The 55353-nt window shown below is 71.4% G+C and carries 60 protein-coding genes, 2 pseudogenes and 1 riboswitch (2 of these 63 running past the window's edge); of the genes and pseudogenes, 25 read left to right on the top strand and 37 right to left on the bottom strand.

The features are described from left to right. Both M6B22_RS14120 and M6B22_RS14125 read right to left on the bottom strand, forming a co-directional pair. Positions 1-309 carry the start of a lipase family protein gene (locus M6B22_RS14120; RefSeq protein WP_269442199.1) on the bottom strand. Its footprint begins 993 nt before the window's first position, so 309 of the gene's 1302 nt are visible here — the first part of the coding sequence; it begins with the start codon at positions 307-309; the stop codon falls past the left edge of the window. Further along, on the bottom strand, positions 306-578 hold the full coding sequence (locus M6B22_RS14125) for a hypothetical protein (protein WP_269442200.1): 273 nt from the start codon (positions 576-578) through the stop codon (positions 306-308). Before M6B22_RS14125 ends, M6B22_RS14120 begins: the two co-directional genes overlap by 4 nt. Positions 579-758: 180 nt before the next feature. On the opposite strand from M6B22_RS14125, the gene M6B22_RS14130 reads away from it, so the two are divergent. The 3 genes from M6B22_RS14130 to thrC all read left to right on the top strand — a co-directional run bounded on the left by M6B22_RS14130 (position 759) and on the right by thrC (position 3103). Further along, positions 759-1067, top strand: coding sequence for a DUF3263 domain-containing protein (locus tag M6B22_RS14130; RefSeq protein ID WP_269442201.1), 309 nt, complete (start codon positions 759-761; stop codon positions 1065-1067). A gap of 68 nt (positions 1068-1135) precedes the next feature. Continuing rightward, positions 1136-1630, top strand: a complete 495-nt coding sequence (locus M6B22_RS14135; RefSeq protein WP_269442202.1) for a LytR C-terminal domain-containing protein — start codon at positions 1136-1138, stop codon at positions 1628-1630. Positions 1631-1678: 48 nt separating this feature from the next. Continuing rightward, positions 1679-1821: riboswitch (SAM riboswitch) on the top strand. A gap of 13 nt (positions 1822-1834) precedes the next feature. Continuing rightward, positions 1835-3103, top strand: coding sequence for a threonine synthase (gene thrC / locus M6B22_RS14140; RefSeq protein ID WP_269442203.1), 1269 nt, complete (start codon positions 1835-1837; stop codon positions 3101-3103). A 502-nt stretch (positions 3104-3605) separates the two neighbouring features. Here thrC and M6B22_RS14145 read toward each other — a convergent pair. Further along, complete coding sequence (locus M6B22_RS14145; protein WP_269442204.1) at positions 3606-4586, bottom strand: BadF/BadG/BcrA/BcrD ATPase family protein; 981 nt, start codon at positions 4584-4586, stop codon at positions 3606-3608. Positions 4587-4902: 316 nt separating this feature from the next. On the opposite strand from M6B22_RS14145, the gene M6B22_RS14150 reads away from it, so the two are divergent. Together M6B22_RS14150 and M6B22_RS14155 are read left to right on the top strand one after the other, a co-directional pair. After that, positions 4903-5106, top strand: coding sequence for a cold-shock protein (locus tag M6B22_RS14150; protein ID WP_269442205.1), 204 nt, complete (start codon positions 4903-4905; stop codon positions 5104-5106). 115 nt (positions 5107-5221) lie between these two features. Beyond that, positions 5222-5551 (top strand): putative quinol monooxygenase, encoded by a 330-nt coding sequence (locus M6B22_RS14155; protein WP_269442206.1) that lies wholly within the window; start codon positions 5222-5224, stop codon positions 5549-5551. On the opposite strand, the gene M6B22_RS14160 is transcribed toward M6B22_RS14155, so the two are convergent. Both M6B22_RS14160 and M6B22_RS14165 read right to left on the bottom strand, forming a co-directional pair. Continuing rightward, entirely contained in the window at positions 5529-6935 is a 1407-nt protein-coding gene (locus tag M6B22_RS14160) for a sensor histidine kinase (RefSeq protein WP_269442207.1), read from the bottom strand. The genes M6B22_RS14155 and M6B22_RS14160 overlap by 23 nt on opposite strands. A gap of 24 nt (positions 6936-6959) precedes the next feature. Continuing rightward, on the bottom strand, positions 6960-7643 hold the full coding sequence (locus tag M6B22_RS14165) for a response regulator transcription factor (RefSeq protein WP_269442208.1): 684 nt from the start codon (positions 7641-7643) through the stop codon (positions 6960-6962). Positions 7644-7846: 203 nt separating this feature from the next. On the opposite strand from M6B22_RS14165, the gene M6B22_RS14170 reads away from it, so the two are divergent. Then, the gene (locus tag M6B22_RS14170) at positions 7847-8773 is read left to right on the top strand and encodes a D-alanyl-D-alanine carboxypeptidase family protein (protein ID WP_269442209.1); all 927 of its coding nucleotides are present in this window, start codon (positions 7847-7849) and stop codon (positions 8771-8773) included. A 163-nt stretch (positions 8774-8936) separates the two neighbouring features. Then, a complete protein-coding gene (gene groL / locus M6B22_RS14175) occupies positions 8937-10562 on the top strand; it encodes a chaperonin GroEL (protein WP_269442210.1) in 1626 nt (541 codons plus the stop codon). 311 nt (positions 10563-10873) lie between these two features. On the opposite strand, the gene M6B22_RS14180 is transcribed toward groL, so the two are convergent. The 7 genes and pseudogenes from M6B22_RS14180 to M6B22_RS14210 all read right to left on the bottom strand — a co-directional run. After that, on the bottom strand, positions 10874-12733 hold the full coding sequence (locus tag M6B22_RS14180) for a Na+/H+ antiporter (RefSeq protein WP_269442211.1): 1860 nt from the start codon (positions 12731-12733) through the stop codon (positions 10874-10876). Between the two features lie 35 nt (positions 12734-12768). Then, positions 12769-13053 (bottom strand): VOC family protein, encoded by a 285-nt coding sequence (locus tag M6B22_RS14185; protein ID WP_269442212.1) that lies wholly within the window; start codon positions 13051-13053, stop codon positions 12769-12771. After that, entirely contained in the window at positions 13050-13208 is a 159-nt protein-coding gene (locus tag M6B22_RS14190) for a VOC family protein (protein WP_269442213.1), read from the bottom strand. Before M6B22_RS14190 ends, M6B22_RS14185 begins: the two co-directional genes overlap by 4 nt. Before the next feature lie 102 nt (positions 13209-13310). Then, positions 13311-13616 carry a colicin immunity domain-containing protein gene (locus M6B22_RS14195; protein WP_269442214.1) on the bottom strand — a complete coding sequence of 102 codons (306 nt, stop codon included), beginning with the start codon at positions 13614-13616 and terminating at the stop codon, positions 13311-13313. Then, on the bottom strand, positions 13609-14967 hold the full coding sequence (locus M6B22_RS14200) for a colicin D domain-containing protein (RefSeq protein ID WP_269442215.1): 1359 nt from the start codon (positions 14965-14967) through the stop codon (positions 13609-13611). The genes M6B22_RS14195 and M6B22_RS14200 overlap by 8 nt, the downstream gene beginning before the upstream one ends. Before the next feature lie 116 nt (positions 14968-15083). Next, entirely contained in the window at positions 15084-15599 is a 516-nt protein-coding gene (locus M6B22_RS14205) for an HNH endonuclease signature motif containing protein (RefSeq protein ID WP_269442216.1), read from the bottom strand. Between the two features lie 85 nt (positions 15600-15684). Further along, positions 15685-16425 (bottom strand): annotated as a pseudogene (locus tag M6B22_RS14210) (transposase); the annotation flags it as partial. A gap of 188 nt (positions 16426-16613) precedes the next feature. Between M6B22_RS14210 and M6B22_RS14215 the strand changes: the two are divergent. Further along, complete coding sequence (locus M6B22_RS14215; protein WP_407935646.1) at positions 16614-17975, top strand: IS256 family transposase; 1362 nt, start codon at positions 16614-16616, stop codon at positions 17973-17975. Positions 17976-17993: 18 nt separating this feature from the next. Here the strand turns inward: M6B22_RS14215 and M6B22_RS14220 are convergent, their stop codons facing one another. From M6B22_RS14220 to M6B22_RS14275, 12 genes are all read right to left on the bottom strand, one after another. Next, entirely contained in the window at positions 17994-18284 is a 291-nt protein-coding gene (locus M6B22_RS14220; protein WP_269442217.1) for a hypothetical protein, read from the bottom strand. Continuing rightward, on the bottom strand, positions 18281-18727 hold the full coding sequence (locus tag M6B22_RS14225; protein WP_269442218.1) for a hypothetical protein: 447 nt from the start codon (positions 18725-18727) through the stop codon (positions 18281-18283). The genes M6B22_RS14220 and M6B22_RS14225 overlap by 4 nt, the downstream gene beginning before the upstream one ends. A 22-nt stretch (positions 18728-18749) precedes the next feature. Further along, complete coding sequence (locus tag M6B22_RS14230) at positions 18750-19595, bottom strand: DUF222 domain-containing protein (RefSeq protein ID WP_269442219.1); 846 nt, start codon at positions 19593-19595, stop codon at positions 18750-18752. Between the two features lie 451 nt (positions 19596-20046). Further along, positions 20047-20586, bottom strand: coding sequence for a DinB family protein (locus M6B22_RS14235; RefSeq protein WP_269442220.1), 540 nt, complete (start codon positions 20584-20586; stop codon positions 20047-20049). Continuing rightward, complete coding sequence (locus M6B22_RS14240) at positions 20583-21332, bottom strand: LolA-like protein (protein ID WP_269442221.1); 750 nt, start codon at positions 21330-21332, stop codon at positions 20583-20585. The genes M6B22_RS14235 and M6B22_RS14240 overlap by 4 nt, the downstream gene beginning before the upstream one ends. 12 nt (positions 21333-21344) lie before the next feature. Next, positions 21345-21965, bottom strand: a complete 621-nt coding sequence (locus M6B22_RS14245; protein ID WP_269442222.1) for a TetR/AcrR family transcriptional regulator — start codon at positions 21963-21965, stop codon at positions 21345-21347. 60 nt (positions 21966-22025) lie between these two features. After that, complete coding sequence (locus tag M6B22_RS14250) at positions 22026-22544, bottom strand: GNAT family N-acetyltransferase (protein ID WP_269442223.1); 519 nt, start codon at positions 22542-22544, stop codon at positions 22026-22028. A 22-nt stretch (positions 22545-22566) separates the two neighbouring features. Continuing rightward, the gene (locus M6B22_RS14255; protein WP_269442224.1) at positions 22567-23166 is read right to left on the bottom strand and encodes a GNAT family N-acetyltransferase; all 600 of its coding nucleotides are present in this window, start codon (positions 23164-23166) and stop codon (positions 22567-22569) included. 114 nt (positions 23167-23280) lie between these two features. Beyond that, the gene (locus tag M6B22_RS14260) at positions 23281-24930 is read right to left on the bottom strand and encodes a DNA repair helicase XPB (RefSeq protein ID WP_269442225.1); all 1650 of its coding nucleotides are present in this window, start codon (positions 24928-24930) and stop codon (positions 23281-23283) included. A 72-nt stretch (positions 24931-25002) separates the two neighbouring features. Then, complete coding sequence (locus tag M6B22_RS14265) at positions 25003-27405, bottom strand: helicase-associated domain-containing protein (protein ID WP_269442226.1); 2403 nt, start codon at positions 27403-27405, stop codon at positions 25003-25005. A 105-nt stretch (positions 27406-27510) separates the two neighbouring features. Further along, entirely contained in the window at positions 27511-27648 is a 138-nt protein-coding gene (locus tag M6B22_RS14270) for a hypothetical protein (RefSeq protein WP_269442227.1), read from the bottom strand. A gap of 102 nt (positions 27649-27750) precedes the next feature. Continuing rightward, the gene (locus M6B22_RS14275; protein WP_269442228.1) at positions 27751-27999 is read right to left on the bottom strand and encodes a hypothetical protein; all 249 of its coding nucleotides are present in this window, start codon (positions 27997-27999) and stop codon (positions 27751-27753) included. 131 nt (positions 28000-28130) lie between these two features. Between M6B22_RS14275 and M6B22_RS22230 the strand changes: the two genes are divergently transcribed. The 6 genes from M6B22_RS22230 to M6B22_RS14305 all read left to right on the top strand — a co-directional run bounded on the left by M6B22_RS22230 (position 28131) and on the right by M6B22_RS14305 (position 30832). Continuing rightward, entirely contained in the window at positions 28131-28523 is a 393-nt protein-coding gene (locus M6B22_RS22230; RefSeq protein WP_269442229.1) for a cold-shock protein, read from the top strand. A 34-nt stretch (positions 28524-28557) separates the two neighbouring features. After that, entirely contained in the window at positions 28558-28824 is a 267-nt protein-coding gene (locus tag M6B22_RS14285; protein WP_269442230.1) for a hypothetical protein, read from the top strand. Positions 28825-29027: 203 nt separating this feature from the next. Continuing rightward, positions 29028-29510 carry a hypothetical protein gene (locus tag M6B22_RS14290; RefSeq protein WP_269442231.1) on the top strand — a complete coding sequence of 161 codons (483 nt, stop codon included), beginning with the start codon at positions 29028-29030 and terminating at the stop codon, positions 29508-29510. Beyond that, positions 29501-30343 (top strand): DUF4232 domain-containing protein, encoded by an 843-nt coding sequence (locus M6B22_RS14295; RefSeq protein WP_269442232.1) that lies wholly within the window; start codon positions 29501-29503, stop codon positions 30341-30343. The genes M6B22_RS14290 and M6B22_RS14295 overlap by 10 nt, the downstream gene beginning before the upstream one ends. After that, on the top strand, positions 30340-30498 hold the full coding sequence (locus tag M6B22_RS14300; protein ID WP_269442233.1) for a hypothetical protein: 159 nt from the start codon (positions 30340-30342) through the stop codon (positions 30496-30498). Before M6B22_RS14295 ends, M6B22_RS14300 begins: the two co-directional genes overlap by 4 nt. A 61-nt stretch (positions 30499-30559) precedes the next feature. Then, positions 30560-30832, top strand: a complete 273-nt coding sequence (locus M6B22_RS14305; RefSeq protein ID WP_269442234.1) for a MafI family immunity protein — start codon at positions 30560-30562, stop codon at positions 30830-30832. 135 nt (positions 30833-30967) lie between these two features. Here the strand turns inward: M6B22_RS14305 and M6B22_RS14310 are convergent, their stop codons facing one another. The 4 genes from M6B22_RS14310 to M6B22_RS14325 are packed head-to-tail and all read right to left on the bottom strand — an operon-like array spanning position 30968 to position 34569. After that, a complete protein-coding gene (locus M6B22_RS14310; RefSeq protein WP_269442235.1) occupies positions 30968-31786 on the bottom strand; it encodes a 1,4-dihydroxy-6-naphthoate synthase in 819 nt (272 codons plus the stop codon). After that, on the bottom strand, positions 31783-32403 hold the full coding sequence (gene mqnB, locus M6B22_RS14315) for a futalosine hydrolase (RefSeq protein WP_269442236.1): 621 nt from the start codon (positions 32401-32403) through the stop codon (positions 31783-31785). Before mqnB ends, M6B22_RS14310 begins: the two co-directional genes overlap by 4 nt. Beyond that, positions 32400-32855 carry a DUF2771 family protein gene (locus M6B22_RS14320; protein ID WP_269442237.1) on the bottom strand — a complete coding sequence of 152 codons (456 nt, stop codon included), beginning with the start codon at positions 32853-32855 and terminating at the stop codon, positions 32400-32402. The genes mqnB and M6B22_RS14320 overlap by 4 nt, the downstream gene beginning before the upstream one ends. 7 nt (positions 32856-32862) lie before the next feature. Further along, a complete protein-coding gene (locus M6B22_RS14325) occupies positions 32863-34569 on the bottom strand; it encodes an MFS transporter (RefSeq protein WP_269442238.1) in 1707 nt (568 codons plus the stop codon). Positions 34570-34642: 73 nt separating this feature from the next. Here M6B22_RS14325 and M6B22_RS14330 point away from each other — a divergent pair, with 73 nt between their 5' ends. Then, the gene (locus tag M6B22_RS14330; RefSeq protein WP_407935707.1) at positions 34643-35410 is read left to right on the top strand and encodes a DUF3027 domain-containing protein; all 768 of its coding nucleotides are present in this window, start codon (positions 34643-34645) and stop codon (positions 35408-35410) included. On the opposite strand, the gene M6B22_RS14335 is transcribed toward M6B22_RS14330, so the two are convergent. Next, positions 35407-35664 carry a DUF2530 domain-containing protein gene (locus M6B22_RS14335; RefSeq protein WP_269442240.1) on the bottom strand — a complete coding sequence of 86 codons (258 nt, stop codon included), beginning with the start codon at positions 35662-35664 and terminating at the stop codon, positions 35407-35409. The genes M6B22_RS14330 and M6B22_RS14335 overlap by 4 nt on opposite strands. Before the next feature lie 20 nt (positions 35665-35684). On the opposite strand from M6B22_RS14335, the gene M6B22_RS14340 reads away from it, so the two are divergent. From M6B22_RS14340 to M6B22_RS22235, 8 genes and pseudogenes are all read left to right on the top strand, one after another. Then, positions 35685-37169: an NCS2 family permease gene (locus tag M6B22_RS14340; RefSeq protein ID WP_269442241.1), complete on the top strand. Its 1485-nt coding sequence runs from the start codon at positions 35685-35687 to the stop codon at positions 37167-37169. Between the two features lie 7 nt (positions 37170-37176). After that, positions 37177-39180, top strand: coding sequence for a chorismate-binding protein (locus M6B22_RS14345; RefSeq protein ID WP_269442242.1), 2004 nt, complete (start codon positions 37177-37179; stop codon positions 39178-39180). 14 nt (positions 39181-39194) lie between these two features. Then, positions 39195-39632 carry a MarR family winged helix-turn-helix transcriptional regulator gene (locus M6B22_RS14350; RefSeq protein ID WP_269442243.1) on the top strand — a complete coding sequence of 146 codons (438 nt, stop codon included), beginning with the start codon at positions 39195-39197 and terminating at the stop codon, positions 39630-39632. After that, complete coding sequence (locus M6B22_RS14355; protein WP_269442244.1) at positions 39629-40930, top strand: MFS transporter; 1302 nt, start codon at positions 39629-39631, stop codon at positions 40928-40930. The genes M6B22_RS14350 and M6B22_RS14355 overlap by 4 nt, the downstream gene beginning before the upstream one ends. A gap of 14 nt (positions 40931-40944) precedes the next feature. After that, on the top strand, positions 40945-41724 hold the full coding sequence (locus M6B22_RS14360; RefSeq protein ID WP_269442245.1) for a TrmH family RNA methyltransferase: 780 nt from the start codon (positions 40945-40947) through the stop codon (positions 41722-41724). Between the two features lie 88 nt (positions 41725-41812). Further along, positions 41813-43138, top strand: a complete 1326-nt coding sequence (locus M6B22_RS14365; RefSeq protein ID WP_269442246.1) for a hypothetical protein — start codon at positions 41813-41815, stop codon at positions 43136-43138. Continuing rightward, positions 43135-43674, top strand: a complete 540-nt coding sequence (locus M6B22_RS14370) for a hypothetical protein (RefSeq protein WP_269442247.1) — start codon at positions 43135-43137, stop codon at positions 43672-43674. Before M6B22_RS14365 ends, M6B22_RS14370 begins: the two co-directional genes overlap by 4 nt. An 838-nt stretch (positions 43675-44512) precedes the next feature. Then, positions 44513-44759: pseudogene (locus tag M6B22_RS22235) on the top strand (hypothetical protein); the annotation flags it as partial. Positions 44760-44774: 15 nt separating this feature from the next. Here the strand turns inward: M6B22_RS22235 and M6B22_RS14375 are convergent. From M6B22_RS14375 to M6B22_RS14400, 6 genes are all read right to left on the bottom strand, one after another. Beyond that, positions 44775-46646 carry an ABC transporter ATP-binding protein gene (locus M6B22_RS14375; protein WP_269442248.1) on the bottom strand — a complete coding sequence of 624 codons (1872 nt, stop codon included), beginning with the start codon at positions 46644-46646 and terminating at the stop codon, positions 44775-44777. After that, positions 46643-48313, bottom strand: coding sequence for an ABC transporter ATP-binding protein (locus M6B22_RS14380; RefSeq protein WP_456237620.1), 1671 nt, complete (start codon positions 48311-48313; stop codon positions 46643-46645). Before M6B22_RS14380 ends, M6B22_RS14375 begins: the two co-directional genes overlap by 4 nt. A 179-nt stretch (positions 48314-48492) precedes the next feature. Then, positions 48493-49551 (bottom strand): septation protein SepH, encoded by a 1059-nt coding sequence (gene sepH, locus M6B22_RS14385; RefSeq protein ID WP_269442250.1) that lies wholly within the window; start codon positions 49549-49551, stop codon positions 48493-48495. A 48-nt stretch (positions 49552-49599) separates the two neighbouring features. Next, the gene (serC, locus tag M6B22_RS14390) at positions 49600-50718 is read right to left on the bottom strand and encodes a phosphoserine transaminase (RefSeq protein ID WP_407935708.1); all 1119 of its coding nucleotides are present in this window, start codon (positions 50716-50718) and stop codon (positions 49600-49602) included. Positions 50719-50776: 58 nt separating this feature from the next. Beyond that, the gene (locus tag M6B22_RS14395) at positions 50777-51118 is read right to left on the bottom strand and encodes an MmcQ/YjbR family DNA-binding protein (RefSeq protein WP_269442252.1); all 342 of its coding nucleotides are present in this window, start codon (positions 51116-51118) and stop codon (positions 50777-50779) included. A gap of 32 nt (positions 51119-51150) precedes the next feature. After that, positions 51151-52449, bottom strand: a complete 1299-nt coding sequence (locus tag M6B22_RS14400) for a D-arabinono-1,4-lactone oxidase (protein ID WP_269442253.1) — start codon at positions 52447-52449, stop codon at positions 51151-51153. 77 nt (positions 52450-52526) lie between these two features. Here M6B22_RS14400 and M6B22_RS14405 point away from each other — a divergent pair, with 77 nt between their 5' ends. Continuing rightward, positions 52527-53159: a TetR/AcrR family transcriptional regulator gene (locus M6B22_RS14405; RefSeq protein WP_269442254.1), complete on the top strand. Its 633-nt coding sequence runs from the start codon at positions 52527-52529 to the stop codon at positions 53157-53159. Further along, positions 53156-54307, top strand: a complete 1152-nt coding sequence (locus tag M6B22_RS14410) for an amino acid deaminase/aldolase (RefSeq protein WP_269442255.1) — start codon at positions 53156-53158, stop codon at positions 54305-54307. The genes M6B22_RS14405 and M6B22_RS14410 overlap by 4 nt, the downstream gene beginning before the upstream one ends. A 28-nt stretch (positions 54308-54335) precedes the next feature. On the opposite strand, the gene M6B22_RS14415 is transcribed toward M6B22_RS14410, so the two are convergent. Together M6B22_RS14415 and M6B22_RS14420 are read right to left on the bottom strand one after the other, a co-directional pair. Beyond that, the gene (locus M6B22_RS14415; protein ID WP_269442256.1) at positions 54336-54881 is read right to left on the bottom strand and encodes an NADPH-dependent FMN reductase; all 546 of its coding nucleotides are present in this window, start codon (positions 54879-54881) and stop codon (positions 54336-54338) included. A 39-nt stretch (positions 54882-54920) separates the two neighbouring features. Next, on the bottom strand, positions 54921-55353 hold the 3' end of the coding sequence (locus M6B22_RS14420; protein ID WP_269442257.1) for a citrate synthase 2. The gene runs 674 nt beyond the window's last position; only the last 433 of its 1107 coding nucleotides appear in the window; its start codon lies off the right edge, out of view; it ends in the stop codon at positions 54921-54923.

Below are 55353 nucleotides of genomic sequence, written 5' to 3' on the forward strand. Positions count from 1 at the left end.
GATGCCGCTGTCCGCGCCCTGGTACTCGGCGATCGCGTGGCCGAGCAGGTGGCAGAAGGTGCGCAGGTCGTGCGCGAGCGCGTCCAGTGCGGCGACGCCCGCCTCGAGAGCCGCCGCCGCCTCCAGCGCGCCGAGCGGGTCGACGATCGGGGCCTGCGACCGCAGCGCCGTCAATGCGGGCAAGCATTCGCCGCGGATGTCGTCGATCCGGCTGGCCTGGCGGTTCAGCAACACGGCGGTGCGGCGGACGTCCTCGAACTGCGCGGCGATCCCGTCGGCGCCACCGCTGACCGTGACCCCGCCGCTCACGGCCGGACACCCGGCGGCAGGCCGTCGGCCACCTGGATCGCGTGGCGGCGGATCAGGTCGGCGGCCGCGTCCAACTGCGCCGCCCTGGTTCGCAGCGCCAGCGCGGTCTCGTGCAACCGGTCGCGGAAGCGGGTCGCCGCGACCGACTGCCACGACGTGGTGCCCCCGGCCAGCGCGATGCAGATCGCAGTCTCGCGCAACGCATCGGCCTGGGCGAGCACGCGGGCCGCCGCGGCGTTCAGCTCGGCCGGGTCCGGCAACCAGGACATGTCGGACAGCATCCAGCCCGGTGTGCCCGGCTGCCAGCGCGTGGGCGAGTATGTGGACGAGCCGCCGGTTGTCCACAGCGCGCCGACCCGCCGATGTGGCGGCGGCCGTGATTGAATGGCGACCGGTGAATCACACCGGTGCAATTTGCACGGTGCAGCGAGTCGAGGGAGCACGCCGACATGGATTTCGCCCACGCCGCGGCCGAGAACGGCGGCGGTGCCGACAATCCGGCCGCCGACGGTCTGAGTCGCCGCGACCGCGAGATCTTGTCCTTCGAACGGCAGTGGTGGAAGTACGCCGGCGCGAAGGAGCAGGCGATCCGTGAGCTGTTCGACATGTCCACCACGCGCTACTACCAGGTCCTCAACGCACTGATCGATACGCCGGCCGCCCTCGCCGCCGACCCGATGCTGGTCAAGCGGTTGCGGCGGCTGCGCGCCACCCGCCAGCGGCAACGTTCGGCCCGACGACTCGGTATCGAGGTCTGAACGGTCGGGCCGGCCGTACCACCCGCCTGATCGCGCGCCGGCGGAGGCGGGAACGACTCGGCGGGGCGGTGCTGGCCATCGTCGGCGTCGCGGTTCTCGTCGTCGCCGTCTTCGCGCTGCGGCACCCCGACGGCCGGGGGGTAAGAGCCGGGACGAAGGTGGTGACCACCACGCGGCCGCCTACCTCGCATGCGAGCACGCCACCGGCCACCGGTTCCGCCTCGACCACCCGCTCCTCCGCGCCGACGACGGGTGGCACGACGTCCACGCCGGTGCGGCTGCCCCTGGTCGTGCTGAACAACACCACGGTGCAGGACCTCGCCAAGGGCGCGGCCGCGCGGTTCCGCTCCGGCGGCTGGACCGTCACGCAGTACGCCAACTACCAGAACGACATCATCTCGACCTGCGCGTACTACGACCCGACGGTGGCCGGTGCGCGCGAGGCGGCCCTGGCGCTGCGGGCCCAGTACCCCACCATCAAGCGGGTCGAGCCGCAGTTCAGTGAGCTCAGCCGCTTCGACAGCCCCATCGTCGTGATCCTCGTGCACGACTACGTGCCGTAAAGACGCGTACGCCGCTGTGCGAGGATGGGCACCACAACCGAATACGCACGCTCATCCAGAGGGGCAGAGGGACCGGCCCGACGAAGCCCCGGCAACCGTGCGTGAACTTCTGCTCGCCCGTCGCGACGCGAGGCCGTTCACGCAGCTGGTGCCAACTCCGGCCTGGGGGACCTCCCCGGGAAAGATGAGGAGAAGGGCCTCGCCATGACTGCTGTTGCAGACCGTCCCACGCTCGGATCACCGGCCTCGGCGTTGGTGTGCCGCAACTGCGGCGCCCAGTTCCCGCTCGGTGCCCAGCACGCCTGCTTCGAGTGCTTCGGCCCGCTCGAGATCGGCTACGACGCCGACGCGCTCGCCCGCGTGACCCGCGCGGACATCGAGGCGGGGCCGCATTCGCTGTGGCGCTACGCCGGGCTGCTGCCGGTGGGCCAGAACCCGGCCACGCGAGTGGACTCCGGCACCGGGATGACGCCGCTGATCCGCGCCGACCGGCTGGCCGACGAACTGGGCTTCACCGCGCCGGTGTGGGTCAAGGACGACTCGGCGAACCCGACGCACTCGTTCAAGGACCGCGTCGTGTCGGTGGCGATCACGGCCGCGCGCGAGTTGGGCTTCTCGCGTATCGCGTGTGCGTCGACCGGAAACCTGGGCAACTCGGTCGCGGCCCATGCGGCGCGGATCGGGATGCCGTCGATCGTGTTCGTGCCGTCGGACCTGGAGGCGCCGAAGATCGTCCAGTCGGCGATCTACGGTGGCACGCTGGTTGGCATCGAGGGCTCCTACGACGACGTCAACCGGCTGTGCTCGGAGCTGTCCGAGACCGACGAGTTCGAGTCCACCGGCTTCGTCAACGTGAACGTTCGCCCTTACTACGCCGAGGGATCGAAGACGCTCGGCTTCGAGGTAGCCGAGCAGCTCGGCTGGCGGCTGCCCGCGCAGTACGTCGCGCCGATGGCGTCCGGCTCGATGCTGACGAAGATCAACAAAGCGTTCAAGGAGCTGGTGGCGGCCGGCCTGGTGCCGTCGTCGCAGTGGAGCGTGTTCGGCGCGCAGTCGGCCGGATGCGCGCCGATCGCGACCGCGTTCGCCTCCGGTGCCGACGTGGTGGTGCCGGTGAAGCCGACCGGGATCGCGAAGTCGCTGAACATCGGCAACCCGGCCGACGGGCCGTACGCGCTGGACGCGGTGCGCGGGTCCGGCGGGGCGATGGCCGCGGTGGGCGACGAGGAGATCCGCGAGGGCATCCGGTTGCTCGCGCGCACGACCGGGGTGTTCGCCGAGACCGCCGGTGGCGTGACGGTCGCGGTGCTCAAGAAGCTGGCGGCCTCCGGCGAGCTGGACACCTCGCGCGAGACGGTCGTGTTCAACACCGGCGACGGCCTGAAGACGATCGACGCCGTGAGCGGGGGAGCGCGGCCGACCGCCGTGATCCCGCCGACGATCAAGGGCATGCGCGCCGCCGGCCTGCTGTAGTCCGGGCTCACTCCTGGTGCGCCGCCGCGGGGTGAGGTGCGCTGCGGCGGGGTGAAGTGCGCTGCGGCGGGGCGGGGTGCGCTGCGGCGGGGCGGGGTGCGCCACCGCGGGGTGAGGTGCGCCGCTCCTGCGGCGGTGTGTGGCGCTGCGGCGGGGTAGGTCACCCTGCAGTTCGACGGCGCCGGCCAGGTGACGCCGGTCGATGGCTGTATCGCCTCGGCACCGGTGGTTCCCGGAGCCGGCTCGCTCGACCTTCGAACCCGGGGCGGCGTCCACGCACTGAACCCGGCACCGGACTCGCCGCTTCCCCCACCCACTGACCAACGCGACGCCGCTCCCCCCACCCACTGACCAGAATCCCGGCCGGATTCTCGTCACAGCGTGGGGGAAGCGGAGCCGGACTGGTCGCGAGCGTCGGGCTGACGCGTCGCCGCGGTAATGGGCGCGGTGCGACCTTCCTGAGCTGGGCGGCTAGGACGAAGCAGGTGCCGGAAACCCCTGGCTAGCTCACGGCGCCGATCAATCGCGCATGCACATCGGGGTCGAGCACGCCACGGGCGGCGAGTGCCAGGGCCGCGGCACCGGCAGCGCCGGATCCGGCGCTGCGCACTTGCAGTGCGAAACCGGCCAGCCGCTGCAACACCGCCGAGCGCACCGGCCCGCCGGCGAGCAACGTGCCCGCCAGCACCAGTTCGCCGTACAGCGCGCGCGGCGATTGCCCGGACGAATCACCGGACGGATCACCGGACGAATCACCGGAAGTCACCGCGTACAGCCCGGCGACCAGCCGGTCCGCGGCCGCCTCGACAAGCCCTGCGGCCACGCGGTCGCCCGCCTCCGCGGCGCGGGTCACGAGCGGCGCGAGCGATCCGAGTTGCGCCGGATCGGCCGCGTGCAAGCGGGTGACGAGCACTTGCGCCAGGTCCTCGTCCGGGCGGGCTCCCACCTGCTCGGCGAGATGGGCACACAGCCGGGTCGCCGGCCCACGCCCGTCCCAGGCGTCGAGCGCCGCACGTGCTCCGCGCAGTCCCAGCCAGGCGGCCGAGCCCTGATCGCCCAGCGGCCAGCCGTACCCGTCGCAGCGCCGCGCGATCCGGCGGTGTCGCAAGGCCGCGGCTGCAGCGCCCGCGCCGGCCTGCAACAGCAAGCCGTCCGGCTGCGGCGTTCCGGAAGCGAAGGCCGTCTCCAGGTCGGTGACGACTTCGGGCCGGCCGCCGAACCCGGCTGACCACCACGCCATGTCCGCTGCGCTGCGGACGACGGCCGGTTCCACCGCCGCGCAACTGCCCAGCACGCCGCCGCATACACGGGCCGGATCCAGGCCGCCGAGTGCGCTCGCCAGCACGGCGGCGAAACGCCCCTGAGGAAAGCCGCTGTTCGCTCCGGGCGCGGCGCCCCGGCCGACAACTGCACCGTCCAGGGTGGCGATGAGCGCGCGAGTGCTGGTTACGCCGGCGTCGATGCCCACGACCAGTTCGGTCACCGCGCCAACCTAACAGCGGGTTCGTTCGCGCGGCGGCCGAGCGCCACCCGTCGAGGCCGATTTTGTTTGTCGTACCGACAAAAACCAGCGTGCCGCATGACCACGAACAGCACGCGCAACGGGGTGCGGCGCACTGTTGGCGAGGGGCGGTGGACCGTGTAGCGTCCGCCACGGTCGAAGTGACGAGTTTTCGCAAGCGAAGGACCACGGTCCCGCGGGAGCGTGCACTGCAGTATGCGGGACCAGAACGAAGACCCCGCCGCCACGAAGTGTGGTGGCTGGATTGGGCCCGCAGGGGACTGAGCAAGGAGTGCACGTGGCACAGGGCACCGTGAAGTGGTTCAACAACGAGAAGGGCTACGGCTTCATCGCCGTGGACGGCGGCCAGGACGTGTTCGTCCACTACTCGGCCATCCAGTCGGACGGCTACCGTTCGCTCGACGAGGGCCAGCGGGTCGAGTTCGAGGTGGCCCAGGGCCCCAAGGGTCCGCAGGCCGACGCGGTGCGCATCGTCGGCTGAGGCCGGCCCCTCGCGTCACGAACGCCCGGTCCGCACGGACCGGGCGTTCGTCGTCCGGGCAGGTCGCGGCCGCGCCTGCGGGAATCGGCCCGCGCTCAAGAACGTTGGGTCCGACATGAGCGAGACAGCACAGTTCGGCGCCCTGCTGCAGATGACCACCCTTCCCGGTCACCGCGAGGAAGTGCTGCGTGTACTGGGCAACTACGCCAACACGCTCGACGGCGAGCCCGGCACGACGCTCTTCACGACCGCTGCCGACCCGAATGACGAGGACGTCATCTGGCTGTGGGAGGAGTTCGCCGACGGTGCCGCCGTCCAGGCGCACTTCCGGCATGACTTCTTCCAGGCGCTGCAGCTGGAGCTGGCCGACCTGCTCGCCGAACCCGCGCTCGTGCGCCCGCTCGCGCCGTACGCGCGACGGGTCAATCCGGTTCCCGCGGAGTAGCCACTGCCGCACCGGGCGGCACGCGGTGCAGGGTGAGCACGAACGTCGTGGGCGCTCCGGGCGCCACCTCCAGCGTGCCCTGGTGCAGGGCGGCGTTCTCGCGGGCGATCGCCAACCCGAGGCCGGTGCTCCCGGCATCGCTCGCGCGTGCCGTGTCCGCCCGCACGAACCGGTCGAAGACCGTCGGGACGAGGGCCGGGTGCAGGCCCGGGCCGCAGTCGGCGACGATCACCTGCACCCACTGCGCGCGCCCGTCGATGGTGACCTGAACCGGCGGGACGCCGTGCTGCACGGCGTTGCCGATCAGGTTGCGCACCACCGTGTGCAGCCGCCGCGCATCGGCCTGCACCCGCGGGTCGCCGAGCACGCTGACCGAGACGTCCTGGTCCGGCGCGACCGTCCTGGCGGCATCGGCGGCCAGCGCCCCAAGATCCACCTGCTCCAGTTCCAGGCGCGCCTGCCCGGCGTCGAACCGTGAGATCTCCAGCAGGTCCTCGACCAGGGCGTTCATGCGCCTGCTCTGCTCGCCGACCAACTCACCTGCGCGGTCGCGGCGCTGGCCGTCGGCGCTGTTCAACCCCTCGGCTGCGGCCAACATCGCGGCGAGCGGGGTGCGCAACTCGTGCGAGACGTCCGAGACGAACCGCCGCTGCTGCTCCTGTGCCGCGCGCAACGCCCGCAAGGCGTGCGACAGCCGGTCGGCCATGTCGTTGAACGACAGCGCCAGTTCACCCAGTTCGTCCCGGCCGTGCACGGGTACGCGGGTGTCCAGGGCGCCCCCACCGAGCCGCCGGGCCGCCGCCGCCGTTTCGCGCACCGGCCGGCTGATCCGGCCGGACACCGCGAGGCCCAGCAGCAGCGCGACGACCAGCCCGGCGATGTCGAGCCTGATCAGGTCGCTGCGCAACCGGGCGAGTTGTTGCTCGACCGGCGTGAAGTCGTAGAACTCCACCAGCGCCACGTCGTTCTGGTCGAGCCGCCCGCCGATCGCGAGCTTGCGCGCACCGTCGACCCGGGTCCAGCCGTCGGAGATGCCGCCGCCGAAGCTGACGCTGACCGAGGCAGGGACGTCGCTCATGCTCGCGCCCGCGTCGATGTTCCGCGAGGTGTCGGACAGGTCGATCGCGGTCCAGGCGATGCCGCCGCGCTGGCCGACGAAGTCGCTGACCGCCTGCACCGCGGGGATCTCCGGCTGCCGTTTCACGGCGTTCGTCGCCTGCTGCAGGTCGGCCACCGCGCCGGTGCGGGCCGCGGCGATGAACCGGCTCTCGGTGCCGCTGCGCTCCAGCTCGTAGGCCGCGAACGTCACCACCACGGTGCTGCCCAGGACGGCAACCGCCACCGTTGCCGCGATGCGGGTGCGCAGGCTGATCCGCAGCTTCACGAGCCGACCGTCACGGCAAGACCGTCACGGCAAGACAAGGCGGTACCCCACCCCGCGCACGGTCTTGATCAGGGCCGGGTTGGCCGGCTCGTCCTCGATCTTCGCGCGCAGCCGCTGCACGCAGGCGTCCACCAGCCGCGAGTCGCCGAGGTAGCCGTAGTCCCAGACGCGCTCGAGCAGCACGCGCCGCGACAGCACCTGCCCGGCGTGGTGCACCAGCTCCAGCAGCAGGCGAAGCTCGGTGGGTGTCAGGTGCAGCTCGGTGCCGTCGCGATGCACGGTCATCGCCGCCTCGTCCAGGGTCAGCGAACCGATCGCGAACACCGCTTGCGCCTCTGCGGGCCGCGCGGTCGCGCGGCGCAGCACCGCCTTGATCCGCGCGTCCAGGACGCGCGGTTCGACCGGCTTGGTCACGTAGTCGTCGGCGCCGCACTCCAGCCCGACCACGACGTCGATCGGATCGCTGCGCGCGGTGAGCAGCACGACCGGCATCGCGTCGGCGCCGGCCAGCCGGCGGCACACCTCGAACCCGTCGATGCCGGGCAGCATCACGTCCACGATCGCCAGATCGACGCGCCGTTCCTGCGCCAGCGCCAACCCGTCCTCGCCGGTGGCCGCCGTCCGCACGCTGTGGCCGAGGCCGGTCAGCGCGAGCGAAAGAGCCTCGGCGACGGCTGCGTCGTCCTCGACGACGAGCAGCTGTGCCATGGGTCTCCTCCCGGTTACCGACCGTCCATCCTGTCCCGCCGATGTCCGGGACGAGTCATCACTGTGTCACAGGCCGGTCACGCCCGGCCGTGTCACATGCCGGTCACGCCGGAGCTGCGCAAACCGCGATCGTGACCGCATCGTCGAGCGGTTGGGACGCGACGGTCGCGCGGCGGTGACGTGCGTTCGCGACGGTGATCAGCATGAGCCTTCGCCGCCCCGCCGCCGTGATCGCCCTGTGCTGCTCGCTCGCCTGGGCCGCGCTGGTGGCGACCCGCATCGCCGACCGTCCGGCGAGCACCACCGCGGGACACCCGGAACACACCCTGTCGGACGTCACCGTCCCGTGGCCCGCGCACGGCCAGGCGGCGCTCGCGGTGGACGGTCGCGGTGACCTCGGCGCGTCCGGTGGCAGCCGGCCGGTGCCGATCGCGAGCCTGGCCAAGATGATGACCGCCTACCTGGTGCTGGCCGATCACCCGCTGGGCGGCGACGAGCGCGGCTTCACCGTCACCTTCCAGGACCAGGACGTGCTCGACTGGAAGCTGCGCAACGGCGGCGACCAGTCGCTCGTCCGCGTCGAGGCCGGCGAGGTGATGGACGAGCGGCAACTGCTCGAGGCGCTGTTGCTGCCCTCGGCGAACAACATCGCGATCGTGCTCGCCGTACACGAGGCGGGCAGCGTCACGGCGTTCGTGCGGCGGATGAACGACACCGCCGACCGGCTGGGCATGAAGGACACCACCTACACCGACCCGAGCGGGCTGGACGCCGGCACCGTCTCGACCGCCCCCGACCAGTTGCGCCTGGTCCGTACCGCGCTGCGGGACGCGACGTTCGCGGACATCGTCTCGATGCCGTCGACGTCGCTGCCGGTGGTCGGCGAGGTGGAGAACACCAACCCGCTGCTGCGGCTGCCCGGCTTCCTCGGGGTCAAGACCGGTTCGGACGACGCGGCCGGTGGCTGCCTGGCCTTTGCCGCTGTCCGGCGGGTCGGCGGCCGGCAGGTGACCGTGCTCGGCGTGGTGCTCGGGCAGCGGGACGGGCCGCTGCTGGCGGCGGCCGCCCGGGCTGCCCGGCCGCTCGCCGAGGCGGGCTTCCGCGCCGCCGAGACGCCGGGTTCGCGCTGACAGGCCGCCGCTTGCACTCTCCGGGGGCGAGTGCCAGACTTGCGTTAGCACTCGGCTATGCTGAGTGCCAATCCGGCCAGGGGTGAGGCGCTCGGGATGAGCGTCGTCCGTCGCGGGCACCGCCGGTCGGCTCACAAGCGTTGTTCATGAAGGGACGACACGCATGGCTAAGTTGATCGCGTTCGACGAAGAGGCCCGTCGTGGCCTCGAGCGCGGCATGAACACTCTCGCCGATGCCGTCAAGGTGACGCTGGGCCCGAAGGGTCGCAACGTCGTGTTGGAGAAGAAGTGGGGCGCCCCCACGATCACCAACGACGGTGTCAGCATCGCCAAGGAGATCGAGCTCGACGAGCCGTACGAGAAGATCGGCGCCGAGCTGGTCAAGGAAGTGGCCAAGAAGACCGATGACGTAGCCGGCGACGGCACGACGACGGCCACCGTGTTGGCGCAGGCGCTCGTCAAGGAAGGCCTGCGCAACGTTGCCGCCGGAGCCAACCCGATGGCGCTCAAGCGCGGCATCGAGGCGGCTGTGGCGTCGGTGTCCGAGGTGCTGAGCAACCAGGCCAAGGACGTCGAGACCAAGGAGCAGATCGCCGCCACCGCGTCGATCTCTGCCGCTGACAACACCGTCGGCGAGCTCATCGCCGAGGCGATGGACAAGGTCGGCAAGGAAGGCGTCATCACCGTCGAGGAGAGCAACACCTTCGGGCTCGAGCTCGAGCTCACCGAGGGCATGCGCTTCGACAAGGGCCACATCAGCCCGTACTTCGTCACGGACGCCGAGCGCATGGAGGCCGTCCTCGACGACCCGTACCTGCTCATCGTCGAGTCGAAGATCTCGAACGTGAAGGACCTGCTGCCGCTGCTGGAGAAGGTCATGCAGTCCGGCAAGTCGCTCGCGATCCTCGCCGAGGACGTCGAGGGCGAGGCGCTGGCCACCCTGGTCGTGAACAAGATCCGGGGCACGTTCAAGTCGGTTGCCGTCAAGGCCCCCGGCTTCGGCGACCGCCGCAAGGCCATGCTGCAGGACATCGCGATCCTGACCGGTGGCACCGTGATCAGCGAGACCGTCGGCCTCAAGCTCGAGAACGCCACGCTCGATGACCTCGGCAAGGCGCGCAAGATCGTCGTCACCAAGGACGAGACCACGATCGTCGAGGGTGCCGGCGATGCCGAGCAGATCCAGGGCCGGGTCAACCAGATCCGTGCCGAGATCGAGAAGAGCGACTCGGACTACGACCGCGAGAAGCTGCAGGAGCGCCTGGCCAAGCTGGCCGGCGGTGTTGCGGTCATCAAGGTCGGTGCCGCGACCGAGGTCGAGCTCAAGGAGCGCAAGCACCGCATCGAGGACGCCGTCCGCAACGCGAAGGCGGCCGTCGAGGAGGGCCTGCTCCCGGGTGGTGGCGTCGCGCTCGCGAACGCCACGGTGACCGCGTTCGAGAAGCTGGACCTGGTGGGCGACGAGGCGACCGGCGCGAACATCGTCAAGGTTGCGCTGCTCGCGCCGCTGAAGCAGATCGCGATCAACGCCGGCCTCGAGGGCGGCGTCGTCTCGGAGAAGGTGCTCGGCCTCAAGCCGGGCTGGGGCCTGAACGCCGCGACCGGTGAGTACGTCGACATGTTCGCTGAGGGCATCGTCGAGCCGGCCAAGGTGACGCGTTCGGCACTGCAGAACGCCGCGTCGATCGCCGCGCTGTTCCTCACCACCGAGGCCGTTGTGGCCGACAAGCCGGAGAAGGCTGCTGCCCCCGCGGGTGGCGGCATGCCCGGCGGTGACATGGACTTCTGATCGCTCGCGATCAGAAGCGTAGGTACAGCTGATCGCTCGCGATCAGAAGCGCAAGCGCGAAGGGGCGGTCCCGATCAGGGGCCGCCCCTTCCGCATCCCCGCCCCCCTCCGCATCCCCGCCCCCCTCCGCATCCCCGCCCCCCTCCGCATCCCCGCCCCCTTTCCGCATCCCCGCCCCCTTTCCGCATCCCCGCCCCCTTTCCGCTGAGTGGCGGGTTATCCGTTCAGTGGCGGGCTATACGTCGCCACTCAGCGGGAAAGCCGCCACTCAACGGCGCGAGGTGGCCAGCGAGTGCGCGGATGCCGTGCGATCAGCCGAGCAGCTGGTCCACGAAGCACCAGCGCCACGCCTCGCCCGGCTCGATGCTGCGCATCACCGGGTGGGCGGTCTCGCGATAGTGCCCGGTCGCGTGGCGCTGCGGCGAGGAGTCGCAGCAGCCCACGTGGCCGCAGGTCAGGCACAGCCGCAGGTGCACCCAGGTGGTGCCGTCGCGCAGGCACTCCTCACACCCTGCCGGTGTGCGGGCGGTGACCACACGCGGGGCGGCCTGCAGGTGCTCGCAGTCGCCGGCCCGGCGCGCGGCCGTGGTCAACTCGTCGTCGATACGTGAGGCGGCGTCCTCGACCCGATCGAGCATCGACTCCTCCGTATCGATCGCGGCGAGCGCGGTACGCAAGATCACGTCGTCGTACACGCCGGTGCTGCGCGCCTGCAGGATCGAGGCCCGTTCGGCCGCGAGCATCTGCATGCGCAGCCGGCGGTAGGCGGCCGCGGGCGGTTCGATCTCGGTCTGCGACCTGCCGAGCTGCTCCCAGATCTGATTGGTGCGCCGCGTCGCTCGCTCGCGCAGTTGGGCGATGACCTCCGGCGAGTCCTCCGGTGTCACCGCCAGGTCGAGCACCTGCAGTCCCTCGCGAGCGGCGGCGGTGACGAGCGCGGCGGTCTGCAGCGCGTCCTCGGCGGCGTCCGGGCCGGGCAGCCCGAGACGCCGTACCAGCCAGGGCAGGGTCAGTCCCTGGATCAGCAACGTCCCGGCGACGACGGTGAACGCGGCCAGGGCGAGCAGGTCCCGCTCGGGGGTGTCCGCGGGCAGCACGAACACCGCGGCCAGCGTGACGACACCGCGCATGCCTGCCCAGGAGACGATCGCGGCCACCGCCCACGGCCACTGGTTGCCGCGGAGCACCCGGATCGTGGCGGTCGCGCCGAAGACGTAGACGATGCGGACGATCACCGTGGCCACGAGCACCAGGGCGCACGGCGGGACGATGTGCGTCCACGGCAGGTGCTCGGAGCGCACCCCGTCCAGCAGCCGCCTGATCTGCAGCCCGATGAGCAGGAAGACCACGTTCTCCAGCAGGAACTGGACGGTGCGCCAGTTGATGTTCTCGGCGATCCGCGAACTTGCCGTCTGCAGCACCGGCGCGGCGTGCCCGAGCATCAGCCCGGTGACCACGACCGCGAGCACGCCGGACGAATGGAGCTGCTGCGCCGGCAGGAAGGCGACGTACGGCGCGGCGAACGAGAGCGTGGTGTCCAGCACCGGGTCGGTGATGCGCTTGCGGATCAGGGCTAGCACCAGCGCCGCGACGTAGCCGACGATCAGGCCGCCGCCGGCTTCGCGGACGAAATCCCAGCCGACGTGCCACGGCGAGACGGACGCCGACAGCGCGGCGATCGCCGTGTTCAGGGCGACGAGCGCGGTGGCGTCGTTGACCAGGCTCTCGCCTTCCAGAATGGACACGATGCGCCTGGGCATGCCGACCCGCCGCGCCACCGTGGTGGCGGCCACGGCGTCCGGGGGCGCCACGACAGCGCCGAGCGCGAACGCGGCGGCGAGCGAGACGCCGGGCACGACCCACCAGGACACGAAGCCGATCGCGACGGTGGAGAACGCGACGAGGCCGACCGAGAGCAGTGCGATCGGGCGCCGGTTGGTGCGGAAGTCGACGAGGCTGGTGCGGATCGCGGCCGCGTACAGCAGCGGCGGCAGCAGCCCGATCAGGACCAGGTCGGGGGTGAGCTGGATGTCCGGGAAGTGCGGGACGTACGAGAGCCCGACGCCGACCACGACCAGCACGAGCGGTTCGCTCAGGCCGATGCGGCGCGCACCGCCGGCGACGAAGCCGACCACGGCCACGATCGCCAGGATGTCCAGCGCGGCATGCACCGGCACATTGTTGCCTGCCGCGCGAGGCTGTGCGGTCAGCCGGTGCCCGGTTCGGCCGCCACGAAGATGCAGAACGGGTGTCCGGCCGGGTCGGCGAACACGTAGAGCGGCTCCTGCGGATCGGCGAACCGGTCGTGACGGACCTCGCCGCCGAGCTGTTGGACGCGGTCGCGCTGGCGGCCCAGTTCGTCGGCGGAGGGCACCCGCAGGTCCAGGTGCAACTGCTGCGGGATGCCGGCGTCCGGCCACGTCGTCGGGGGCAGCGACTCGACCTGCTGGAAGCCGAGCCGTCCCGGGCCGTTCGGATCGCGCAGGATCAACCAGTCGTGTCCGGCCGGGTCGGGCTCGCCGGCCGGGGCGTCTCATCGCCGGCCCGGTACTCGTAGCCCAGCAGTTGGCGGTAGAACTCGGCGAGACCGCGGGCGTCGGTCGTGTCCAGGACCACCGAGTTCAGGACGGGGAAGGCGTCTGTCATGCCCTACAGTCTGCGACCGGGTCGGCCGTGCCGCACCGATCTTCCTGCAGTTGGTGCCGGATCCGGTCGCAGCCGCAACCACGTCGCGCATGTCGATGCCGGTCAGTCCTCCGGCGCCACCTCCGCCAGCCGCTGCAGCGTCAGTACGGCCTTGGCGCGCAATTGCGCGGCGTCGATCCCGTTCACCTGGGCGCGCAGCCCGTCGTCCGCGACGTAGTCGTCGACATCGAAGAAGAAGTCTTCGAGTAGGCGGAACACTGGTTCTGGCCAGTTCGTGGCGTCTCGCTTGTACTGCGCGAGGAAGTTGTGTTCGAGCGTCTCTGCACTTGTGTCTCCGCTGACGAAGCGCTGCAGAAGTGCCCGGTACGGGGTGAGGGAGTCGCATCCGTAGTCGACGAATTCAGCCACCGCCCAGCACCCCTTTCGTGGTGACGTAGAGCAACTGCTTGGGCGACATCATCCAACCGCTGATGAAGCTACCGTCCAGCTTCTGGATCACCACAAGCATCGATTGTGCGTCGTAGTTGAGGATGACAGTCTGGCCGTGATACCTGCCGATAATGCGTGCTGTCGCAGGCCGGGCTACGAAGTCAGCAAGGCGATGTTCGAAGGCATCGAAGCCTTCGCGACCTCGCGGCAGGCGGATCCCGAAGTCGCTTGCGTGTTTGAAGTGGCTTTCGATCTGAGCGCGCGGCAGGCGGAGCGGCACGTCCGGCACTTCGGCTGCTGCTTCCAGGCGAGCGGCGGCCGCTTGCTCGGTCGTGGTGGCGGCGGCGACCGAGCGGGTCTGCGCCATGACCGGTCGAGCGGTCAGCAACGGGCGAAGGGACCTGCTGATCTCGGCGCAGCGCGGCGCGAGCCGGCCGATCGCCGCAGCACCGTCATGCGCCAGCCCGGCGAGGCGCGCAAGGATGGTGCTGATGCGCGCCGCGGTCGCCGCGATCCGGGCCACTTCGGCGCCCTGGGTCGGTGCCTGCGCGGCGCCGAACGAGACGAGGCTCAGCAGCGCACCGCCGCTCTCGATGGCCGCCGTCCAGGCGAGCAAGGTGGTGAGCTCGTGCTCGACCTGGGCGTGGGCGTGATCCAGGAACTCGGCGAACTCGACACAGTGCATGCCGAGGTCCTTGCACAGCTCGGCCAGTTGCTCGAGCGTGTCGCGTAGGCCGTTGCAGACGTCGATCGCGGTGTCCGCCTCGGGACTTGCCTGCTGGGCGATCACGTAGACCGCGTCGGCGACGAGATGGCTGGCGTCGTACAGTCCGCACGCACTCTCGTGCCAGGCGGTGGCGGCGCGATGCAGCCGGTCTTGGTGACCGTTCGGCCAGGCATACCCGACCAGGTGCGAGACCAGCCCCCACCCGGCCGGCCCACCGCCCGAGCCCCCGGTCGCTGACGGCAGCGCGCCCAGGAACACCGATCTGCTCCCGTACCCGAGGCCGGCCGGCACCGGTCCCGTCGCGCCTGCCGACGAATCCGCCTCGGCCGTTGCGTAGTTGATGCCGGTCCGTTCGAGCAGGTCAGCCAGCTGCAAGGCGGCGTTCAGCGCGTCCTGGACGCCACCGAGCGCTGCCCTCGCAGCCTCGTCGTAGGACGCCGCCCACCCCCGCGCGGCGGCGTCCGACCCGGCCATCGACGCCAGCCCGGACAGGCGGGCCGTCAGCGCCTGCGCCGCATCCTGGACCGTGCCGGAGACCGAGTCCCCGACGGCCGATCCGGCGGCGAGGTAGCCGGCCGGATCGACCGCGAGCGCGCCACCCATCTCTGCCTCCGAATCGGACATATCGGCCGGGCAGAGCCTATGCGAATCACGGGCCCGCTGGCGGGGCTGTGGACAAGGGTGATTCTCGACCGCGCCGGACGGAAGCGCCGCGGCCGCTAGGTCTTGAGCGGGTAGCTCGGTCGGGGGTCGTGTGCGGTGTTGCGGATGGGGGTTTGGTTGCCTGTCCAGGCGGGTGGGATCCAGTGTGGGATGCCTCCCCTGCCGGCTACGCCGTCATTGGCGGGGGGACTCCCATTGAGCATGCGGCACACCCAGCCGAGGCGTTCGAACGTGCGGTGGTGGTAGGTGCAGAGTAGGCAGCCGTTGTCGATGTGGGTGGGTCCGCCGTCGGCCCAGGGCACGATGTGGTGGACCTGGCAGTGTTGTGGGGGTGCGTCGCAGCCGGGGAATGAGCAGCCTTTGTCTCGGATGATCAGGGCGTGGCGTTGCTGGCGGGTGAAGATGCGGCAGGGGGTGCCGAGGGCTTCGATGCGCCGGTGTTGGTTGATCCAGACGGGTTGTACGAGGGTGTCCCCGCCGTCGGCCCACTGCCGGGCGGTGCTGGCGTGCACGATGGTGCCGTGTCCGGTGGTGGCGGTGCCGGTGCCGGTGAGGAACGCCTCGCGGGTCATGCTGAGTAGCAGGGTGCTGCTGATGCCGCCGCAGTCGGGCAGCAGTTCGGCGCGCTATCTGTCAAGTCAAATGAGACAGTTGTGGTCAGTTGATTTGGGGTTGAAGGTCGGGCTGGTTGATCCAGAACTGGATCGGCATGACCGGCGGGTGTGGTCGGCGGCCGAACCGGTCGGGGTGGGCGTGGTAGGCCGCAGTCAGCGTGTTCTGCCGCTGTTGATCGATCGCGTCGGCGGTGCCGAAGTGCACCGACGCGGGTGTATGCCAGGCGATGCCGGAATGCCGATGAATGTAGTTGTACTCGTGGAAGAAGCCGGCGCAGAACTGTCGGGCGTGCGCGAGCGAGGTGAACGAGGACGGGAACTCGGGCAGGTACTTCAGGGTCTTGAACTGCGCCTCGGAGAACGGGTTGTCATTGGACACGCGGGGTCGGGAGTGGGAGCGGGTGACGCCCAGGTCGGTCAGCAGCGCCGAGACGGGTTTGGAGGTCATCGAGGTGCCGCGGTCGGCGTGCACGGTATGCGGGACGGCGCCGTTGCGGTAGATCGCCTCGGCGATGAAGTCCTTAGCCAGCAGGGAATCCTCGACCGGGCTGACGATCCAGGACGGGTTGAACCGGGAGAAGATGTCGATCAGCACGTACAGCTGGAACCAGATCCCCTTGGCCGGTCCGCGCAGCTTGGTGATGTCCCAGGTCCACACCTGCGACGGGCCGTCGGCGAGCAGTTCGGGTTTCACTTTGGCCGGGTGGGTGGCCTGCCGTCGGCGTTCACGGCTCTGCCCAGCCTCGCGTGCGATCCGGTACATGCTCGAGGCCGAGCACAGGTAGCGGGCGTGTCAGATGGTCTGTGTGAGGGGTTGAGCTAACCCCGTGCGGGAGGCTCCTGCGGGAGCTGTCGCACAGATCGGAGAACACGATCATGACGATCACGATGATGCCGGGCGGCCGGGCCGCTGCGGTGAACGAGGTGCCGTCGGCGGTGGCCGATCAGCTGGTGTCGGCGACACTGGAGGACATGGCCAAGCGCAGCCGCAAGGACGAGCCGGTGCCACCGGCGCGGGTGGCGGCGCGCAAGCTGGTGGCCGAGATGGCCGGGCAGGGCTGGCTGGACGATCTGATGTCGAAGGTCGGTGACGACGGTGTCGCGTTGACCGGCGACGGCGGGTTCCTGCCGGAGATGATCAAGGCGGTGCTCGAGCGTGGACTCGAGGCCGAGCTCACCGATCACTTGGGCTACGAGCGTGGTGACCCGGCCGGGGCCGGGTCTGGCAACTCCCGTAACGGGTCGACGCCGAAGACGTTGTTGACCGAGGTCGGGCCGGTCGATCTGGACACGCCGCGGGATCGGGTCGGCAGCTTCACGCCCCGGCTGGTACCGAAGGGGACCCGCCGCCTCGGCGGCCTGTCGGACATGATCATCAGCCTCTATGCCGGTGGGATGACGGTGCGCGACATCGGCCACCACCTGCAGCGGGTCTATGGCACCGAGCTGTCCCATGACACGATCTCCAAGATCACCGACGAGGTCCTCGAAGAGGTCAAGGCCTGGCAGACCCGTCCCCTGGACGCGGTCTATCCGGTGATCTTCATCGACGCCCTGGTGGTGAAGGTCCGCGACCAGAACGTAGTGCGCAACAAGGCCTGTCACGTGGTGATCGGCGTCGATACCGACGGCGTGAAGCACGTGCTGGGCTTGTGGGTTCAGCAGCAAGAAGGCGCTCGGTTCTGGAACCAGGTGCTCGGCGAGCTGCGCAACCGCGGAGTGCGCGACGTGCTGATCGCCTGCTGCGACGGCCTGGTCGGGCTGCCAGAGGCGGTCGAGTCGACCTGGCCGCAGACAGTGGTGCAGACCTGCGTGGTCCACCTGATTCGCGCCTCGCTGCGTTACGTGTCCTACAACGACCGCAAGGCCGTCGCTGCGGCGCTCAAGCCGATCTACACCGCGGTCAACGCCGACGCCGCCTTCGACGAGCTCACCACGTTCGCCGACTCCGAACTCGGCAAGAAGTACGGCGCCACCGTCGCAGCGTGGGAACGAGCCTGGGACCGGTTCGTGCCGTTCCTGGCCTTCCCACTGGAGGTTCGCAAGGTCATCTACACCACCAACTCGATCGAGTCGTTGAACTACCAGCTCCGCAAGATCATCAAGAACCGTGGCCAGTTCCCCAATGACGACGCCATCATCAAGCTCATCTGGCTGGCCATCCTCGACATCGAAGACAAGCGCGCCGCTCTGCGAGAGAAGGACAAAGGCAAGCCGGCGAACAAGCGCACCGCCCCGCCCCGCCTGATCGAAGGCGCCACCACCACCGGCTGGCGCGCCGCCATCAACGCCCTCGACCTGGCCTACCCCGGCCGGCTCCCCGCCGGCCTCTAACCCAACGATCTTGACCACTTACACAGAAGACTTGACAGGCTCCAGGTAGCGGCCCTCGTCCAGTTCCCGCGCCCAGATCTGCCCGATCGACAGGTCCGCGTAGACCGGGCTGTTGATCAGCGTGAGCACCGCCGCCCGCTCAGCCACCGTCAGGGCCTGACCGTTGTCCGGCACCGCCCGCGCCGGCCGCGGGCCATGAACCGGTCCGCGGGCGTGCCGGTAGTGCGTCGCGCGGGACCGGCCGACAAGCACGCACGCCTTCTTGATCGATACCTCGGCGCTACGGAGTTCGGCGAACGCGGTGTTCATCGCCTCCTCGACGAGCTCGTCGTGCCCGTGCTCTCGGAGACGGTCTCCAAGAGCCCTTGCAGTTTTCCCATGATCTCCACCACCGCCTGCGACTTGGCCAACTCACGGGCCAACCGCTGGTTCTCCGCCCGCAGCCGGCCCGGATCATCCTTGCCACCCGAGCCGGTCACCCGGTGCGCCCGCCGCGGCGCTGACGCCCCGCTGGCCAACGCGTCTCGGGCCACCATCCACTTCTGCACGTGCGACTGGTACAGGCCCTCACGGCGCAGCACCGCGGCCTTCAGCCCGTGCGGCGCCGCCTCGTACTCGGCCACCACCCGCGCCCGATACTCCGCGGTGAACGAACGCCGGAACGGACGCGCCGCCGGATCAACCGCCGCTTCTGCCGGACCAGCCGCCGGATGATCAGCACCACCAGGAAGGGCCGGAATGTTGCTACTCACGAGACGATCTCCTGTCGTGCCCTCACCGGTGGCCCGGGGCTCCGGGGTGTCTCAACACAGCCTGACAGGGAGGGGCGCGGGCGGTGAGTTTGAGCGCCTCCAGGAGCGCGTCGTGGCGCCGTTGCGGCGCAGTCCGGGGGTCCTTCCCGCCATCGGCGGCAGGCTTGGGTTTGGCGAGCGTGTCGAACACTGTGCGCAGCCACTCGGTGAGTTCGGCGGTGCAGTTGCCGCTCAACCGGCCGGACCCGTCGGGGCGGATGGCGAGGGTGACTTCGCGTTGGCGTTGCCGCTGGGTTTCTTGGGTGAGTAGCCCGTCCGGGTCCAGTAGCGCGGTGACGTGCCGGGTCAGGGTGCGTAGTTGGTCCAGGTCCAGCTCGCCGGCCTGCTTCGTGAGGGTGTGTTCCAGGTCCCGGTCGACCTCGGCCCGTACCGCGTCGGGGAGTTGTTCGATGGTGTGCACGATCAGCCGGGCTGCGGGTTCGGACACCTGACCGGCGGCTTGCGCCGCGGCCAGGACCGGGTAGACGGGTTCGAGGGGTTCCCCGAGCAGGGTGCGGCGCGGTCCGAGTGCTTCGGCCGCGACGACGCGGGCTTTGGCCGCACCGATGCCGGCCCGCAGCACGCTGCGCGCCAGTGTCGTCATCGAACGCTCGCCGAGGGTGTGCGGGACGTTGCGGGTCTGCAACTGGGCGATGAGGGCGTGATCGATCGGGGCGAGGGTGCGGCGCCGGTGTTCCAGTTCGCGCCACAGGGCCAGGACTTCGCTGTCGCTGTGAGCGTCCAGCACCAGGGTGTTCAGCCGCTGCAACACGGTGTCGAGCTCGGCCAGCACGGTGCCGGCTTCCGGGTTAACCTGACTGCCGAACATGCTAGCGATAATAGCAGGTATGACCGACAGATTCCACCCGAAACAAGGCGATACTCGAGATTTCTCGACCAATTCCGGGCGATCGGAACACGCGAGGCGGGAGGGGACCACAACGGGTGCAAACCCAGCAGCCCAGCGCGAAGGCGACCGGCAGCGACAGCCGAAACGGCCGCAACCGCCGTCGGTGCGCCCTTCACCACGTTCGGAGGCGACTCGGCAGCGCGAGCCGACCGGAGGCGAACCGTCCCCATCGATGCGCCTTTCACCACGCGCGAACGCGACCCGGCAGTGCGAGCCAGGCACGAGCCGAACCACCACCGTCGCTGCGTTCTTTATCAGTGCCAGAGAGCGACCCGACAGCCGAGCGGGCATGAAATCTCCCATTGCGGCGGCTTTCACCGATAGCGCAGCGTGACGTGGCATCGCCGGCCGAGCAGGAGTTCGCGATCAGCTAATGGATCGGCCGGCCGATGTCGTGTGCGTGATGCACGAGGTCATGGGCGAAGTAGCGGCCCAGCGTGTCGACCGTGAACACCGAACCGTTCGATCGCCGTCCCGGCCGGTCCCAGGCGCCGCCGGGCACAGACGCGAACGCCGTCGCGATGGCCGAGGCGGCGTCGGTCAACTCCTCGGAGACGACCGCCGGCTGCTGCGTCCAGTACCGGTCCGCCAGCGCCGTCTCGTCCTGGTCCCAGTTCGCGAACTGCGGATCGTCCTCGGCCAGCATGAGCGCGAGCCGTTCGCCGAACCGCGTGCACACGTCGCGCACGTGGCAGCCGTACTCGAGTGGCGACCAGACGTCCGGTGCCGGGCGCTGCGCCGCGTTGTCGGCCGCGAGCGCCGCGCGGAACGAAGCTGCGGACCGCTGCACGAGGGCCGCAAGCTCGGTCCGCAGCAGCGTGCTGGCGTCGAAGCCGCACTCCGGGCACGGTCGTTCGAGCACCCAGGTCCAGTCCTTGTCATCGGGCGACGGGACCGCGGGCGCGATCATCTCGAACTCACATCGGCCGGCGGCGGTGCGGTGATCGTCAGCGGCGCGTCGAACCTGCTGATCGCGACGGTCACCGGAAGCGCCGTGCCGCCGAGCGCGATGTGCAGCGTGAACTTGACCGGGCGGTCGCTGCCGTCCAGCCACAGGTCGACCGGGATGCTGGTGCTGCCGAGCGTCTTCAACAGTCCGTCGAGCGTGCTGTTGCCGGTGCCCTTCTGCGGGTTCAGCTTCATCGTGTAGCGCGTGGCGTCCACGCCGCCCACCCGGTCGCTGCCGACCTCACGCACGTCCGCGGCCGAGCGCACCAGCCCGCTGACCACCGACAGCGAGGTCGTCACGTCGGACACGCTCACGGTGGTGGCCAGCGATTCGGAGATCGCGTTGTTGCTGCCCGCGTCGACCGCGACCCATGGTCTACCGCTGTCGTTCGCCGCGGTCGGGATCTTCGCGTAACTGCTCCCGCCCACGGTCACCACCTCGACCTGCAGCCCGGACTGCGTCAGGTGCACGTCCGTCGCGGTCGACCTGCTGCCGGCCAGTTGGACGTCCGCCGTGCTCTTGCCGCCGAGGGCGCCCGCGTCGATGTCCAGATGCGCCGACGTCAGCGAGGTCAGCGCGGTGTCCAGGCGGCTCGCGAGAGCAGCGGCCGCCACGCTCTTGCCGGAATCCACCCCGGACGAGGACGACGAGCAGCCGGCCAGCACCGCGGGCAGCAGGGCGGCGGCGAGCAGGCGGCGCGCGATCACCGCGACAACCTACTACCGTGCCGGCCCGACGTCTGCGGTGAGCGAAGCGCCGGCCGGTGCGAGCCCGGCCAGCACGATGTCGAGGGTGCGGCGCCACTGGTCCGGCCGGGCCGGCACCCCGACGGTGTGTTCGGCGGGCACGGCCGAGGCGAGCGCGAAGGCGACGTCGCGCCAGTCGAGGTCCGCGCGCACGGTGCCGCACTCCTGGGCGTGCCGAACCAGGCGGCGCACGGCCGCGGACAGGCGTAGCACCTGGGCCGTGAGTTCGGGTTGCCGCGGACGCGACAGCGCCTCGTGCAGGCCGCGGCTGGTGCTGAGCAGTTGGACGTACCGGGTCGCGAACGCGTGGAACGCCGCCACCGGATCCGGGTCATGACGACCCGTTTCGGCCAGCGTGGTCAGTTCCGCGACGAGGTCCAGGACGATGGCGGTGAACAGCGCGTCCAGGGACGGAAAGCGCCGGTAGAGCGTGCCCAGCCCCACACCGGCACGGCGCGCAACGTCGCGCGTCGTTGCGGCCAGGCCCTGCTCGTCGAGCGCGGTCCGGGCAGCCAGGAGCAGTCTGTCGGCGTTGCGGCGGGCGTCGGCGCGTGACCGGTCGGCGGCCCGCAACTGCTCTACGGCGCTCGGCACGGGACGGAGTCTAGCCGGGTCGGGGCGTAACCGGGTCGTCTCGTTCCGGTTTCCGGACCACTAACCGGAACAACATGACCCGGATAGACGAGCAGGGCGCAGGGCGAGGACGCACCAGACGATCTCGCCGCGCTCGTCGGTCGTCGTGTGGTCCCGGTCGAAGCCCAGCTTGTCCAGGACGCGGAACGAAGGCGCGTTCCAGGTGCGAACCGTCGCCCACAGCCGCTCCCGGCCGGTCGCGGCGGCGGCGTGCACGACGGCCGCGGCGGCCTCGGTGGCGAATCCGCGGCCGTGCGCGTCGCGGAACAGCTCGTAGGCAAGCTCGGGTTCGGCCGGTGTGGACCGGCCGACGACCAGGCCGCAGTATCCGATCACGGCATCGTCCGGTTTCGGCCGCAGCGCGTACAGCGCGAACCCGTCCGAGGCGTAGCGGTCGCGCTGGAGCTGCAGCCGCCCGGCGATGTCCGCCTCGGTCGGCCTGCCCTCGCCGCGCTCGGTGACGAGAGCCTGGGACGTCGCGATCGGGACGTCGGCCCACGGCGTCAAGGTGAGTCGCTCGGTCTCCAGCCGTTCGGGCATCGGCCGGAACCGACGCGGCGGCTCAGCCAACGACCTGCGCGCTCGGTGCGACCACTTTTCGCATCAGGCAGTGGTTCTTGCCCTTGGCTCGCTCGTACGTGAATCCGGCTCGTTCGAGCATGTCCCGGGTGCCGTTGTAGAGGAACGAGGACGAGACCTTCTTGCCGTCGACGTCGAACGGGTACGCCTCGACCACGCCGCCGCCGGCGGCCGCGATCAGTTCCAGGGCCCCGTCGAGGGCGGCGTTGGCCACGCCCTTGCGGCGATGCCGGCGGTCGACGAACCAGCAGGTCAACCGGTAGTCCGGCCGCGGGGCGCCCTCGAACTCGACCTCCGCCCGGTGCGTGATGCCCGGCAGTTCCTCCGGGCTGCCGAACTGGCACCAGCCGACCGCCGTCTCGCCCTCGAACACGAGCGCCGCGTGCGCCTCACCCGCCCGCACCAGGTGCTCCTTGTAGCCACGCCAGTCGCCGCCGCCACACTCACGCCGCTCGGCCATGGTCGCGTTGTGGAACCAGCAACACCAGCAGCCGCCCATCCCGGCACCGTTGTTCCGTTCGCACAGCGCGGCGAACGCGTCCCACGTCCGGCTGCTCAACGCCCGGATCTCATAGCCGCTCATCTGCCGTCTCCCACCGTGCGGGTGGCCTACCGGCAGAGCATCGCACAGCCTGCCGACACCTGTGGCGGCGTAGTCCAGACCGGCTCGACGACGACCCCGATGGTGTCTGCAGCGCTACAGCGGTCTCAAGAGATCGTCGGCGTCGACGATCGTGTACGCGTAGCCCTGTTCGGCCAGGAAGCGTTGGCGGTGCGCGGCGTACTCGGCGTCCAGGGTGTCCCGCGCGATGACCGTGTAGAAGTGCGCCTGCCGCCCGTCGTGCTTGGGCCGCAGCACCCGGCCGAGCCGCTGTGCCTCCTCCTGCCGCGAGCCGAAGGTGCCGGAGATCTGCACCGCGACGGCCGCCTCGGGCAGGTCGATCGAGAAGTTGGCCACCTTGGACACGACCAGCACCCGCTCCTCGCCGTGGCGAAACGCGTCGAACAGCCGTTCGCGCTCCTTGTTCGTGGTCGAGCCCTGGATGATCGGCGCACCGTCGAGCTCGGCGGAGATGTCGTCGAGCTGGTCCAGGTACGCGCCGATGACCAGCACCTGATCGTCCGGGTGCTGCTCGACGATGGTCCTGATCACCGGCAGCTTGGTGCGTGCGGTCGCGGCCAGCTTGTAGCGGTCCTCCGGCTCGGCCGTCGCGTACGCCATCCGCTCCGCGTCGGTCAGCGTGACGCGGACCTCGGTGCAGTCGGCCGGCGCGATCCAGCCCTGGTTCTCGATGTCCTTCCACGGCGCGTCGTAGCGCTTGGGCCCGATGAGGGAGAAGACGTCGCCCTCGCGGCCGTCCTCGCGGATCAGCGTTGCGGTCAGCCCCAGCCGGCGCCGCGACTGCAGGTCGGCGGTGAGCCGGAAGATCGGCGCGGGCAGCAGGTGCACCTCGTCGTAGATGATCAGGCCCCAGTCGCGCGAGTCGAACAGCTCCAGGTGCCGGTACTCGCCCTTTCGCCGGGTCGTCATCACCTGGTACGTGGCGATGGTGACCGGCCGGATCTCCTTCTTCTCGCCGCTGTACTCGCCGATCTCCTCCTCGGTGAGCGAGGTGCGGGCGAGCAGTTCGCGCTTCCACTGGCGGCCCGCGACGGTGTTCGTGACCAGGATCAGCGTGGTCGCCTTGGCGCGCGCCATCGCCGCCGCGCCGACCAGCGTCTTGCCGGCGCCGCAGGGCAGCACGACCACGCCGGAGCCGCCGGCCCAGAACATGTCGGCCGCCTGCTGCTGGTAGTCGCGCAGCGTCCAGCCTTCGGCGCGCAGCTCGATCGGGTGCGCCTCGCCGTCGACGTACCCGGCGAGGTCCTCGGCCGGCCAGCCGACCTTGAGCAGCGCCTGCTTGAGCCGGCCCCGCTCGGACGGGTGCACAAGCACCGTGTCCGGGTCGACGCGATCGCCCAGCATCGGCGCGATCTTCTTCTGCCGCAGCACCTCTTCGAGCACGGCGCGGTCCAGCGAGACGAGGACGAGGCCGTGCGTCGGGTGCTTGACCAGCTGCAGCCGGCCGTAGCGGTCCATCGTGTCGGCGACGTCGACCAGCAGCGCGTGCGGGACGGCATAGCGGCTGAACCGGACCAGCGCGTCGACGACCTGCTCGGCGTCGTGGCCCGCGGCTCGCGCGTTCCACAGCCCCAGCGGGGTGAGCCGGTAGGTGTGCACGTGTTCGGGGGAGCGTTCGAGTTCGGCGAACGGCGCGATCGCCGCGCGCGCCTCGGCGGACTGCGGGTGCTCGACCTCGAGCAGCAGGGTCTTGTCGGACTGGACGATCAACGGGCCGTCGGTCACATCGCTCCCGGGAAAAATGGCGGACTCACCAGTATCGCAACCGGGCGCAAGTGGTGCCGATTCCGTGCACTCTCACGCCGGGTCGTCGAACGGGGGAGCGTCGCACGGGGGATCCTCGAGCTGCGGATCCTCGGCCAGCACGCTCACCGCGATCAGCCGGTGCAGCGGGAAGGACTGCAGCCGCTGCGACGCCGGCTCGTGCCCGCGCACGAAGCCGCCGGCCATCGAGATCGGGACGATCGTGTGCCGGCTGGCGGTTCCGTCCGGTTCGGCGCAGTTGATCAGCACCTGCCGGCCGGCCCGGATCGCGTCCCGCAGCGTGCCCATCGTCGCTGCGGACGTCACGCCCGGAATCTGCTGGGTGATCGGCTGGACGCGCCGGCTGAGTGTCGTCAGGTCGTCGCCGGCGCGGATGCGGCGCACCAGGTCAGCCAGTTGCGGGCCGCCGGTGAGCGCCTGGCGGGTGCGGGCGGGCCGGGCCGCGGGACGGGACGGGGCGCGGGCGCTGTCGGCGCCGAGCGCGATCACCGCGCCGTCCGGCGCCTCGGCGGCCGGGGCGTAGCCGGTCTCGCGCAGCACCTCGAGCAGCCGGGCGACCGGCGCGCTGGACACGGCGACGGTCGGCGCGAGCCGGCGCAGCCCCAGTGGGGCGACATCGCGATCGGCCAGCACCCGGGCGAGCAGCGACTCGTCGTCGCAGCGCAGGTACGCGCCGGCCACACCGGCGCGCAACGCGCCGTGCCGGCGTCCGACGTCGTCGATCAGGTAGCCCAGCGCCTGCGGCACCGGCGTCCGGGAGCGCTCGGAAACGAAGTGGCGCAGTTCGGCCGCGCTGCGTCCGGCGTCGAGCGCACGGCGCACCGTGGCCTCGCTCACCCGGTAGACGCTGGCGCCGCCGGAGGACTCCAGGTCGGCGAGCAGCGCCAGGTCACGCGCCAGCTCCGGCGTCGGCGGGCCGGGTACCACCATGGTCAGGTCCGGTTGCAGCAGGAAGTGGTCCACGGGGTCGGGCAGCGCGCCCGCGAGCACCTGCTCGGCCACCGTGCGCGAGCCGTCCAGCAGGGTGCGGCTGTAGCCGGTGAGGCCGCCGGCCGCGGTGATCCCCAGCGTGTCCGCCTCGGCGAGGATCGCCGCTGCGAGCGGGCGCTGCGCGCCGGCACGCCGCGGTGCGTGCCACGCGAGCGCGTCGAGCACCGCGCCACGATCGAGCGGCGACGCGCCGGGTGGCAGGCCGGCGAGGGTGGCGAGCAGTTGGCCGCGCAGCGCGGGGATGGTGCCGCGTTCGGCGTCCGGCCCGAGCACGGCGATGATCCGGTCACGCTCGCCGCGCTGGCTGACCATGCTCGGCTGCCGGGTCATCGCCAGCCAGGCCGAGGCGAGCTCGGCCCACCGGGTGGCGGGCGGGCGGCGCAGCCAGGTGTCGTACTCGGCGGTGGGCAGGTAGGCCGACTCCAGCTCGTGGGTGGCGTTGATCAGCCCGGCCGCGGCCGCCGTCTCGGCGATCAGGGCCACGACGTCCTCGCCGACGCCCAGGTCCTTGGCGGTGCGGCGCAGGTCGCGTACCCCCACGCCTCCGGCGCGCAACTGACCGGGCGGTTGGGCGGCCCAGTTCTCGGCCAGCGCCTCGACCAGGCGCAACGCCTCCAGGACCGCGGTGCCGCCGGCGCGATCCAGCTCGTCCGGGGCGCGCTCGCGGACCGGCACAGGTGGCGGCTCGGTCCGGATCGTGCCCAGCGGTGCCCCGCGCAGGGCCACGCCGACCTCGCGCGGCAGCTCCACGGTCTGCGGGCCGACAGGCACCAGCAGGCCGCGACTCACCAGGCGGTGGGGTGCGGCCGGCGCGGCGCCGGCCCGCGGCGAGTTGCGCAGCGACCCGACCGGCGGGCCTTGCGCGAGCCGGTCGAGCACGTCGCGCTCCTCGCCGTCGCAGGCGTCGATCAGCTCGCGCACCCGGGCCGGATCGGCCAGGACGGCAGCGACCGCCTTGCCGGCGCGTGGCTGCCCCGCGGGGGGCAGCCCCAGCGCGCGCAGCACCGGGGCCAGTTGCACGTCGGGGACGGCGCGCAGCAGCACGTCTGCGGGGCGGCCCAGGCCGGCCGGGTGCGCGCCGACGCTGTCGGCGACCCCGGCCACCAGGTGCGCGGTGGGCGCGCCCCAGAGCAGTCCGAGGTCGCGCAGGTCGTCCACCGCGCGTTCGAAGTCCGCTGCGGGCAGCTCACCCAGCAGCTCCGCGGCAGCCTGCAGGCGCACCCGCCCGTCGGACGCGGCGGCCAGGCTCAGCGCCTCGAGCACCCGCAGGCTGAGCTCGTCCAGGGCATCGACCGCGCGCTGCACCGAGGTCCGGACCGACAGCCGGCTGGCGAGCGCCGGCAGGTCCGCCGGTGCGGGCAGCGCCAGGTCGGGGCGGCGGCGCAGCAGCTCGGCCAGCTGTGCGTCATCGCGCCCGCGCAGCCAGTCCGTGAGGGTCGTGGCCACCCCCTCCTGGGCGTGCGCCGCACCGTCCTGCTGGGTGTGCGCTGCACCGTCGGTCCGCGACGCGCCGTCGGGACGGCTGGACTGCTCAGGGACTTCGGCCGTGGCTCAGCGCCCTTCCGCGAGGTGCGGACGGTCCGCGGGGCTCGGGTGCTCGTAACGGATCTTGTCCAGCGGCAGCGGGAACTCCAGGTCCGGACCGAACGGCGACATCGATCCGGCCTTGTCCGACGCCAGTTCGTTCACGTGGAAATCGTCGGAGTGAGTCCGGCCCGAGCGGAACTGCTCGGGGGTGCGCGGCGTACTGCTGGCCATGGTCGCCCTCTCACTCGGCACGGGTGCAGTTGTTCAGTGTGCCATGTGGCCCAGTTCGCGCGCGGCGGCCCGCTGCTCCTCGCGCCCGGCACGCAGGCCGCCCCAGACGGCCACGGCGAAGCCGAGCGGTGCCAGCAGGCAGGCCAGGTTGAGCCACAGCGGGCGGTCGTGGACGTCCAGGAAGAACGGCAGCACGTCGATCGCGATGAACACCAGGCCGGCTGCGAACAGGACGAGCCCGATGCGCACGGGGCGGGAAGCGGGCAGGACGGGTTGGCGCACGCCTTCAGTATCCCTGTGCTTGTTCGGCCCCCGGCAAGTAGCCTGTAGCTGAAGGCACCGCGTGCGTGCGGTGCCTTCACCTGCGTTCGATCCGGACGTGCGGCGATGCGTTGCGACCCGAGGAGTACCCGGTGCCTACCGGCAAGGTGAAGTTCTTCAGTGCGGAGAAGGGGTTCGGCTTCCTCTCCTACGACGAGTCCGCCACGGGCGAGGACGTCTTCGTGCACCGTGACGCCCTGCCCGCCGGTGTCACCGAGCTCAAGCCTGGTCAGCGCGTCGAGTTCGGCATCGTCTCCGGTCGCAAGGGCAACCAGGCGATGCAGGTACGGCTGCTCGACCCGGTGCCGTCGGTCGCCCGCGCTGCGCGCAAGCCGGCCGAGGAGATGGCCCCGCTCGTCGAGGACCTGATCAAGCTGCTGGACAGCGTGTCCAACTCGCTGCGCCGCGGTCGCTACCCCGACCGCGCCGAGGCCCGCAAGGTCGCCGGCCTGCTGCGTGCCTTCGCCGACAACCTGGACGCCTAGGCCTTTCGCGCGCGGTCGCCGCGGGAGCACGCTCGTGTTGCTGGAGGGCGGTGTGAGCACAGATCGTGAGCGAGTACCTGACGGCGACCGGCAGACCGTGATCGAGCGGGATGGTGTCGCGCGCCGTCGTGCCCGCGATTTCGACGGCCTCACGGTGGCCGAGGCCGAGCGACTTGCCGAATCGCTTGGGCTCACGTTGCGCGTCATCGCGCCCGGGCAATGGCGGACCGATGACTACCGTCTCGGTCGCGTCACGGCGCAGCTGAAGGACGGGCGGCTCACCGACGCGAGCGCCGGCTGACAAGCCGGAGCCGACCAGTACCGAGTCGGCGCTGTTCGTCCGCGACTCTGCCGCACTGACGAGCGGTCGGCGTATCGCGCGGTGGGCACGCGGCCATGCTGGCAACTGGAACATGCGTAAGCCACTCTCATTTCGCTACGGCACGCGCCGACAGCGGCATATCCGGACGTTGCTTGCGGCACGCGCGTGACACCGTGTACTGCATGAAACACATCATCGACCGCCACGCCGCAGCTGATGAGATCCGCAGCCGCCTGGATTCATGGCGGGCAAAGGGATTCGTCGTTGATCCTGTGACCTGGGCCGACGGCCAGACGACCGTTAACCCGATCACCACCGACCGGAATGCTGTTCGGGGCGACTACTCGGTCGGCGTGAAGGCCCGCCGCGACGGCGCCGAGGCACAGGTCGTTCTGTACAGTGGCGGCTGGTGCGACCTGTCGTTCTGGTCCGGCAACCCAGAGGACGACCCGGTCGACGAAGCACCGGGCTGGGAAGACCGGCTCGACCTTGAAGGGTTCGCCCGGGTCCTGGACCGATTCGAGAGGACGCTTCTCGGCTCGTTCCGCTCTAGCCAGGAGTCAACGACTCCGCTGCCAGCGACTGCGGCGCTCGGCGGCATGTGCGGTCGCTGCTCGGGTGCAACATCGCAGAGGTCCAGTGCTGTCATAGGGACGTGCGGCTAGTCGAAGCCAAGCGGTTCGCTCTGACGGCGGTCGGATTCATTGCCGTTGCCGGGGCCGCCTGCGGCTGCGCTAGCTCGGCGACGGCCGGACGCGTCGGTGACCAGCCCGGTTCCGGTGTTCCCCAGACGTCGGCAACGACTCTGGTTCCCTGGATCGATGCTCCGCCGCCGCCGTACCGGGCGCCCGCGACCTCGACACCGCCAGGTCTGCTGGCGAACGCGCGGCCGTGCCGTGCGGCCGACGTCTCCGCCAAGCCCGAGAAAGGTAGCGGTGCCGGTGGGCATTCGGTGACCTACGTCCGGTTCCGCAACGTGAGCCGGTCGCCGTGCCTGCTGGCGGGCTATCCGGCGGTCACCGCGACCGAACCACACCGAACCGAAGTCGCCGGGACCGACGGCAGCTTCTTCGACATCGGCCGTCCCGCCAACCTGTCACTGGGCGGCAGCAACACGCTGCTGGGACTCGAATCAGACGCCTACTGCGCCGCGAGACCCGGAGGGGGAGGCGGCGGCGCGGACTACCGCTCCTTCGTGATCACGATGCCCGGCGGCGGCGCGGTGTCGATCACCGTGCCGGACCCCGGGCTCGACCTAACGTGCGGCCTTCACCTGACTCACTTCTTCGACCCGGACTATCCGCAGCCGGTGCCGGTCTATCCACTGGACGTGCTCACCGTCCGGCTCGTGCTCCCGGCAACGGGCCGCGCCGGCCACACCCTGCGCTACGAGGTCGACCTGCACAACCCCAGCGGCCAGCCCGTCGACTGGAGCCGTGCCCGGGATACGTCGAGGCGCTCGGCAGCGCCGCGTCGGTCAAGAAGGCGTACGCGTTGAACTGCACCCCTGTGGCCAGCCTCGCGCCGGGCGATACCGCTCGATTCGCGATGGAGTTGCCGGTACCTGCCGGCACGAGCGCCGGGCCGGTTGCGGTCGAGTGGGGCATGAACAGTTCGCAGGCGAACGCAAGGGGAACCGTCCTGATCGCGTGAGTCGATACGACAGTCGCGCGACCATCGGCAAGATCGTGCGCTGGTCTGACACCATCATCTGGTGGATCGCGCCGATTACGAGGACATCGCCGGGCAGCTACGGGGGCTGCTGATCCGACTGGACGATCGGCTGTCGAGTAAGGACGCCGCGCTGATCGCGGAGTTCATTGATGTCGGCGAACCTGGCCTGGCCCTCGAATGGATGGCCGACCAGCTCAGCGAGTACGACCAGCCGCTGGCGTCAGACGAGCGGGTTGACATGCTTGCCCTTGTAGAGCGCATGCAGATGAAGGATCGGGCGTCGCGCGCCTTGGCCTCCTGCCCGGAGACGTAGCGCGGACGCGCGCTCATCGGCATGTTCGGACGGTTCGGTCGCCGAACGGACCGCAGTGCTCGAATAGGACCACCTAGCCGGCGTTGCCGCGAGGCGCGTTCGACTCCCTTGTCCTGCGATCGGCCTGAGCCTGCCTCAGCGCAGTGGCGGGTTGCGCGGCGTCAGGCCGGCCAGGTGGGCGCGGCTGAGCAGGGTGTCTACGGCGGCGTAGCCCTCCTCACCCAGGTCGCGGGTGAACTCGTTGACGTACAGGTCGATGTGCCGGCGCTGCACGTCCGGCGACATCTCGTCGGCGTGCTCGGCGACGTACGCGGCCGACGCGTCCGGGTGCGCCCACGCGTACTCGACGGACGCGCGCAACACCGCGGTCAGCGCGCCCGCGTCCAGGTCGCGGCGGGCCAGGTCGCGGCGGGCCAGGATCGCGCCGAGTGGGATGGGCAGCCCGGTGTCCTGCTCCCACCACTCGCCGAGGTCGACGAGGGACGTCAGCCCGTACTGGCCGTAGGTGAACCGGGCCTCGTGGATCACCAGGCCGGCGTCGTAGGCGCCGTCGCGCACCGCCGGCATGATCTGTGTGAACGGCACGACGTCGATCCGCGCCGGACGGCGCCCGGCGGCCCACAGCCGGAACAGCAGGTACGCGGTCGAGCGCTCCGAGGGCACCGCCACGGTCGCGCCGTCGATAGATTCGCGGCCGTCGCGGGTGAGCACCAGCGGGCCGCAGCCGCGACCCAGCGCACCGCCCGCGGGCAGCAGCGCGTAACGGTCCAGCAGCCAGGGCAGCGCCGCGTACGACACCTTCACCACGTCGAACTCGCCGCGCTCGGCGGCGGTGTTGGTAATGTCGATGTCCGCGTAGGTGACCTCGGTCGGCGGGGCGTCCGGGATCAGCCCGTGCGTCCAGGCGTGGAAGACGAACGTGTCGTTCGGGCAGGGCGAGTAGGCGAGCTTCACGGCACCAATCCTGCCGCGACCGCAGCGACGGCCACGCCCAGGGCACCGAGTGCCTCCGGGATGCGCCAGGCGGAGCGATCGCGGGGCCCGACGGGGTTGCTGATCGCGCGCAGCTCGGCGTAGCGGACGCCGTGCAGCACGGCCGCCGCGGCCACGCCCGCGCCCTCCATGCCCTCGGCGACCGCGTCCGGGAACCGCTCGACCAGCCGGGCGGCGGTGTCGGCGGTGCCGGTGACGGTCGCGACGGTGAGCACGCTGCCGAGGTGCCCGCCGGTGCGGTCGACCAGCTCGACGGCCAGCTTCGGGTCGACGTCGTAGCTGTCGACGCCGAAGCCCGCGACCGACGCCGGGACGTACCCGTCGGCGGTCTGCACGCCCAGATCGGCGAACACGATCCGGGACGCGACCGCGATCTCGCCGATCCCGACCGGCCCGAAGCCGCCGCCGATGCCCGCGCTCAGCACGAGATCGTGGGTGCCAGCGGCAAGCGCGGCCGAGGCGGCGGCCGCGGCGGCGGCCGGCCCGACGCCGCCGACGATCACCGCGACCTCCGGCGACGCGGCGCGGATCGCGGCGCACTCGGCGTCGACGGCGGTGACGACCAGCAGGCGGGTCACGACTTGGTCTGCGACACCTTCACCAGGAAGCTCCACGTGCTGCCGTCGGGCTTGCCGCCGTCGAGCTCGTCCACCCGCACCAGGAACGGGCTGCCGTCGGCGGCGTTGCTCGCCACCCGGTAGGAGTGGCTGTCGGTGATCGGCCCGCTCGCACCGAGCACCTTCGTGATGTCCTGCAGCGAGAGCGCCTGCACCTGCCAGCCGTTGGATTTGACCGCGTTCGGCACGTCGATCAGCAGCTTGTCGTCGGAGCCGAGGGTGAGAGTCGGCAGGTCCAGGGCCTGCTTGCGGCAGTGCTCGGTGTCGAAGCAGTACGTGGACGGGGTGATCCGGACGACCTTCCCGCCGCCGAGCACGCTGACCTCCGGGGCCGGCTTCTGGCACGCCGTCAGCAGCCCGGCCACGGCCAGCGCTCCGACGGCGACGGCGAGCAGGCGGCGGAACCGGGGCATGGTGCTCCTAACGGGGATCGGTGCGCGGCGGCCCCACGCTACCGGGCCGTTGCTGCCGGCCGCGTTCGGATGTGGCCTGCTTCATGGCCCGCTGACGCAGCGTCAGCACGATCGCCACCGCACCCACCAGCACCGCGGCGACCCAGAACCCGATCGCGCCGCCGGAGTGCCTGCTGCTCGGCAACACGACGCCGATGGCGGCACCGACGACCCAGGCCAGCTGCAGGAACGTCTCCGAGCGGGCGAACGCGCTCGAGCGCATCGTCTCGGCGACGTCGCGCTGGATCAGCGCGTCCAGCGCGATCTTGGACAGCGCGTTGACGACTGCGCTGATCAGCATGCCGAGCACCGCGAAGGTGATCGAGAACGTGATCGCGACGATCAGGCAGGCGGCCGCGGCGACGACCGTCGAGAGCAGGATTACCAGCTCCGGCCGCCGCAACTTGATCTTCGTGCCGATCGCGGTGCCCAGGAAGTTGCCCACGCCCGCGGCGATCACCACCGCGCCGAGTTGCAACGCGGCGTCCAGCCCGTGGACCGTCGACTCGACGTAGAACGCCAGGTAGATCGTCAGCAGCCCGGACAGCAGGCGCAGCACCGACTCGCCCTGCAGCGCGGCGACCACGTGCGGGTCGAATCCGCGTTGCGCCCAGGCGATCAGCCGCCCCAGCCGGGGCACCGGTTGCTGCGCGACGGGCCGCGACGGCTGGCTCGGGTGGCGCGGCGCGGCCACCGACGAATCGACCTGGGGCGGCAGCTTGAATGCGAAGAACGCGCACGCGCCGAAGCCGACCGCGGTCACCAGCAGGCCGAGCGTGTACGAGCCGGTGACCTTGATGACGACGCCGACGAACCCGCCCAGCACGATGGTGGAGCCCAGCCCGAAGATCGACAGCCGGGCGTTCGCCTCGGTCAGCTCCATGCCGGGCGGGACGAGGCGCGGCGCCGCGGCCGCGCGCACTACGCCGTACGCCTTGGACAGCACCAGCGACCCGAGCGCGCAGGGGTAGAGGATCAGCAGCTCGCTCGGGTGCCCGGCCATGATCAGCGCGAGGATGCCGCGGCCGACCGCGGTGCCGGCCATCGTCCAGCGCCGGCCGTGCTGGAACCGATCCAGGACGGGCCCGATCACCGGTGCGACGAGCGCGAACGGCGCCATCGTGATCAACAGGTAGAGCAGGACGTTGCCGCGCTGCGCATCGGTCGACGCGCCGAAGAAGACCGTCCCGGCGAGGGCGACCGTGATCATCGCGTCGGTGCCGTAGCTGAGCACCTGGTTCCAGATCAGCGCGGTGAGGCCGGACTCGTTCGCGCCGTCGGCCTTGCTGGCCGAGATCACCTTGCGGGTGATGGTGCGCGCAGCTCGGTTCGTCTGGCTGATCGCCGCGCGAGTGATCGAGAGCGCGGGCGGTCCCGGCTGGCGTGCGGCCGCGTCCGGAGCGTGTCCGTGGTGATAGGTCGGGTTGCCGAAGCCGTCGACCTGGGGTGGCGGGCCGTAGGACGGCGGGGGATAGCCCTGCGGGGGATAGCCCTGCGGGGGATAGCCCGGCGGTGGATGGCCCTGCGGGGGACGCGACGGTTGTGGCGGGGGCGGTTGTGGCGGGACGATGCCGGGTCCGTGACTGGTGTGCCCGGACTTGGAGAACCGCCCGCGCGGCGCGCCGCCCCGGCCCGGGGGGCCCGAGCGCGGGTGCTCGTCGCTGCGACCTGCCACGTGCCCATCCTGCCGCACCGGTGCGACCTGCCGGAGGTGTTTGCCGGGCCTGGGTGCGCGGCAACCGGCGCTGATCAGCCACAATGGTCCGGTGACTTCGAGCCAGCTGGGTTCTGCGCCCGCCGATGCCGTCCTCGCCGCAGCGGTCGAGCTCGCCCGCGAGGCGGCCCTGGCGGTCGGCGCCGGCACCGTGGGCGAGTACCTCGGCGCCTACGGCGAGGGCGATCGGCTGCTCACGCACACCTTCGCGACCACCCAGCCCGGCTACGCGGGCTGGCACTGGGCGGTGACCCTGGCGCGCGCCCCGCGTGCCAAGGTGCCGACCGTCGACGAGATCGTCCTGCTGCCCGGCGACAGCGCGCTGCTCGCGCCGCAGTGGGTGCCCTGGCACGAGCGGCTGCAGGCCGGTGACCTCGGCCCCGGCGACCTGCTGCCCGGCACGCCGGACGACCCGCGGCTGGTGCCGGGCTACGTGCAGTCCGACGACCCGGCGGTCGAGGAGGTCGCGTTCGAACTGGGCATCGGTCGCGAGCGGGTGATGTCGCGCGAGGGCCGGCTGGACGCGGCCGAGCGCTGGCACGACGGGGACTTCGGCCCGGACAGCTCGATGGCGCGGCAGGCGCCGGCGCACTGCGGCACGTGCGGGTTCCTGTTGCCGCTGGCCGGTTCGCTGCGCGCGGGCTTCGGCGTCTGCGGCAACGAGATCACCCCGGCCGACGGCCACGTGGTGAGCGTCGAGTACGGCTGCGGCGCCCACTCGCAGGCTCAGGTGAGCATCCCGCCGCTGTCCGAGCGCAGCGGTGCCCTCTACGACGACGGCGACGAGCTGAGCCCGGGCTAGAGGGTGCGTCCCTCGCGGCGGTGCTTGGCCATCAGCAGGTAGCCGAGCAGTCCCAGCACGCCGCCCGCCAGGCACGTCCAGAGCCAGACCCGGTGATCGTGGCGACCCAGCCAGGACCAGAACGGCAGCAGCACCACGAAACCCAGGAACCACAGTGCGGTGCCGGCCAGCACGACCTTGCGGGCGTCCAGACGCACCGCCGGTGGCCGGGCCAGACCCCTTCCGGGGGGACCCGGCGTCGAGGGTGTGCCCACGATGGTGCAGGCTACCGCGCGTGACCCGCGCGACGAACACGCAAGCGCCCCCGGTGGCGCACCGTACCGGCCTCGACCGCTTCTTCTCGATCAGCGAACGCGGCTCGACCGTCAGCCGTGAGGTACGCGGCGGCCTGGTGACCTTCGTGACGATGGTGTACATCGTCGTGCTGAACCCGCTGATCATCGGCACCGTCCCGGACAAGGGCGGCCACTATCTCGGCGGCGGCAGCGGGCCGGACATCGCCGCCGTCGCGGCGGTGACCGCGCTGGTCGCGGCGGTCATGACGCTGCTGATGGCGTTCCTCGGCCGGTACCCGTTCGCGATCGCCACCGGCCTCGGCCTCAACGCGTTCGTCGCGTTCCAGGTGGCCAACGTGATGTCGTGGCCGGCCGCGATGGGCATGGTCGTGATCGAGGGCCTGCTGATCACCGTCCTGGTGCTGACCGGGTTCCGCACCGCCGTGTTCTACGCGATCCCGCAGCAGCTCAAGAGCGCGATCGCCGTCGGCATCGGGCTGTTCATCGCGCTCATCGGCTTCGTCGACGCCGGCTTCGTGCGCCCCGGCGCAGGTACGCCCGTCGACATCGGCGTGGGCGGGCACCTGCGCGGCTGGCCGACGCTGGTGTTCGTCGTCGGCGTGCTGCTGATCGCGGTGCTGATGGTGCGCAAGGTCAAGGGCGCGATCCTGATCGGCATCGTCGTGTCGACCGTGCTCGCGGCGATCATCGAGCAGATCGCCAAGATCGGTCCGCAGACCGACGCGACCGGCAAGCTGGTCAACCCCACCGGCTGGGCGCTCAACGTGCCCAGCTTCGACGGCAAGCACTTCGGCGCCCCCGACCTGAGTCTGGTCGGGCACTTCTCGCTCGGCGGCGGGTTCAGCGCCGTGGGCATCGTGTCCGGCATCGTCATCGTGTTCTCGCTGGTGCTCTCGGACTTCTTCGACGTCATGGGCACGACGGTCGGGCTGACCGCCGAGGCCGGGTTGCTCGACAAGGAGGGCAACGTCCCGAACATCGGCCCTGTGTTGCTGGTCGACGGCCTCGCCGCGGTCGCCGGTGGCGCGGCGAGCGCGTCGTCGGCGACCACCTACGTCGAGTCGGCGTCGGGCATCGGCGACGGCGCGCGCACCGGGCTGGCCAGCATCGTCACCGGCCTGCTGTTCGCCGTGACGATCTTCCTGTCCCCGCTGGCGCAGTTCGTGCCGTCCGAGGCGGCCGCGCCGGCGCTCGTCGTCGTCGGCGTGCTGATGATGGGGCAGATCAGGAACATCGACTTCGGTGACTTCCAGATCGCGCTGCCGGCGTTCCTGACGATCGTGCTGATGCCGTTCACCTACTCGATCACCAACGGCATCGGCGCCGGGTTCGTCAGCTACGTCGTGCTGCAGGTCGCCGTGGGCAAGGCACGCCGGGTGCACCCGCTGATGTGGGCGGTGTCGATCCTGTTCGCGGTGTACTTCGCGATCGAGCCGCTGAAGACGATGTTCGGGATCAACTGAGCCGGACGTGACCGGGTCGGCGGCGCACACCGGTCCGGCCGCCGGGCCCGCGGTGCTGCGCGCGTTGCACTGCCGGGCCACGACCGTGCCGCTCGGGCCCGGGCCGCCACCGGAGGCGGTGCTGCGTGCCGCGTCCGGACTGGACGGAGTCGTGTGCCTGACCGGCGACTGGGCCGGTGGCGCGCTGCTCAGCTGGGACCCGCTGCTCGTGTCGAGTGATCCGGCCGCGCTCGGCTCGGTACCGGCGTCGGCCGACGGCGCGGCCGACCTCGTCGGCGGCGGCTGGTTCGGCTGGCTGCCGTACGACGGGCCGGCGCGGCTCGCCTTTCACGACCACGTGTTGCGGCACCGCGACGGGCAGTGGAGCTTCGAGACGCTCTGGAGCGAGCAGCGTGATGCGGTGCTTCAGGCGCGGCTGGACGAGGCGAGCGCGTTGCTCGGTATGCAGGTTCCGGCACGCGAGCAGGCATTCACGGTCGGGGCGTTCGACGGCGCCGATGCGGGTGTGCACCTGGCCGCGGTCGAGCGCGCGATCGAGCTGATCCGCGCGGGTGAGCTGTACCAGGTCAACGTCTGCACCCGGCTGTCCGCGCCGTTCGGCGGCTCGGCCGCGGCGCTGTTCGCGCGCGGGTCCGCTCAGCTGCGCCCGCGGTACGGCGCGTTCCTGGACGCGGGCGAGTACGCGGTGGCGAGCCTGAGCCCGGAGTTGTTCCTGCGGCGCCGCGGGCGCGACGTGTGCACGGCGCCGATCAAGGGCACCTGGCCGGGGACGTCCGGCGACGGCGCCGCCCGGTTGCGCGCGTCGACCAAGGACGCCGCCGAGAACGTCATGATCGTCGACCTGATGCGCAACGACCTGGGCCGGGTCTGCGAGACCGGGTCGGTGCGTCCGCTCTCGTTGCTGCAGGTGCAGGCGCATCCAGGGCTGTGGCACCTGGTGTCCACCGTCGCCGGACGGTTGCGTGCGGGCGTGGACGACGCGGACCTGCTGCGCGCCACGTTCCCGCCCGGTTCGGTGACCGGTGCGCCCAAGGCGGCGGCGGTGCGGGCGATCGGGACGCTCGAGGGCGGCCGGCGGGGCGCGTACACCGGCGCGATCGGCTTCACCAGCCCGTCGTGGGGCGCGCAGTTCAGCGTCGCGATCCGCACCTTCGAGAGTGCCGGCGGCCGGATCGAAATCGGTGTCGGTGGCGGGGTGACGGCCGACAGCGTGCCGATGCTGGAGTGGCGCGAGTGCCTGCACAAGGCGGCGCCGCTGCTGGGCGCGCTGGGCGCCACGCTGCGAGACGGCGTGGCGAGCCCGTCCTGCGCGCCCACCGCAGCACAACTGGCCGGTGGCGTGTTCGAGACCGTGCTCGCGATCGACGGTGCCGTGCTGCGGCTCGCCGATCATCTGGGCCGGCTGGAGCGGTCCTGCCGCGAGCTGTTCGGGGCCGGGCTGCCGCCCGGGGTGCCCGAGCGGGTTCGTTCGGCGGCGGCGGCGCGCCGAGGGCGGACGGCGGTGCGGGTGCACGTCTCCCCCGAACTGGCGGTCACCGTGACCGCCGCGCCCGCGGCTGAGCGGCCACCCGCGTCGGACGTACACACCGTCCCTGACCGGACCGGGTTGTGGCGGCACAAGTGGGCCGATCGGACTCACCTGGCCGCCCACGAGTCGCGCGGCGTGCCGCTGTTCCTCGCGCCCGACGGCACCGTGCTGGAGACGAGCCGCGGCAACGTGTTCCTGCTGGCCGGCGACGGAACGCTGGTGACGCCGCCGCTACGGGACGACCTGCTGCCGGGTGTGACCCGCCGGGCGCTGCTGGACGCCGCGCGCGATCAGGGGATCGCGACCGCGCTGCGACCGTTCGGGATTGACGAGCTGTTCGGCTGCGCCGCGTTCTGGACCAGCAGCCTGAGCCTGGCCGTGCCGCTCGCGTCCGTGGACCGGACGCCCCTTCCCCGGCGGGACAAGGAGATCGCCGTCCTGGCACGGGCGCTGTTACCGAGTGGCGATCCACCCGTTCGTTAGCTACACTAACTACCGTGACTTCAGTGGCGCGCGGGACGATCGCGGAACTGGCCGCGCAACTTCGTCCCTCGCTGCTGCGGCTGACGCGAATCATTCGCAACCAGCGCGTGGACATGTCCGTCAGCCTCACCCAGCTCTCCGCGATGGGCACGCTCAGCAAACGCGGCCCGATGAGCGCCGGCGAGCTGGCTGCGTGCGAGAAGGTGCAGCCGCCGTCGATGACGAAGGTGCTGGCCTCGCTCGAGGCCCGCGGGCTGGTGCAGCGGGCGACGCACCCCACCGACCGGCGTCAGGTGATCCTCGCGATCACGCCCGCGGGTGAGGAGCTGCTCGCGTCCGAGCGCCGCTCGCGCGATGCCTTCTTGTCCCAGCGCGTCGCCCGGTTGACGCCCGACGAGCGTGATCTGCTGCGCGAGGTCATTCCCGTGCTCGACAAGCTGGCCGAGAAGTGACCTCTGTCGCCGCCCGTCCTCCCGCATCTACCGCACCGTCCGCTCCGCACGGCGAGGGCATGTTCCGTTCGCTGCGGGTGCGCAACTACCGGCTGTACGCGTCCGGCCAGCTGATCTCGCTCACCGGCACCTGGATGCAGCGGGTCGCGCAGGACTGGCTCGTCCTCGAACTGACCAACTCAGGCACCGCGCTCGGCGTCGTCACCGCGCTCCAGTTCGGGCCTGCTCTCTTGTTCGGCCTATGGGGCGGCGTCATCGCCGATCGAGGCGACAAGCGCAAGATCCTCTTCGCCACGCAGGGTGCCCTCGCCCTCGTGGCGTTGCTGCTCGGCGTGCTCGACGTGGCCGGTGTCGTGCAGTACTGGCACGTGCTGGTGCTCGCGATGCTGCTCGGGTTCGTGTCGGCGGTCGACACGCCCGTCCGCCAGTCGTTCGTCGTCGAGATGGTCGGCCGCAAGGATCTGGCGAACGCGGTCGCGATCAACTCCACGATCTTCAACGCGGCACGGATCATGGGGCCTGCCATCGCCGGCGGCATGATCGCGGCGGTCGGCACCGGCTGGGCGTTCCTGGCGAACGCGCTGTCCAGTGCGGCCGTGCTCTGCGGCCTGTGGATGATGCGGCCCGCGGAGCTGTACCCGGCACCGCTCGTGCGACGGGCGCGCGGCCAGCTGCGCGAAGGCATTCGCTACGTGCGTCGCCGGGCCGACCTGATGCTGACGATGGTGCTCGTGTTCGTCATTGGCACGTTCGGACTGAACTTCCAGATCACCACGGCGCTGATGGCCAAGCAGGTGTTCCACCGTGGCGCCAGCGGGTACGGGTTGCTGTCCACGTCGCTCGCCGTGGGCGCGTGCGTGGGGGCGGTGCTGGCGACGCGTCGTTCGGCGCGGCCGACGCAGCTGTTCCTGGTGGCGACCGCGATCGCGTTCAGCATGTTCGAGATCGCCTCCGGCGTGATGCCCGGCTACGACCTGACCGCGCTGCTGCTCGTGCCCACCGGGCTGGCCATGCTGACGCTGACCACGGCCGCCAACTCGTCCGTGCAGTTGGGCGTCGAGCCGACCATGCGCGGCCGGGTGATGGCGCTGTACCTGGTCTGCTTCATGGGCGGCACGCCGTTCGGGGCACCGATCGTGGGCTGGCTGGCCGGCGTCGCCGGACCGCGCTGGGGCCTGGTCGGGGGCGGGCTGATCTGCCTGGTCACCACGCTCGCCATCGCCGCAATCATCGGGCAGCGGCGCGGGCTGACCCCGTCGTACCTGGCGCAGCGCGCGTCCCGGGTCGCGCACGCCTGAGCGACAATGACCGGGTGCAGCTGATCGAGGTCGACGATCCGGCCGACCCGCGGCTGGACGATTTCCGCGCGCTGACTGACGCCGACGTGCGCGCCGACCGGCGGGGCATCGTCATCGCCGAGGGCGTCAACGTGGTGGAGCGGCTGGCGCGCTCGCCGTACCGCACCCGTGCCGTCTTCGGGGTGCGGTCCCGGATCGAGGCGTTGACCCCGGTGCTGGCCGACCTCGACGTCCCGGTGTTCGTCGCGGACAAGTGGCTGCTCTCGGACGTCGTCGGCTTCCGGGTCACGCGCGGCGTCCTCGCCTCCGCCGACCGCCCGCCCCCACCGAGCATTGCTGCTCTGCTCGGTAGGGCCGAGCGGGTGGCGGTGCTGGAGGGGCTGAACGACTTCGAGAACCTCGGCGCGCTCTTCCGAAACGCCGCCGCGTTCGGGGTCGACGCCGTGCTGCTGGACGCCCGCTGCGCCGATCCGCTGTACCGGCGCAGCGTCCGCGTCTCGATGGGCCACGTGCTGCGGGTCCCGTTCGCGGTGCTGCCCGAACCGTGGCCCGGCTCGCTCGACCTGCTGCGGGGTTTTCGGCTGTTCGCGCTGACGCCGCGTGCGGGCGCGGTGCCGCTGCGCTCGGTCGCCACCGAGGGCCGGTGGGCGGTGCTGCTCGGCGCCGAAGGCCCGGGGCTCAGCGACGCCGCGCTCGACCGGGCCGACGTCCAAGTCCGGATCCCGATGGCCGACGGCGTCGACTCGCTCAACGTCGCGACTGCGGCAGCGGTGGCCTTCGCACAGCTCTGCTGACGCCGGTTGTCCACAGCCGGCTGCCGGTGTGTCGTCGGCTGCCCTAGTCTGCCGTTGGCGGATTTGCCCGATTTTCCTTGGGGGTGACGTGAGCGCGGCGCTGCAGGTGGATCCGGGCGTGTACGGCGCCGCCAGCTCCACCCTCGGCGTGCTCGCGGCCGGGTCGGCACGCTCGGCCGGCGGCGGCGTGGTCGAGCTGCTCGCCGGGCAGTGCGGGATGGCCGGGTCGGATCCGGCCGGCGCCAGGTGGGCCGCGTCGTACGACGACGCCGCTGCCGAGGCCGTGCGCGGCACGCAGGACGCGATCAACGCCTGCTGCCGCCTCGCTGAGCTGCTCGAGCAGACCGGGTTCAACTACGCGAGTGCCGACTCGGCGTCCGGCGGTGGGCCGCCGCCCGTCGATCGCACCGACTACGCCGCGCAGCAGGTGCGGTTGGCCGATCTTCCGGGCGCGGCCGGGGCGAGTGGCGTGGGGCCTCCCGCGGCGTGGTCGCTGATCGAGTCCGTCGTCGGGCGGGTGTGGCCGAACGGGCACCAGGACCGGCTGCGCTCGGCGGCGGCCGGGTGGCACGACTCGGCCTGCCTGCTGTACGACGCCGGGCACTTCGTCGCCGATGCCGTTGCGCAGCTGGCGATGCACTGCGCTCCCGAAACCGACGCGGCGATCGACGCCTGCAACCTGGTCCGCGACTGCTTCGACACGCTCGCGGACTCGCACAAGGCGCTCGGCCAGGCGTGTGCCGATTACGCGGATGCGATCGACCGTGCGCACAGCGAGGCCGAGCACGAGCTGGTCAGCCTCGTCGAGTGGACGGCGGGGATCGAGATCGCCGGCGCGGTCACCGCGATCATCACCTTCGGTGGTAGCGAGGTGGTGTCCCAGGCGGCGGTAGCCGCGCGGGTGGCGGCGACGGCCGCGCGGGTCGCCGCGGTCATCGACCGGTTGGTGGCGCTCGCCGCCGACGCGGCCGAGGTGATCGCGATGGTCGCGGTGCGCGCCGGACGGGTTGCCGACTCGCTGCGTCCACTGCTGCAGGCGCGCCGGGTCGTGGCGGTGATGACGGAGGTCGAGCGGGCACGCGCTGCCAGGGCGGTCTACGCCGCGGAGCTCGATCGGGTGGCCGTGGCCGCCTCGGTCGACCTGTCGCGGGTTCCGCTCGCGGCTCGCGAGGAGGTGCTCGGCGCGCTCGAGCGGGCTCGTGCCGGCAAGGTCCGCTTCACCGGCCACGACGGCAAGGCGTTCGACAACGTGCCGCCGCTTCTACCTGGCGGGTCCGTCTATCACGAATGGACTGCCGCAGCCGCAGGTGCTCCGCGCGGTCCCTACCGCGTCATCCTCGCTGACCAGAATCCGACGGCGATCTACTTTTGGAATCACGTCGATCCGCCAATTCTGATAGGTCCGCTGCCATGAAGCCTGCAACCTCATTTGCCATCCATCTCGTCGTGGATGCATGTGCCAGCGAGCCGGCACTTGAGAGTGTGAGGCTGAGGGGCGGCGCGGTGCTCGAACTGGATGTCGCGAAAGTCGAAGACCTCGATGCGTTGGAGAGGGCCCTGATCCGCACGTTTCACATCCCGTACCCGAGTCGCGGCTTCCAATCGCTCATCGACTATGGATCATCATTGGGGGAGTGGATGGACTCGACGCGAGGTTTCATGCTCTTCGTGACCGGGATTGACGGCTGTCCCGAGCCGGTCGCGCGCCAACTGGTCGCGATCCTCCCGTTCATGATCGATCGGTGGCGATCGATCGGCATCGCCTATGACACGCAGATCGTGGCTACGACGAGCCGGTCCGCGCTCCTCGATGAACTGCGAAGCTCAAACAGCAGGCTGAAGGCATTCGGGGAGTTGCCTGATCGCGTCGTCGAGTCCGGGCCGGTGCCGGTGTATGTGGACGGCGTGCTGGACGAGGCGGCGTCCGCCGGTGTGCGCCCGCCGTCCTAGCCTCGCTTCCCCCACCTACTGACCAGATTCTGTCCGGTTCCCCCATGGTGTGACGAAAACGAGGCGGGTGAATTCGTCAGCCGGTGGGGGAAGCCGGGCGGGGCGGGCAAAGAAGGCCGGGGCGGCGGCGAAGATGGGCGCAACGGCGTTCCAGTAGCCGCGCTTCGCCACCCCCGGTCGCGCTTTCCCCCACCCCAGCTGTGCGTCCCCACCCCAACTGTGCTTCTCCACCCCCGGCCGCGCTTCCCCCACGTCCTGACGAAATTCCTGCGGCTTCACCCATGGTGTGACGAGATCCGGGGCCTGGATTTCGTAAGCCGGTGGGGGGAGAGGCCGGGATCAGTGGCTGGCGGCTCGGACGGCGATCCCGGCCAGCGCGGCGACCGTCCAGGTCAGGGCCGCGGCGATCGGGCGGAACGGCCGGCGGAGCTTGCCGGCGGACGTGTAGGTGACGGACATGTTCGCAAAGAGGGCGGGCCCGGCATCGTGATACGCCGCGGCTCGGGTTCAGCCGAGCGCCGTCGGTTTGCGCGAGGCCCAGCGGACGGATGGGACGGAGCAACTGATCACAACCGTCGCGGGCGGAGTCAGCCACTATGGCGCGGCTACGACGACTGCAAGCCGCGGGCGCGACGGCGTCGTGGTGGTGGTTGCACTTCCCCCACCGGCTGACGACATTTCGGCGGCTTCCCCCATGGTGTGCCGAAATCGCGGCGCTTGATCTCGTAAGCCGATGGGGGGAGCCGGGCAGAGGTCGTAAGCGGGTGCGGGAAGACCGGGTCAGAAGGCGGTCCGTGACTGCCTGCCCGGGACCGCCTGACTCGGCGGCGCGCCCTGACCGACCGGACCTGGCCCAACGGCCCTGACCAACCGGACCTGACCGACCGGACCTGACCAACCGGGCCGGGCCCGACGCGGACCGACCGGACCGACCGGACCGACCGGACCGACCGGACCGACCCGACCCGACCGACCGGACCTGACCGACCGGACCGGGCCCGACGGACCGACCGACGCGGACCGGACCGACCGGGCCGACGCCGATCGGACCCGACCCGACTAGCCCGACCAGCCCGACCAGCCCGAACACGACCAGCCGCTCAGACGAGGGAGTCGCGCCAGGACTCGTGCAGGGCAGCGAACTCGCCCGCGCCGGAGGCGATCAGGTCAGCGGGCGTGCCGTCCTCGACCACCCGGCCGTCGGACAGCACGAGCACGCGGTCGGCGATCTCCACGGTCGAGAGCCGGTGCGCGATGATCAGCGCGGTCCGCGAGGCGAGCACGGTGCGCAGCGCCCGCTGCACGGCGCGCTCGGTGGGCACGTCCAGCGAGGAGGTGGCCTCGTCCAGGATCAGCACCGCCGGGTCGGCCAGGAAGGCCCGCGCGAACGCGACCAGCTGCCGCTGACCCGCCGAGAGCCGCCCGCCGCGCTTGCGCACGTCGGTGTCATAGCCGTCCGGGAGCGCGCTGATGAACCCGTGCGCGCCGACCGCCTCGGCCGCGGCCACGATCTCCGCCCGGGACGAACCCACCTTGCCGAACCCGATGTTGTCGGCCACCGACCCGGAGAACAGGAAGCCGTCCTGCGTAATCATCACCGTCGCGCCGCGCAGGTCGGCCTCGGCCAGTTCGCGCAGGTCGATGCCGTCGAGCCGGACCGTTCCCGAGGTCGGGTCGTAGAAGCGTGAGATCAGCTTGGCGATCGTGGTCTTGCCGGCGCCGGTCGCCCCGACGAGCGCGACCGTCTGCCCGCCAGGCACGTCGAGCGTGAGCGAGTGCAGTACCGGACGGTCGGCGCTGTAGCCGAACTCGACCGACTCGAACGCGAGGGCGCCGCGCACCGGGTGCGGCAGCGGTGTCGGCGACGACGGCTCGGGCACTGCCGGCTTCTCCGAAAGCACCGCCGAGATCTTCTCCAGCGCCGCCGTCGCGGACTGCAGCGAGTTGTAGAAGACCGCGACGTCCTCCATCGGGTCGTAGAACTTCCACAGGTACAGCAAGAAGGCGGTCAGCACGCCGAGGTCCAGGCCGCCGGCAGCCACCCGGTACCCACCGACGAGCAGCACCACGACCTGCGCGACGTTCCCGATCAGCGCCGTGCCGGGGATGAACACCGCGTGCAGCTTGAAGGCTGCCTTGTTCGCATCGCGGTAGTCCTCGTTCAGCACCGCGAAGATGCCGTCGTTGCGCTTCTCGCGCCGGAACGCCTGCACCGCGCGGATGCCGTTGAACGTCTCGACGATGTTCACGATCAGCGTCGCGACGCTCTCACGGGTGCGCCGGAACACCACCTGCGCGCGCCCGGAGAACCACCGGTACAGCAGCCACACCGGCAGCAGCGAGCCGAGCGCGATCAGCGCCAGTGGCACGTCCAGGAAGAACAGCAGCACGCTGATCGCCGCGATGTTGAACATCGCGGTCAGCAGCCCGTCCAGGCCGGAGTCGAGCAGTTCGGTCAGGGTGTCGACGTCGGACGTCAGCCGCGAGATCACCCGGCCGGACGTGAACCGCTCGTGGAAGGACACCGACAGCGCCTGCATGTGGTCGAACCCGCGACGGCGCAGGTCGAACAGCACTGCCTGCCCGATCCGTCCGCTGCGGATCACGAACACCGAGCGGAGCCCGCCGGACATGATCGCCGACACCGCGAGCGCGATCGCGACCACGGTCAGCGACGTGTAGTCGCCGCGCTGCGCGTGCGGCAGCGAGGTGTCGATGACGATCCCGATCAGCCACGGCTCGGCCATCGTCGCGACCACCTGAACCAGCACGATCAGCAGCACCCCGACGATCGCCCGCCGGTGCGGACGCACCAGGTCGGCCAGCAGCCGGCGCGCGTCCGCGCGCAGCCGGGGGCGACCGGTCAGGACCAGGTCCTCCTGCTCGCGCGCCGCCTGCTGCGCGTCGGGGGTGAGCCGGCCCTGCCAGTGCGACGGGTCCGAGGGCCGCTCGACCGTGTCGGCATCGGTCATGGGGCCACCTCCAGCTCGGAGGACTGCGACAGTAACTCGCGGTAGGCGGGGACGGTGGCCAGCAACTCGCTGTGCGTACCGACCGCCATGATGCGCCCGTCCTGCAGCAGCGCGACCCGGTCGGCGAGCAGCACGGTGGACGGCCGGTGCGCGACGACCAGTGCGGTGGTGGACGCGAGCACGCGGCGCAGCGCCTCCTCGACCTGCGACTCGGTGTGCACGTCCAGCGCGGACAGCGGGTCGTCGAGCACCAGCACCCGCGGCCGGCCGAGCACGGCCCGGGCCAGCGCCAGCCGTTGCCGCTGGCCGCCGGACAGCGACAGCCCCTGCTCGCCGATGCGGGTGTCCAGCCCGAACGGCAGCTCGTAGACGAAGCCGGCCTGGGCGACGTCGATCGCCTCGGTGACGTCGTCGTCGGAGATGCCTGCCCGACCCAGCGTGAGGTTCTCCCGCACGCTCGCCGAGAAGAGCGTCGCGTCCTCGAACGCCGTGGTGACGGCGTGCCGCAGCTGGTCCAGGCGCAGCTCGCGGATATCGACGCCACCGATCAGGATCCGGCCCTGCGTCACGTCGTACAGCCGCGGGACGAGCGCCGTCATCGTCGTCTTCCCGCTGCCGACAGCGCCGACCAGCGCCATCGTCTCGCCCGCGGCGATGTCCAGGTCGATGCCCCGCAGGATGTCGGTGTCAGAGTCGGCGTAGCGGAACCAGACGTTCTCGAACCGCAGCGTGCTGCCCGTCTCCGCGACGGCCGGCGTCTCGGGATCGACGATGGTGGCCTCGGTGTCGAGCACCTCGAACAGCCGCCGCGCGGCACTCGCGGCCTCCTGCATCAGGGCCAGTAGCCAGCCCAGCGAGACGATCGGCCAGACCAGCCGCAGGTACAGGGTGAGGAAGGCGACCAGCTGGCCGAGGGTCATCGCGTGGTGCGCGACCGCGACCACCCCGCCCCACGCGACGCCGGCCAGGATGAGCTGCGGCAGCCCCTCCAGCACCGCCCAGAACCAGCCCAGGGTGCGCAGCTTGACCAGCTCGGCACCACGCAGCCGCTCGGCGTCCTTGGTGAACGCCTTCAGCATCTGCGGGCGGCGGCCGTAGGACTTGATCACCCGGATGCCGAGCACCGACTCCTCGACGGACGTGGCCAGGTCACCGGTGAGGTCCTGTGCCCGTCGCGCGTCGCGGCTGTAGCGCAGCTCGAAGCGCCGGGTGAACACGGCCAGCGGTGCACCCGAGACCAGGACGAACAGCCCGAGCCACAGGTTGATGTGCACCAGCAGGACCAGCACCACGACGACCGTGGCCGAGTTGGCGATCAGGAAGACGAAGCCGAATCCGATGAACCGGCGGATCGTGGAAAGGTCGGTGGTGAGCCGGGACAGCAGCTGCCCGGACGGCCAGCGGTCGTGGAACGCGACGGGCAGCCGTTGCACGTGCGCGAAGACGTCCCGCCGGATGTCGGTCTCCAGGTTGGTGGCGGCGACTGACATCGCGTAGCGCCGGACGAAGAACAGCACCGCTTCCAGCACGCCGAGCAGCAGCGCCAGCGCGGACAGGGACCAGATCCCGGACGTGTCGTGATGGCGGATCGGGCCGTCGACGACGCGGCCGATCACCAGCGGGACGAGCGCCTGGGCGAGCATCGCGCCGCAGGCACTGGCGATCATGACGATGATCGCGGTGCGGTGCGGCCGGGTCCACCGGCGCAGCCGCAGCAGCGAGGAGAGCGCGTTGTCGTCAGTGGCCCTATCGGCGTCGTCGGCGATCGAGGTCACGTTGACCCACGGTACGTCCCGGCACCGACAGCGGACGAATCGTTTTTCGGGGCGAGCCGATCTTGGACGGGTCAGTCGCGCTTGCGCCGCACCCCGAGCAGGATGTCGTCCCACGACGGGATGCGCGCGCGCTCGGCCCGTTGCTCGTCGGTCTCCTCGACCCGGCCCGCCACGCCCAGGTTCGTCAGCCGGGGCAGCGGCGCCGTCATGCCGTCGCGAGCTGCGCCGCCCTCCGGCTCGTCGACCGGATCGGCCAGCCGCAGCGGCAGTGGCGGTGCCTGCAGCTCGTCCGTCGGCGCATCCTCGGCGCCGGGGACGGGCCGCGCCGACGAGGCGTGCGGCGCGGGCGCCGGCAGTCCGGCCGAAGGAAGGAGTGGTCCGGCGCCACCTGCCCGGCGCGGCTCGTCCGGGTTGGCCGCCTCCTGGTCGAACACCTCGTCCACCGGCGGCAGCGGCCCGGTGTGCGCGTCCGGCCGGGCCGGGAAGGCGACGATGCCGGGGACGAGCGGGGGCGCGGACGTGAGGTTCGCTCGCCCCGGCTCGGCGGTGACGAGCGCGCGGATCGGCTTGTCGCTGAGCAGGTCGGCGGCGGTGTCGTCGGACGGGGTGACGGTGCGGGTGCCGAGGTGGAAGGCCCATTCGGCCTGCCGCTCGGCCTCGCCGCCGACCCAGGTCGCGGTGATCACCCAGTGGCCGTCCTCGTGGCGGCGCGCATCCCAGCTCACCGCGGCGGCGTCGATGCCGTACGCCTCGAACCGCTCGTCCACGGCGTCGCCGAACACGACCGTCTGCCCCTCGGTGGTGCTGCGTCGGGCGCGAGCGCGCCGGGCCTCACCGGCGATCCGGCTGCGCTCCTCGAGAACGGCGCCGGCGAAGCGCAGGATGCGCTCCAGCGACGTCCCGGATTCGACGGCGAGCTCATCGGGCGTCTCACCGGCGCGCACCCGCATCTGGATCTCGCGCGGGCCGATCGACGACGGCTCCTGCGGGGTGACGGCATGCCTGGGCAGGTCGGTACGCAGCGCGTCTCGCAGCGCGGTGTCGATCAGCAGCGAGAACTGCTCCGCGCCGTCGGCGGTCTGCACGATCGCATGGTCCTCGTCCACAGAGACGAATCGCAGCTGTCGCATGACGTGACGATATGCGCGGCGTGCCGCGATCGGCCGGAGCACACGCCGTCAGAGGCGCTCGACGACGTAGTCGATGCACACGGTCAGCGCGCTCACGTCGTCCGGGTCGACCGCCGGGTACATGCCGACGCGCAACTGGTTGCGCCCGAGCGCGCGGTACGGTTCGGTGTCGACGATGCCGTTGGCACGCAGCGTCGCGGCCACCGCGGCGGCGTCGACAGCTGCGGCCAGGTCGATCGTGCCGACGACCGGGCTGCGCAGCTCCAGATCGGCCACGAACGGCGTGGCGTACTCGGACGCCTCGGCCCACGCGTAGAGCCGGCCGGACGAGTCCGCGGTCCGCTTCGCCGCCCAGTCCAGGCCGCCGCTGGAGAGCAGCCACTCGACCTGGTGCGCGAGCAGCCACAGCGAGGCGATGGCCGGGGTGTTGTACGTCTGGTCCTTGGCCGAGTTGCTGATCGCCAGGGTGAGGTCGAGCGACGGCGGTACCCACCGCGTCGCGGTGACCTCGGCCGCCCGCTGCAGGGCCGCCGGGGAGAACAGCGCCAGCCAGAGGCCGCCGTCGGCTGCGAACGCCTTCTGTGGCGCGAAGTAGTAGACATCGGTCTCGGCGACGTCGATGTCGAGACCGCCGGCGGCGGACGTCCCGTCGACGAGGACGAGCGAACCCGGGTCCGCGCCGGCCACCCGGCGGACCGGCAGGGCGACGCCGGTGGAGGTCTCGTTGTGCGGCCAGGCGTAGCTGTCGATGCCGACCTCGGGCTCCGGCAGCGTGGCCGTGCCGTAGTCCGAGCGCCGGACGGCCGGCTCGGCCAGGAACGGCGCACCGGTGGTCACCGCGGCGAACTTGGCGGAGAACTCGCCGCACACCACGTGCTGCGCCCGCTCGCGCACCAACCCGAACGCGGCGGCGTCCCAGAACGCGGTTGCGCCGCCGTTGCCGAGCACCACCTGGTAGCCGTCGGGCAGCGCGAACAGCTCGGCCAGCCCGGCCCGGATACGTCCGACCAGGGCCTTCACCGGCGGCTGCCGGTGGCTGGTCCCCAGCAGGCTGCCGCCGGTCTCGCCGAGCGCCCGGACCACGGAGGCGGGCACCTTGGACGGGCCGGAACCGAATCGGCCGTCGGCGGGCAACAGGTCTGCCGGGATCTGGATCACGTGGCCGATTCTCCCACCCGCGCCAGCAACTTTCCGGCGAGCCCGGCGGTGAGCAGCCCGGCGCCGATCAGGAGCCGAAGTAGGCGGCGGACACCTTCTTCGGCACGCACATCGCCCACGCGTCGGTGAGCAACTCGCGCAGCTCGGTGACGTCGACCGCCTCCAGCCGCAGCCGCACCCAGTTGTACCGCTCGTCCTGCGTGCGCGGCGGCAGGAACTTGTCGGGCTCGCTGGCTACCAGGGCATCGCGTTCGTGCTTCGGAAAGCCGAAGCCGAGCAGGCTCTCGTCCGGTGACAGCGCGGCGAAGACGTAACTGCCGACGCGGAACTTCGCCCGGCCGGACACCTCACGCTCGTAGGCGCGCGGCAGTGCGAGCGCGATTGCGCGAACGTCGTCTGCGGTGGCCACGGCGGCAGGTTATGGCGCGGCACCGACAGCGGTCAGCTGCCGAGCACCTGGGTCAGGTACGCGTTGCCGAACAGGCGCTGCGGATCGAGCTTGTCGCGCAGGGCCGCGAAGTCGTCCAGGTGCGGGTAGGTCTCGCGCAGCGAGTCCGCGTCGCGCCAGTGCAGCTTGCCCCAGTGCGGCCGGCCGTCGACGTCGCGGGCGATCGCCTCGACCGCGCGGAAGTACGCCTCGTGATTGCGCCGGTGGTACTGGTGCACGGCGACGTAGCCGGACTCGCGGCCGTACGCCGTCGAGAGCCAGATGTCGTCGGCCGCCGCGAAGCGCACCTCCACCGGGAAGCCCACCTGTTCGCCGCTGCGGGCCAGGTAGCGCTCGATCTCGGCGAGCACCTGCGGCACCGCCGCGCGTGGCACGGCGTACTCCATCTCGCGGAACACCACGCGCCGCGGCGAGGCGAACACCCGGTAGGACCGGTCGATGTAGTCGCGTGCCGAGAGCGCCCGCGCGGCGATCGCGTTCGCGCGCGGGATGAGTGCAGGGCGCCGCGTGGTGAGCTTGTTGACGGCGTCGAAGAGCGTGTTGGCCAGGAACTCGTCGTCGACGGCGTGCCGGAGCCGGCCGAGCGGACGCAGCCGGGTGTCCGGCAGCACCCGGTTGTTGCGCTTGGTGAGCACCCGCCGGGTGTGTGGGAACCAGTAGAACTCGAAGTGGTCGTTCGCAGCGACGCTCTCGTCCAGGTCGGCGAGGACGACGTCGAGCGGCGCCGGTGCTTCGGCCGCCGCGAGCGCGAAGGCCGGCACGCACTGGAGCGTGACGGTGACGATGACGCCCAGCGCGCCGAGGCCAACGCGGGCGGCGGCGAACAGGTCCGGATCGGATGCGGCGTCGACGTCGCGCAGCGTGCCGTCGGCGAGCACGAGTTGCAGCGCGTGCACCTGGGTGGCCAGCCCGCCGAGCTTGGCGCCGGTGCCGTGCGTTCCGGTCGAGATCGCTCCGGAGATCGACTGCACGTCGACGTCGCCGAGGTTCGGCATCGCCAGGCCGAGGTGCCAGAGCGCCTCGTTCAGCTCGTGCAACCGGGTTCCGGCCAGGACGGTCACCAGGCCGCTCTCGCGGTCGGCGCGCAGCACGCCGCTGAGCCGGTCCAGCCGCAGCTGGGTGTGGTCGGTGGCGCCGATCGCGGTGAACGAGTGTCCGGCGCCGATCGGCTTGATCCGCCGGCCGGCGGCGGACGCGTCGGCGACGGACTGCTGGACCGCCGCGACGTCTGCGGGCGAGACGGCGGTGACCTCGGCGCGGACGGTGCCTGCCCAGTTCGTCCACGTGGCCATGCCGACCATGGTGAACTGGACAGCCGTCCAGGTCAACCCTTGACCTGGACGGCTGTCCAGTTGTCTGATTGCGGGTTATGAGCACCCGCATGCCGGTGGCCGACCGGCGCACCCAGCTCGTCGACGCAGCCCTCGACGTCGCCGCGCGGGAGGGCATCGCCGCCACCACCGTGCGCCGCGTCGCCGACCGCGCCGGCGTTGCGCTCGGCGTGGTGCACTACTGCTTCGCCGACAAGGACGAGCTGTTCGCGGCGCTGGCGGCGCGCATCGTCGACTCGCTCGCCGGAGCCGGCGCGGCAGGCCTGGAGTTCGACGCCGCACCGGACCTGGCTACCGCACTCGACGCCGCGGTGAGCGCGTTGTGGCAGACGATCGAGGCCACCCCGGGCGAGCAGCTGCTCAGCTACGAGATCACCACGCACGCACTGCGGCACGGCGAGTTGCGGGCGGTGGCCGAACGCCAGTACGCGGTGTCGCAGCAGGCCGTCGAACAGGTGCTCGAACTCGCCGCGGCGGTGAGCGGTGCGACCTGGACGAGGCCGGTGCCCGAACTCGCCGCGGATACGCTCGCGTTCGTCGACGGCGTGACGCTGCGCTGGCTGGTGGACGCGGACAGCGCCGCAGCGCACGACCGGCTGGCCTCGTTCGCCGCGTACCTGGCGACGCACGCGCGACGGCGCCGCGGCCGCGTCCGGGCCCTGGCCAGATGAGCGACCTCGCGGCATTGACGGCCGCCACCGCGCACCTGCCCGCCCCACTGGTCGCGCTCGACCTGCCGGCCGCGCGGGCCAACGCCGCCGACCTGGTGCGCCGGGCCGCCGGCACGCCGGTGCGCGTGGCCAGCAAGTCGGTGCGCTGCCGCTATGTGCTCGACCTCGCGCTGGGCACGCCCGGGTTCGCCGGCGTGATGGCGTACTCGGTGCGCGAGGCGATCTGGCTGGCGCGCACCGGCGTGCGCCCACTCCTGCTCGGCTACCCGAGCGCGGACCGCGACGCGATCGCCGAGCTCGGCGCCGACCCCGCGCTCGTCGAGGCGATCACGCTGATGGTCGACGGCGCCGAGCAGCTCGAGCTGATCCGCTCGGCCACCGACGCGCCGGTCCGGGTGTGCCTGGACATCGACGCGTCGCTGCGCATCGGCCGGCTGCACCTCGGCGCGCGCCGCTCGCCGCTGCGCACCCCGGCCGACGCCGCGGGGCTGGCCACCGTCGCGGCCGGGCTCGGGCTGCGGGTTGTCGGCGTCATGTTCTACGAGGCGCAGATCGCCGGGCTGCCGGACAGCTCACCTGCCGTCCGGCTGGTCAAGGCGCGGTCCGCCGCGGAGCTGTCCCGGCGGCGCGGCACGGTCGTGTCCGCTGTGCAGGACGCGATCGGCGGGGCGCTGGAGCTGGTGAACTCGGGCGGCACCGGCAGCCTGGAGATCAGCAGTGCCGACCAGTGCGTCACCGAGGTCACTGCGGGCTCCGGGCTGTACACGCCGGCCCTGTTCGACCACTACCGCGCCTTCGAGCCGCGGCCCGCGCTGTACTTCGCGCTGCCGGTCGTGCGGCGGCCGGCACCGGGGATCGCCACGCTGTTCGGCGGCGGCTACATCGCGTCCGGCCCGTCCGGCCGCTCGCGGCTGCCGTCACTCGCGACGTCCGGGCTGAAGCTGATCGGCACCGAGGGGGCCGGAGAGGTGCAGACCCCGGTGCGCGGCCGCGCGGCCGCGGGGCTGCGCGTCGGCGACCGGGTCTGGTTCCGGCACGCGAAGGCCGGCGAGCTGCTCGAACGGTTCGACACCGTGCACGTGATCGACGGTGACCGGCTGGTCGACTCCGTCCCCACCTACCGCGGCGAGGGCAGCACGTTCGGCTGAGCCGGGTCGTCCGCGCGCGGCCGACGCATCAGCTGGCGAGGCGGGGGCGACCCGCGTGCGCGAGCGCGGCGAGGGCGTCGGCGATCGCTGCGCGTGTGGCGGCGTCGCCGATCAGCCCGTCGTCGCCGATCGCCTCGCGGGTGACCGGGATGTGCCGGCAGGCGTCCTCGACGAGCTGCGCCTGGATGTAGCCGAGCACCACCTGCAGTGTCGCGGTGGCGCCGCCGCCGCGGCGCTCGTCGGCGGCCACGTTCACCCAGGCGACCGGCTTGCCGGTCAGCTCGGTGCCGCCGACCAGCCATTCGAGCAGGTTCTTCAGAGCGCCCGGCAACGTCCCGGCGTACTCGGGCGTGCAGACCAGCACCGCGTCCGAACGCGCGACCGCGGCACGCAGCTCACCGACCGGCGCCGGTAGCGACGGGCCGTCGTCGTCCGGGTTGAAATGCGGTAGGTCGGTCAGCCCGGCGTACACCTCGGCCCGGATTCCGTCGGGCGCGCAGGCGGCCGCGGTACGCACGAACGCCGAGTTGGTGGAGGCGGCCCGGGTCGAACCGGAGATCAGCAGGATCCTCATGACGGTGCCAGCGCGCGGTGCCTGGCCCGCATTCCGATCTCAGCCGTGGCTGATGTCCGACCAGCCCTCGACCTCCTGCGGCTTGCGCGGCGCGGGGCCGACGTAGCGCGCCGACGGGCGCACCAGGCGTCCGGTCTTCTTCTGCTCCATGATGTGCGCCGACCAGCCGGCCGTGCGCGCCGAGCTGAACATCGCGGGCATCATGTGCGGCGGCACCTCGGCGAAGTCCAGGATCACTGCGGCCCAGAACTCGACGTTGGTCTCGATCGGGCGGTCCGGGCGGCGCTCGCGCAGTTCGGCCAGCGCCGCCTGCTCGAGGGCGGACGCCGCCTCGAAGCGCGGCGCGTTGAGTTCCCTGCAGGTGCGGCGCAGCACCCGGGCGCGCGGGTCCTCGGCGCGGTAGACGCGGTGCCCGAAGCCCATCAGCCGCTCGTGTCGGTCCAGGATGCCCTTGACCACCTTGGCGGCATCA

The organism is Jatrophihabitans cynanchi (genome assembly GCF_027247405.1).
GTDB classification, from domain to species: Bacteria; Actinomycetota; Actinomycetes; order Mycobacteriales; family Jatrophihabitantaceae; genus Jatrophihabitans_B; species Jatrophihabitans_B cynanchi.

What these genes read in the sequence shown, in the direction of transcription:
- M6B22_RS14125 (WP_269442200.1), bottom strand. Translation starts at nt 578, where the DNA reads ATGTCCTGGTTGCCGGACCCGGCCGAGCTGAACGCCGCGGCGGCCCGC.
- M6B22_RS14130 (WP_269442201.1), top strand. Translation starts at nt 759, where the DNA reads ATGGATTTCGCCCACGCCGCGGCCGAGAACGGCGGCGGTGCCGACAAT.
- thrC (WP_269442203.1), top strand. Translation starts at nt 1,835, where the DNA reads ATGACTGCTGTTGCAGACCGTCCCACGCTCGGATCACCGGCCTCGGCG.
- M6B22_RS14155 (WP_269442206.1), top strand. Translation starts at nt 5,222, where the DNA reads ATGAGCGAGACAGCACAGTTCGGCGCCCTGCTGCAGATGACCACCCTT.
- M6B22_RS14165 (WP_269442208.1), bottom strand. Translation starts at nt 7,643, where the DNA reads ATGGCACAGCTGCTCGTCGTCGAGGACGACGCAGCCGTCGCCGAGGCT.
- M6B22_RS14170 (WP_269442209.1), top strand. Translation starts at nt 7,847, where the DNA reads ATGAGCCTTCGCCGCCCCGCCGCCGTGATCGCCCTGTGCTGCTCGCTC.
- groL (WP_269442210.1), top strand. Translation starts at nt 8,937, where the DNA reads ATGGCTAAGTTGATCGCGTTCGACGAAGAGGCCCGTCGTGGCCTCGAG.
- M6B22_RS14190 (WP_269442213.1), bottom strand. Translation starts at nt 13,208, where the DNA reads ATGACAGACGCCTTCCCCGTCCTGAACTCGGTGGTCCTGGACACGACC.
- M6B22_RS14200 (WP_269442215.1), bottom strand. Translation starts at nt 14,967, where the DNA reads ATGGGTGGCGCGCTCGCGGTCGATCCGGCCGGCTACCTCGCCGCCGGA.
- M6B22_RS14205 (WP_269442216.1), bottom strand. Translation starts at nt 15,599, where the DNA reads ATGACCCGCGAGGCGTTCCTCACCGGCACCGGCACCGCCACCACCGGA.
- M6B22_RS14215 (WP_407935646.1), top strand. Translation starts at nt 16,614, where the DNA reads ATGGCCAAGCGCAGCCGCAAGGACGAGCCGGTGCCACCGGCGCGGGTG.
- M6B22_RS14220 (WP_269442217.1), bottom strand. Translation starts at nt 18,284, where the DNA reads ATGAACACCGCGTTCGCCGAACTCCGTAGCGCCGAGGTATCGATCAAG.
- M6B22_RS14230 (WP_269442219.1), bottom strand. Translation starts at nt 19,595, where the DNA reads ATGTTCGGCAGTCAGGTTAACCCGGAAGCCGGCACCGTGCTGGCCGAG.
- M6B22_RS14235 (WP_269442220.1), bottom strand. Translation starts at nt 20,586, where the DNA reads ATGATCGCGCCCGCGGTCCCGTCGCCCGATGACAAGGACTGGACCTGG.
- M6B22_RS14250 (WP_269442223.1), bottom strand. Translation starts at nt 22,544, where the DNA reads ATGCCCGAACGGCTGGAGACCGAGCGACTCACCTTGACGCCGTGGGCC.
- M6B22_RS14255 (WP_269442224.1), bottom strand. Translation starts at nt 23,166, where the DNA reads ATGAGCGGCTATGAGATCCGGGCGTTGAGCAGCCGGACGTGGGACGCG.
- M6B22_RS14290 (WP_269442231.1), top strand. Translation starts at nt 29,028, where the DNA reads ATGAAACACATCATCGACCGCCACGCCGCAGCTGATGAGATCCGCAGC.
- M6B22_RS14320 (WP_269442237.1), bottom strand. Translation starts at nt 32,855, where the DNA reads ATGCCCCGGTTCCGCCGCCTGCTCGCCGTCGCCGTCGGAGCGCTGGCC.
- M6B22_RS14370 (WP_269442247.1), top strand. Translation starts at nt 43,135, where the DNA reads ATGAAGCCTGCAACCTCATTTGCCATCCATCTCGTCGTGGATGCATGT.
- M6B22_RS14375 (WP_269442248.1), bottom strand. Translation starts at nt 46,646, where the DNA reads ATGACCGATGCCGACACGGTCGAGCGGCCCTCGGACCCGTCGCACTGG.
- M6B22_RS14380 (WP_456237620.1), bottom strand. Translation starts at nt 48,313, where the DNA reads ATGATCGCCAGTGCCTGCGGCGCGATGCTCGCCCAGGCGCTCGTCCCG.
- sepH (WP_269442250.1), bottom strand. Translation starts at nt 49,551, where the DNA reads ATGCGACAGCTGCGATTCGTCTCTGTGGACGAGGACCATGCGATCGTG.
- M6B22_RS14400 (WP_269442253.1), bottom strand. Translation starts at nt 52,449, where the DNA reads ATGGCCACGTGGACGAACTGGGCAGGCACCGTCCGCGCCGAGGTCACC.
- M6B22_RS14405 (WP_269442254.1), top strand. Translation starts at nt 52,527, where the DNA reads ATGAGCACCCGCATGCCGGTGGCCGACCGGCGCACCCAGCTCGTCGAC.
- M6B22_RS14410 (WP_269442255.1), top strand. Translation starts at nt 53,156, where the DNA reads ATGAGCGACCTCGCGGCATTGACGGCCGCCACCGCGCACCTGCCCGCC.
- M6B22_RS14415 (WP_269442256.1), bottom strand. Translation starts at nt 54,881, where the DNA reads ATGAGGATCCTGCTGATCTCCGGTTCGACCCGGGCCGCCTCCACCAAC.